The organism is Enterobacteriaceae endosymbiont of Donacia cincticornis, from assembly GCF_012568845.1.
Classification (GTDB): domain Bacteria; phylum Pseudomonadota; class Gammaproteobacteria; order Enterobacterales; family Enterobacteriaceae.
In genome coordinates this window covers 70,873-125,952 of sequence record NZ_CP046194.1, presented here as the reverse complement: position 1 = coordinate 125,952, position 55,080 = coordinate 70,873, and the positions used below count along the sequence as shown (strand labels likewise).

Below are 55,080 nucleotides of genomic sequence, written 5' to 3'. Positions count from 1 at the left end.
GTTAAAATTATCAACAATTATAGATACTTAATGAAAGTAATATATAATGAGCTAATGATCATCAAAAAAGAATTTGGAGATAATAGAAAAACTGAAATTATTTTAGAAAATAAAACACCTATTATAAATACAAAAGATTTAATTAAACATGAAAAAGTTATTATTACTTTATCTTATCAGGGATATATAAAATATCAAAAAATTGATGAATATCATTTACAACATAGAGGAGGTAAAGGAAAATTAACAACAAAATTAAAAGAAAATGATTTTATTTATAAAATTTTAATAGCTTATACTCATGATAATATTTTATTATTTTCTAATATAGGTAAATTATATTGGTTAAAGGTATATAATATACCTAAATTTAGTAGATTTTCTCAAGGGAAACCTATTATTAATTTACTTCCTTTAAAAAAAAATGAAAAAATTACTAGTTTACTTATTAGGAATAAATATAAAGATAATTCTAATTTAATTATGGTAACTAAAAAAGGAATAATAAAAAAAACTAATTTAAAAAAATTTAATCGTTCAAGACGTAAAGGTATTATTGCAATTAAATTAAAAAAAAATGATATTTTAATTGGAGTATCTATTATAGATATAAAAGATAAAATCATGTTATTTACTTCACAAGGGAAAGTTGTAAAATTTTGTGAAACAGAAGTCAGATCTATGGGAAGAAATACAATGGGAGTAAAAGGAATTAATATTTTAAAACAAAAAAATGATTTTGTTGTTTCATTAACTATTATTAAACCTTATTTTAAAGGTAATATTTTTACTATAACAGAAAATGGATACGGAAAATGTACAAATAACAAATTATTTCCTACAAGATCTAGATATACTAAAGGAATTTTGTCTATGATAATTAATAAAAGAAATGGATTATTAGTAGGATCTTTAAAAGTAAAACAAAATAATCAAGTTGTTATAATAACTAATATGGGAACATTAATACGTATTAATATATCTGAAATTTGTGTTATTGGACGTAATACCAAAGGTGTTATTATAATTAAAACTAAATTTAATGAAAAAGTGATAGGATTACAAAAAATTTAAATTATAAAATATCATATTAATGAGTATTAAATAAAATTTAATTTATTTAATATTAAAAAAATTTTTAAATTCATCTATTTTATTTGTTTTTTCCCATGTAAAAATATTTCTTCCAAAATGTCCATATGATGCAGTTTTTTTATATATAGGTTGTAAAAGATTTAGCATTTTAATTAAGTTAAAAGGTCGTAAATCAAAATTATTTTTTATAAATAACATAATATTTTTATCAGAAATTTTACTAGTTCCAAAAGTATTTACCATAATTGAAATGGGTTTAGCAATACCAATAATATATGCAATTTGTATTTCACAACGTGTGGCTAAATTTGAAGCAACCACGTTTTTTGCTATATAACGTGCAGCATATGCAGCAGATCTGTCTACTTTTGAGGGATCTTTACCTGAAAAAGCACCTCCTCCATGTCTAGCCATACCACCATAAGTATCTACAATAATTTTTCTTCCAGTTAATCCACAATCTCCAAAAGGACCTCCTATAATAAAACGGCCAGAAGGATTAATAAAAAATTTAGTTTGTTTATTAATCCATTTTTTTGGTAATACTGGTTTAATAATTTCTTCCATAACAGCTTCTGTTAATTCTTTAGAAGATATTTCTTTAGAAATCTGTGTAGATATAACAACAGAATCTATATTAATAATTTTATGATTTTTATACTTAAATGTAATTTGGCTTTTAGCATCTGGTTCTAACCATGATAAAATATTTTTTTTTCTAACTTGTGCTTGTTGATACATTAATTTATGTGCATAAATAATAGGTGCTGGCATAAATACATCAGTTTCATTAGTAGCATATCCAAATACAAATCCTTGATCACCTGCTCCTTGATTATATTTATCTAAATTAGATGTAATTCCTTGATTAATATCATCTGATTGTTTACTTATAATGTTTAATACTGTGCATGTATTAGCATTAAATCCTATTTCAGAACTATTATATCCAATTTCTTTTATGGTTTTTCTTGTTATTTTTTCTATGTTTATATTAGCTTTAGTAGTTATTTCTCCTCCGATTAATACCATATTATTTTTGATATAAGTTTCACATGCTACACGAGATTCAATATCTTGTTTTATTATATTATCTAATATTGCATCAGAAATTTGATCTGCAATTTTATCTGGATGACCTTCTGATACAGATTCTGAAGTAAATAAATATTCTGTCATTAATATTATTTCCTATAAATATACTTGATACTTTTAGTATATATTTTTTTTTAAAAAATGCATATAAAATTAAAATTTTTAATAAATTAATAATTTTAAAATTATAATAAATAGATTTTAAAACATTTTACGTATATATTTCTTTATATAAAGAATTTTTTATAAAATATTTTTAAATTTAGGAAAAAATATATTATGAATTCTAGAAAAGATATAGTTAATGCTATTAGATTTTTAAGTATAGATTCTATAGAAAATGCTAATTCAGGACATCCTGGTGCTTCAATGGGTATGGCTGATATAGCAGAAGTACTTTGGCGTAAATTTTTAAATCATAATCCTAATAATCCTATGTGGATAAATCGTGATAGATTTATATTATCTAATGGACATTGTGTAATGTTGTTATATAGTTTATTACATTTAACTGGATATAATTTATCTATTTCTGATCTAAAAAAATTTCGTACATTATATTCTAAAACACCAGGACATCCAGAATTTAAATGTACTCCAGGTGTTGAAACTAGTACAGGTCCTTTAGGACAAGGATTAGCTAATGCTGTAGGTATGGCTATAGCAGAAAAAACATTATCTGCACAATTTAATAAATTATATTTTAATATTATTAATCATTATACTTATGTTTTTGTAGGTGATGGATGTTTAATGGAAGGTATTTCACATGAAGTTTGTTCTTTAGCCGGAACATTAAAATTAAAAAAATTAATAGTATTTTATGATAATAATAAAATATCTATAGATGGAAATATTAAAGGATGGTTTAATGATGATACTCAAAAAAGATTTGAATCCTATGGCTGGAATGTTATATCTAATATAGATGGTCATAATTCAGAACAGATAGAAATAGCTATTAAAAAAGCTAAATCACATATAAACAATAAACCATCATTATTAATCTGTAATACAATTATAGCTTTTGGTTCCCCTAATAAAGCAAATAAAAATATTTCACATGGCTCACCTCTAGGTGAGAAAGAAGTTTTATTAACAAAGAAAAAATTAAAATGGTACTTTGAACCTTTTAAAATTCCTTCACATATATATAAAGCATGGGATGCTAAAAAAATAGGTTATATAAAAGAACAAAAATGGATAAATATGTTCAAAAATTATTGTTATAAATTTCCAATTTTAGCAAAAGAATTTAAAAGAAGAATCAATAATATTCTTCCTTATAACTGGAATAGTGAAACAAATAAATTTATTTTAGAATTAAATAATAGCAATTTAAATATTTCTACAAGACAAGCATCACAATCTATTTTACAAAAATATTCAACATTATTACCTGAATTATTAGGTGGTTCTGCAGATTTATCTCATAGTAATTTAACTATTGTAAATAATTATAAACCAATTAATAAATTTAAAAATGGTAATTATATTCATTACGGAGTAAGAGAATTTGGTATGACTGCCATTTCTAATGGTATTTCTATATATAATGGATTTATCACTTATACAGCTACTTTTTTAGTTTTTTCAGATTATTGTCGTAATGCTATAAGAATGGCTGCGTTGATGAAAATTAAAAATATAATGATTTATACTCATGATTCTATAGGTTTAGGAGAAGATGGACCAACACATCAACCAGTAGAACAATTATCTAGTTTAAGATTAATACCAAATATAAATATTTGGCGTCCATGTGATAAAATTGAAACAGCTATAGCTTGGAAAATAGGTATTGAAAATAGAGAAAAACCAACTATTTTGATTTTATCAAGACAAATATTACCTACACAGCAAAGAAATAAAAAAATTATATCATATATTTCATATGGAGGATATATTTTGAAAGATTGTATAGATGAAAATCCCCAAATTATATTAATAGCTACTGGTTCAGAAATATTATTAGCTATTGAAATATATAAAAAATTATCTCTTTTAAAGTATAAAGTTAGAGTTGTATCTATGCCTTCTACTGATATATTTGATAAACAAAGTAAAGAATATAAAAATTATATATTACCTAGCCATGTAAAATATAAAGTAGCTATTGAAGCAGGATCTAAAGATTTTTGGTATAAATATGTTGGTTTAACTGGTATTGTTATTGGTATGAATAGTTTTGGATATTCTGCTTCTGGAGAAAAATTATTTGAAAAATTTGGTTTTACTGTTGAAAATATTTTGTTAAAAATAAAAAAAAAATTTAAATTATATAATTAATTATTTTTTAACCAAAAATAGGATAAAATTACTTTATGTTAAGTATTTTAAATTTAAATATTAAAAATAAAATAATCTTTATTAGATCTGATTTAAATGTACCAATTGATTTAAATGGAAATATAATATCAGATATAAGAATAAAATTATCATTACCTACTATTAAATATGCTTTAAATAAAGGTTGTAAAATTATTATAGCATCTCATCTAGGTAACCCTATTGAAGGAAAATTTAATAAACTTTTATCTCTTAAAAAAATAAGTATATATTTAGCAAAAGTTTTAAATCATAAAGTTATTTTAAAAAAAAATTACTTAAATGGTTTAAAATTTAAAAATAATGAAATTTTTCTTTTAGAAAATATTCGTTTTAACATTGGTGAAAAAGATAATAATGCAATATTAGCAGAAAAATATGCATCTTTATGTGATATATTTGTGATGGATGCATTTGCAACTTCTCATCGTATTCATGCTTCTACTTATGGTATTATTAAATTTGCTAAACAATCTTGTGCTGGTATTTTATTAATAAATGAAATAAAAAATTTAACGAGATTTTTAAAAAATCCTTTAAAACCAATAATTTCTATTATTGGTGGTTCCAAAATATCTACTAAATTTAATATTTTAAAAAAATTATCTGAATTATCAGATAAAGTTATTGTAGGTGGAGGTATAGCTAATACATTAATTGCATTAAATAATAATATTGGTAATTCATTATATGAACCTAATGCAATTTTATTAGCTCAAGAAATTATACAAAAATATAAAAATATTATTATTCCGATTGATTGTATTGTTAGTACAACTATTTCAAATGATTCTTTAATAAAAGAAAAAAAAATTAATAATATTTTAAAAAATGAAAAGATTCTTGATATAGGTCATAAAACTATAAATATAATTCAAAATGAAATTAAAAAAGCTAAAACCATTTTATGGAATGGACCAGTTGGAGTATTTGAATTTAAAAATTTTAGAAAAGGTACTGAAAGTATTATTAATGCTATTGTTAATAATAATATTTTTTCTATTGTGGGAGGAGGAGATACATTAGCTGCATTAGAATTATTTAATGTATGTAATAAAATCTCTTATATTTCCACAGGAGGAGGTGCTTTTTTAAAATATATAGAAAAAAATAAATTACCTGTTATATCTCTATTAAAAAATATTTCACAAAATTAAATTTTTATAATTAAAATTATAAAATATCTAATAAAAAATTATTAAATATAAAGTGTATATTATGTCTAAAATTTTAAATTATGTAAAACCTGGTATAGTAGTTGGTCATGATGTACAAACTATCTTTAAAATAGCTAAAGAAAATAATTTTGCTATACCAGCTATTAATTGTATAGGTACTGATTCTATCAATATAGTATTAGAAACTGCAGTAAAAATGAAATCTCCAGTAATTATTCAATTTTCAAATGAAGGAGCTGCTTTTATTGCAGGTAAGGGATTACAAATTATTAATCCTAGATTAGCTTCTATAGTAGGTGCTATATCTGGTGCAAAACATGTTCATAATATTGCACAATATTATGGAATACCAGTTATTTTACATACTGATCATTGTCCAAAAAATAAATTGTTTTGGATTAATGATTTATTATATGAAAATGAAAAATATTATCTAAAACATAAAAAATCTTTATTTTCATCACATATGATAGATTTATCAAAAGAATCTATTAAAGATAATATTAAAATATGTAGTTCTTATCTAAAAAGAATGTCAAAAATGAAAATGACATTAGAAATAGAATTAGGATGTACAGGTGGAGAAGAAGATGGTATTGATAATAGTAATTTAAATAAAAAATTATTATATACTGATCCTAATGATGTAAATTATGCATATGAAAAATTAAAATTAATTAGTTCACAATTTATTATTGCTGCCTCTTTTGGTAATGTACATGGAGTATATCAAACAGGAAATGTACAATTATTACCTAAAATTTTAAAAAATTCACAAAAATTTATTAGTAAAAAGCATCATCTTCATAAAAATCCTATAAATTTTGTATTTCATGGAGGTTCTGGATCTTCAATAACTGAAATTCAAAAAGCAATAAAGTATGGTGTTGTTAAAATGAATATTGATACAGATACCCAATGGGCTACATGGAAAGGTATATTAAATTTTTATAAAAAATATAGGTTTTATTTACAAAAACAGTTAGGTAATCCTGAAGGTTTAAACAAACCAAATAAAAAATATTATGATCCTAGATCATGGATTAGAGCATCACAAATTTCTATGAAAAAACGATTAGAAAGAACATTTAAAGAATTAAATGCAATTAATATATTATAAAAAATAAATTATTTAAATTATAAAAAACAATACAAATTATTTTATACAATGGATTATTAAAATATGAATAATTTTATCAGTGTATTAGATTTTATAAAAATGTGGATATTTAGAAATAGAATTTTTATTTTATATCAATGCGAACATTTTGTTTTAGCAGGTATGATTTTATTTTTTGGGTTATGGAGTGTGAAATTTAGTACTCAAACTATAAGAAATGTTTTTAAAAAAAGGAATATAGATCCAATTACCATTGGATTTTTTACAAATGTTTTTAAATATAGTTTTATTGTTTTTGTTATAGTTAGTGCTCTAAGTAGTATTGGATTACAAACATCATCAATTTTTGCTGCATTTGGAACTATAGGATTAGTAATAGGTTTAGCATGGCAAAGTGCGTTAGCAAATTTAGCTTCAGGATTATTAATTATTACTTTTCGTATTTTTAAAGTAGGAGATTATATTAATTTAGGTAATGTTACTGGTAAAATAACTAATGTTGAAATTTTTTGTACTCTTTTAAAAACATTTGATGGTAGTATTATTTCTGTACCTAATGGTAAAATTTTAACAGAAAATATAGTAAATTTTTCTAAATCAAGTGAATATCGTAATAAAATTACTTTAAGTCTTTCAAGAGAATTAATACAACATGACATTAATATAATTAAAAAAATTTTATTAGATACTGTATCATTAAATGATCAAATAATAAAAAATTCTATTGTTAATGTTGTTCTCGATGGAATTACTAATAATTCTATTAATTTCAGTGTTTTTTTTTGGATTAATGATTTTATAAATAAAAAAGAAATTTGTTCAGATTTAATAAATATTATTAAAAATAATTTAGAATCATATAACAAATCTTGTGTTTTATGGATTAATAATGATTAATATAACACTAATACATACCATACCACCTATCATATTTTTATTCTAATTTTTTAAAAACACGGTGCGAACGGGAGTTGAACCCGCGACCCCCGGCGTGACAAGCCGGTATTCTAACCAACTGAACTATCGCACCATATATTTTATTATAATAAAATATATTATTATTATCAACAATTTTTTTTATTTCCATAAAACAAAACCACATTTTTTTTTAATTAAATTTAATTTTAAATTATGTAATTTTAACTCTTTATTGGAAGCCTTTATAATAATTAAAGGATTTTTTTTTTTTTTTAAAATATTTTTTAAATTATTAATATTAATAATATTATTTTTTTTTTTAAATAATTTTAATTTAAATTTATTTTGCTTAGTAGTCATAGATAAAAAAACATATGCTAAAAGTTTTGCATCTAATAAAGCACCATGTAAATTACGTTTACTTTTATCTATATTAAATCTTGAACATAAAGAATTTAGTGAATTTCTTTTTCCAGGAAATATATTTCTAGCTATTTTTAATGTATCTGTAATTGTACAAATATTTTCAATTTTAGGTAAATTATTTTTTAATAATGAAAGTTCATAATTTAAAAAATTAATATCAAATTGAGCATTATGAATAATAAGTTCTGATCCTTTAATATAATTTAAAAAATTATATACAATTTTAGCAAAAATTGGTTTTTTAGATAAAAATTTATTAGAAATTCCATGAATATTAAATGCTTCTTTACTTATTATTTGTTGAGGATTTATATATTCATGAAAATAATTTTTAGTAATATTACGATTAATTATTTCTATCATTCCTATTTCTATAATACGATGTCCTATATAGTAGGGAGGTGATAAATTCATCCCAGTTGTTTCTGTATCTAAAACTACTTGACGTATATTTGTTTTTTTCATATTTGTTATATAAATAATATTAATTTCAATAAAAAAAAATGTATAAAAATATAAAAATTTTTACAGATGGTTCTTGTATATATAATCCAGGTCCAGGAGGATGCGCTGCTATTTTACAATATCACAAACATGAAAAAATTTTAACTAAAAGTTTTTTTTTAACTACTAATAATAGAATGGAATTAATGGCTTCTATTATTGCATTAGAATCTTTAAAAAAAAAATGTAGTATTTTACTTATCACTGATAGTAAATATTTAAAAAAAGGAATTACAAAATGGATATATAATTGGAAAAAATCTAATTGGAAACGTAATAACAAACAAAAAGTAAAAAATATTGATTTATGGCGAAGATTAGAATTATCTTTAATCAATCATAAAATTTTATGGAAATGGATTAAAAGTCATTCATCTAATATTATGAATAATAAATGTGATAAATTAGCTCGTATTTCAGCTAAAAATCCCATAGAAGAAGATTTAGGATATATAAAAAATAAAAAATAGTTGTTATTTTTATACAACTTCTTTAAGTTTAAAGAAACTAATTCATTTATGAAATTACATTTATGTTTTACATTTAAATATTATAATAAAGGTATATAGTATGTTAGATAACAATCGTTTACGCATAGCTATGCAAAAATCTGGTCGTTTAAGTGATGAAACTAATAAACTTTTTAAAAGTTGTGGTCTTAAAATTAATCTACAAGAACAACGGTTAATAGCTTTTGCAAAAAATATGCCGATTGATATCTTAAAAGTACGTGATGATGATATTCCTGGTTTAATAATGGAAGGTGTTGTTGATTTAGGTATTATAGGTCAAAATGTCTTAGAAGAAGAAGTATTAAATAGATTATCTAAAGGTTATAATGCTAAATATATCATATTACGTAAATTAAATTTTGGTATATGTAGATTATCAATAGCAATACCTGTAAATAGAAAGTATTTAGGATTAAAATCTTTACAAAATAATTGTATTGCTACATCTTATCCTAATTTGTTAAAAAAATATCTTGATCAGCATCATATTAAATTTAAATCTTGTATGTTAAATGGTTCAGTAGAATTAGCACCTAGAGTAGGTTTATCTGATGCTATTTGTGATTTAGTTTCTACAGGAGTTACATTAGAAGCTAATGGAGTTAAAGAAGTAGAGGTGATATATAATTCTCAAGCATGTTTAGTACAACGTTATGATAAAATATCATATTTTAAACAACAATTAATAAATAAATTATTGACTAGAATTAAAGGAATAATACAAGCAAAAGAATCAAAATATATTACCTTTCATATTGCAAGTAAAAAATTAAAAAAAGTATTTTTATTATTACCATATATACAAAATCCAACTATTTCACCATTAATTGGTGAAACAAAAAAAATTTCATTACATATGGTATGTAATGAAGTATTATTTTGGGAAAGAATAGAAAAATTAAAGTTATTAGGAGCTAGTTCTATTTTAGTTCTGCCTATCGAAAAAATTATGGAGTAATAAAAATGAATATTATTAATGATATTATTTATTGGAATAAATGTAATAAAGATCGCAAAAAGAAAATATTATCTCGACCAATATTTTTTATAGATCAAAAAATTAAAAATGATGTAAAAAATATTTTAGAACAAGTTATTGAAAATGGTGATAATGCCTTAAAAAAATATAGTTTATTATTTGATAAAACTAAAATTAATAATTTACAAATTAATAAAGAAAAAATATTTAACTCAAAATTTTATATAAATAAAAATATAAAAGATGCAATTAAAAATGCATATAATAATATTTATAAATTTCATAAATATCAAATTATAAAAAAAAAAATAATTGAAATTATACCTGGAGTATTTTGTAGCCAAATTTTTCGTCCTATATCTAAAATAGGATTTTATATTCCGGGAGGAACATCTTCACTATTTTCTACAGTATTAATGTTAGGAATCCCAGCACAGATAGCATTATGTCCTAATATTATTTTATGTTCTCCTGCACCAATTTCTAATGAAATTTTATTTGCTGCTAACTTATGTAATATACAAAATATATTCCAAATAGGAGGTGCACATGCTATAGCAGCTATGGCTTATGGGACAAAATCTATTAATAAAGTAGATAAAATTTTTGGTCCTGGAAATATTTATGTCACGGAAGCTAAAACACAAGTTAGTAATAACACTACTCTTTTAAATAATCTATCTATAGATATGCCTGCTGGTCCATCAGAATTAATGATTATTGCAGATGAAACAGCAAATTATAATTTTATTATAGCAGATTTATTATCACAAGCAGAACATGGTATTAATTCACAAGTATTGTTAATAACTTTTCAAGAAAAAATTGGAAAATTAGTAAAACAAAATCTTTTTAAACAATTAGAAAAATTACCTAGAAAAGATATCATATTAAAATCTCTTAATAAGAGTTATATTATAATAGTTAATAATCTTAATGAATGTATTGATATAATAAATACATATGCACCTGAACATCTTATTATTCAATGTAAAAATTATAAAAATATTTTATCTAAGATTATTAATGCAGGTGCTATTTTTTTAGGTAATTGGACTCCTGAATCAGTAGGAGATTATGCTTCTGGAACTAATCATGTTTTACCTACTTATGGTTATGCTTCAACTTATTCTTGTTTAAGTATTTCTGATTTTCAAAAAAGAATATCTGTACAAAAATTAACTAAAAATGGTTTATTAAACATTTCTTCTACAGTAGAAATTATGGCAAAAACAGAAAGTTTATTAGGTCATAAGAATTCTATTACAATAAGAAAAAATTTTATAAATCAACAAAAGAGAAAAATTAAAAATATTAATCAAATAGTTAGAAAAAATATTTTAAATTTAACTCCATATCAATCAGCAAGGTTATTATATAAAAATAATATTAATAATAAAATATTATTAAATGCAAATGAATCTCCTATTATTTCATTATTTTCTACTAATAATAAAATATTAAATAGGTATCCTGAACAACAACCTAAGAAATTACTTAATGTTTATAGTAAATATATTAATTTAAATAATGAAAATATTTTAATTACTAGAGGAGCAGATGAAGGTATAGATATAATTATGAGAACATTTTGTGATCCAGAATATGATAAAATTTTATTTTGTCCTCCAACATATGATATGTATCGTGTTACTGCTAATATATTAAATATTAAATATTTAATAATTTTTAGTATAAAAGATACTTGGGAAATAAATTTTAAAAAAATTAAAAGAAATCTTAAAAATATTAAAATTATTTATTTTTGTAATCCTAATAATCCTACAGGAAATATTTTAAATAAAAATAATATAATAGAATTATTAAAATTAACAAAAAATAAAATAATGATTGTTATCGATGAAGCATATATTGAATTCTGTATAGATCAGACTATGATTAGTTTAATTAATAAATATGAAAATTTAATTATATTAAGAACTCTATCTAAAGCGTTTGGATTAGCAGGTTTACGTTGTGGTTTTATATTAGCAAATCAATACATTATAAATATATTACTTAAAGTAATAGCACCATATCCAATATCTATTCCAGTTTTAGATATTGCCATTCAAGCTTTAAATATAAAAAATTTAATTATTATGAATAATAATGTTAAAACAATAATAAATAATAAAAAATGGCTAATAGATAAATTAAGTAATTGTAATTGTATAAAAAAAATATTTACTAGTACCACAAACTTTGTTTTAATAAAATTTCATAATTCAGATATTGTTTTAGATATTTTAAATAAAAATAATATAATTGTACGAAATCAAAATCATGAAAAAACATTAAATAATTGTTTAAGAATTACAATAGGAACCTTTGATGAATGTAAAAAATTATTTTTTACATTACAAAAAATATCTTGATTAATTATATAAGAAATAATTTATGCTTAAAAAAATACTTTTTATAGATAGAGATGGTACTTTAATATCTGAACCTAAAAATAATTTTCAAATTGATCATATTAATAAATTATTTTTTGAAAAAAATGTTATTCTTGTATTATCAGAATTAAAAAAATTTTCTTATTCATTTGTAATGATCACAAACCAAGATGGATTAGGTACTAATTTTTTTCCATATGAATCTTTTAATATCCCTCATAATTTTATGATTAATATATTTAAATCACAAAACATAAAATTTGAAAATATTTTTATTTGTCCTCATTTTTCCTATGAAAAATGTATATGTAGAAAACCAAACATAACAATGTTAAAACAATATTTAAATCATTATTTAGATAAAAAAAATAGTTATGTAATAGGAGATCGTTTAACTGATATACAATTAGCAAATAATATTGGTATTAAAGGTATTTTATATAATAAAAAAAAATGTAATTGGCTAAATATTTTAGCTCAATTAACACCAATAAAAAGATATGCTATAATAAAAAAAATAACAAAAGAAACTACAATATGTGTAGAGTTATTTTTAGATATAATTGGGAAAAGTAATATTGATACTGGAATCAATTTTTTAAATCATATGTTAGAACAAATACCAATACATGGTGGTTTTATTTTAAACATTTATAGTAATGGAGATTTATATATTGATGATCATCATACAATAGAAGATATTGCGATAACTCTAGGAAAGGCTTTTTCTAAAGCTCTTGGTAATAAAAAAGGTATTCATAGATTTGGTTTTTTATTACCTATGGATGATGCATTAGCACAATGTTCATTAGATTTGTCTGGAAGACCATATTTAAAATATGATGTACAATTTAAATATCAAAAAATTGGAGATTTAAGTACTGAAATGATTAAACATTTTTTTTATTCATTATCATATTCTATGTTGTGTAATATACATTTAAAAGTAACAGGAGAAAATGATCATCATAAAATAGAAAGTTTATTTAAAGCGTTTGCTTGTTGTTTAAAACAAGCAATAAAAATTGAACATAATATTATTCCTAGTTCAAAAGGAGTTTTAAATTGAAAATTATTATTATAGACACATCTTGTGGTAATTTTTATTCTTTAAAATCTACTATAAAAAAATTAGGATTTAATGCTCAAATTTCGAATAATAAAAATTTAATTTTAAATGCTGATAAAATTTTTTTACCAGGAGTAGGTTCTGCTAGATCAATAATAAAAAAATTAAAAAAAGATAATTTAATTAAATTCATCCAAAATTGTAAAATAGATATTTTAGGAATATGTTTAGGAATGCAAATATTAGGTAAATATAGTGAAGAAAATGAGGGTATTTCAACATTAGGAATTATGGATTATTCTGTTAATTTAATGCACAATACATATATGCCTATCCCTCATATGGGATGGAATAAAGTAAATAATATTATTAAATCACCATTATTTAATAATATTAACAATAACTCCTATTTTTATTTTTCACATAGTTATAATATATGTATGAATAATTATACAATAGCTACAACTACTTATGAAAAAATTTTTAGTTCTGTTATTCAAAAAAAAAATTTTTTTGGAGTACAATTTCATCCAGAAAGATCAGGAATTAATGGTATACAATTAATTAAAAACTTTTTAAAAATGTGAAATTATAAATATGATTATCCCAGCAATTGATTTAATTCAAGGAAAAGTAGTTAGATTACATCAAGGTAAATTTAATTTAAAACGTGAATATTTATATTCACCTATATTTTATATAAAAAAATATATTAAAGAAAATGCTCGTAAAATTCATCTCATAGATTTAGATGGTGCAAAAAATCCTAATATTAAACAATTAATTTTATTAAAAAAAATTTTTAAATATAAATTACCTCCAATCCAAATTGGAGGAGGTATAAGATCTCAAAAAGATATAGATTTTATTTTTAATTTAATACCTAATTCTCAAATTATATTAGGATCTATTATACAAAATTTTGAAAACGTAAAAAAAATATTTAAGTTATATAATCCAAATTCTATTATTTTAGCTTTAGATATAAAATATGATCAAAATAATAAAAAAGTAATTTTTATTAATGGATGGCAGAATAAAAGTAATATAATTTTTGAAGATATTATAGAAAAATTTTTACATTTAGGTTTAAAATATATTTTATGTACAGATATCTCACGAGATGGAACTTTATTAGGACCAAATATAAATTTATATACTGAAATAGTAAAAAAATATCCTGAAATATCTTTTCAAGCCTCAGGAGGTATATCTTCTTTACAAGATATTATTAATTTAAAAAATATTGGAGTAAAAGATGTAATTATAGGAAGAGCATTTTTAGAAAAAAAATTTACTCTTAAAGAGGCTAATATATGTTGGCAAAAAGAATAATTCCTTGTTTAGATGTAAAAGAAGATTTAGTAGTTAAAGGAAAACAATTTAAAAATCATCAGATTATAGGAGATATTTTATCTTTAGCTAAAAAATATGATAAAGATGGTGCTGATGAATTGGTTTTTTATGATATTACAGCTTCAACTAATAATCAATTAGTTAATAAAAAATGGATATCAAAAATTTCTAAAATTATTAGTATTCCATTTTGTGTTGCAGGAGGAATTTCATCTATAGATGATGCTGCTAAAATATTACATTTAGGAGCAGAAAAAATATCGATTAATACTCCTGCATTAAATAATCCTAATTTAATAAATGAGTTATCTAAATATTTTGGTAAACAATGTATTGTTGTAGGAATAGATTCTTGGTATGACAAAAAAACTCAAAAATATTATGTTTATAAATATACTGGTAATCAAAAAAAAATAAAATTAACAAAATGGGAAACTATTGATTGGGTAAAATATGTACAAAAATTGGGAGCAGGAGAAATAGTATTAAATACGATGAATCAGGATGGATTATGTGGTGGTTATGACATAGAACAATTAAAAAAAATTAGAAAAATTTGTAAAATACCTTTGATTGCATCTGGAGGAGCAGGTTCTATAAATGATTTTTATAATGTTTTTCATAAAGAAATAAATGTTGATGGTGCTTTAGCTGCATCAGTATTTCATAAAAATATAATTAATATTAAAACATTAAAAAAATTTCTATATAAAAAAAATATTGAGGTAAGAATATGTTAAATTTTATAAAAAATTTAGATTGGTTTAAAACTAATGGATTAATTCCGACTATTATACAACATAAAATTTCTGGACAAATACTTATGCATGCATATATGAATAAAGAATCTCTTCTTATTACTTTAAAAACTAAAAAAGTTACATTTTTTTCTAGAACAAAAAATAAAATATGGACGAAAGGTGAAACAACAGGTAATTTTTTATATGTAAAAAAAATTACAACTGATTGTGATAAAGATACGCTTCTTATATTAGTTATTTCTATAAACAATACATGCCATTTAAATGAATATAGTTGTTTTAAAAAAACAATATCTGATTTTACTTTTTTATATTTATTAGAAAAAATTTTAGATAAAAAAAAAAAATCTTCTATAGAATCTTCATATACTTATAAATTATATCAAAGTGGTATAAAAAGAATTACACAAAAAGTAGGAGAAGAAGCTATAGAAACCATTATAGCTGCAAATGATAACAATAAAAAAGAAACTATGCAAGAAACAGCAGATTTAATTTATCATTTAATAGTTTTATTAAAAGTAAAAAACATTAATTTGAAAGATGTTATTAAAATTTTAAAAATTAGAAATTCTGAATTAAAATAGTTTATTAATCAAGTTTTATTTTAAATTTATAAAATTTAGAAATTAATATTTATTATTTTTAAATAAAATTTCAAATATTAACATATTATAAAATATATCTACTAATATCTTCATTAATAATAAGTGTGTCAAGATGTTGACTTACATAATTTTCATTAATAATAATAGATTTATTATTATATTCACTAGCATTATAAGAAATATCTGACATTAAATATTCTAATACAGTATGTAATCTTCTAGCTCCTATATTTTCTGTTGTTTCATTAACTTTCCAAGCAGATTCTGCTATTTTTTTTATACCATCTTTAGTAAAGATAATATTTACTTTTTCTGTAGCTAATAAAGCCTTATACTGAACAGTTATAGATGCATTAGGTTCTATAAGAATTCTTTCAAAATCATTACTAGTTAATGCTTTTAATTCTACTCTAATAGGTAATCTACCTTGTAATTCAGGTATTAAATCAGAAGGTTTCGAAATTTGAAATGATCCTGAAGCAATAAATAAAATATAATCTGTTTTAACCATACCATGTTTTGTTGATACTGTACATCCTTCGACTAAAGGTAATAAATCTCTTTGTACACCTTCTCTTGAAATATCAGATGATACATTATTACTTCTTCTACAAATTTTGTCTATTTCATCTAAAAAAACTATACCATTTTGTTCTACTGCTTCTATAGCTTTTTGTTTAATATCTTCGTTATTAACTAATTTATTAGCTTCTTCTTCTATTAATAATTTTAATGCATCTTTAATTTTTAATTTACGTTTTTTTTGTTTATTTCCTCCTAAATTCTGGAATAAAGATTGTAATTGACTGGTCATTTCTTCCATTCCTGGAGGTGCCATAATTTCAATACCCATAGGAACACTAGATAAATTAATTTCAATTTCTTGATTATCTAATAATCCATTTTTTAATTTATTTTTTAATTTTTTACGAATAGAATCAATATTATCATCTTTATTCCAATTATTTTTATTAGGTATTAATACATTCAGAATTCTTTCTTCTGCCATTTCTTTTGCTCTATAACAATTTTTATTAAATGCTTGTATTCGTATCATTTTAATTGCAGCATCAGTTAAATCACGAATAATAGAATCTACTTCTTTCCCAACATAACCAATTTCAGTAAATTTGGTTGCTTCTACCTTTATAAAGGGTGCATTAGCTAATTTTGCTAATCTACGTGCAATTTCTGTTTTTCCTACACCTGTAGGACCTATCATTAATATATTTTTAGGTGTTACTTCTGATCTTAAATTTTCATCTAATTTCATACGACGCCAACGATTTCTTAAAGCTATTGCAACTGCTTTTTTTGCACTTTCTTGCCCAATAATAAATTTATCTAATTCATTTACAATTTCTTTTGGGGTCATTTCAGACATAATGAAAATTTTCCTCATACTTATTTATTTAGATGGTAATTCTTCAATAGTAAAATTATGGTTAGTATATATACAAATATCTCCAGCAATTTTTAAAGATTTTTTTACTATTTCATATGCATTTAAATTAGTATTTTCAAATAAAGCACGAGCCGATGCTTGTGCATATGGGCCACCAGAACCAATAGTTACTATATTATTTTCAGGTTGTATAACATCTCCGCTACCTGTAATAATTAAAGAAGTAATTTTATCCGCTATTACTAATAATGCTTCTAATTTACGTAAAATACGATCTGTTCTCCAATCTTTTGCTAATTCAACTGCAGATTTAATTAAATTTCCTTGATGTATTTCTAATTTTTGTTCAAATAACTCAAAAAGAGTAAAAGCATCTGCAGTACCACCAGCAAAACCAGCAATTACTGTATCATTATATAACTTACGAATTTTTTTTACATTTCCTTTCATTATAATATGACCAAGAGTTGCTTGTCCATCTCCACCAATAACTACATTACCATTTCTCCTTACACTAACTATTGTTGTCATGAGTTTATTCCTAATTAAAATCATTATTTATTTTAAAATTCTATAGAAAATAAATAATAATTATATTTTTATAAAATTTTATTAAAATAGTAATTAATAAATTAATATTTTATATTTCATTTTATAAAAAATTATATTATAATTAGCAGTATAATAATTTTAAATTATATTAAAACATTAAAATTATAACATAATTTTTATTTTAAACAATAAATTTATATTTAATTAATATTTATATGCAAAATAATATTTTAGCAATTGATACATCTACTGAATATTGTTTACTTTCGTTAAAAATAGATAATATTATTTATAATAAAATACATTATTCTCCTTATTCTCATATAAAATGTATATTACAATTACTCAATAATCTTTTAAAAGAAAAGAAAATTACTTTATCAACAATATGTTTATTAGGATATAATTTAGGACCAGGAAATTTTACAAGTTTAAGAATAGGTATAGCAATAATAGAAAGTCTTTCTTATGTATTAAATATTCCTAAAATAGGGATATCTCATTTAATGATTTTAGCTGAACAATCTTGGAAAATAACAGGGATTAAAAATGTTATATCTGTTATAAAATGTAATCAAAATTTGTTATATTTTGCTATATATAAAAGAACTTTTAAAGGTTTATGGATAGGGAAAAAAAGTGAATGTTTATTAAATTATAATGATTTTTTTCAAAAAATAATTTTATTAAAAGGAATATTTGTATTAATTTCTAATATAGATCAATATTTTCAAAAAAATATAAAAAAAAAAATAGGTACAAATTTAAAAATAACATTTGTTTATAATAAATTTCTTTCTTCAGAAAATATTATTAGTATTATTAATACTATATTTTTAAACAAAAAAAAGGTAAAAAAAAATTATCAAATAAATTACATTAAAAATATATTTTAATATATATATATTTTATTTGTTATTTTTTTTTTTAAATGTTTTTTTTGTTTTAGGTAAAATAATATTCAATTCTAGTGTTGATATATTATTTTTTTTATCATCCATTTCTATATTGATCATTTTTGAATTTATTTTAGTATACTTCGAAATTACTTTTAATATTTCCTTTTTCAATTGTGTTATATAACAAGGATATATATAACCTTTTTTAGATTCTTCAGATATAATAATCTGTAATCTTTTTTTAGCAATATTAGCAGTTTTTTTCTTTTTAAATAAAAAAAAATTAATAATATTCATATTATCTCCCAAACCAACGTTGTAAAAAATTTTTTTGTTTTTCTTTTATAAAACGTAGAGGAATTTTTTCTCCTAATAAACGTTTAACAGTGTCATTATATGCTAATGAAGCATTAGATTTTTCATGTAAAATGATACTTTTACCTTGATTTGATGCTCTTAATACTAAAGGATCTTCTGGAATTACACCTATTATTTTGATACCTAAAATTTCAACAATATCATCGATACTTAACATATCACCACAATCCACCCTAATAGGGTTATATCGTGTAAGTAATAAATATTCTTTAATAGATCCCCCATCTTTAGCTCTTTTAGATTGTGATGAAATTATGCCTAAAATTCTATCAGAATCTCTAATAGAAGAAATTTCAGGATTAGTAGTAACAATAGCTTCATCAGCAAAATATAATGCAGTTAATGCACCTTTTTCAATTCCCGCTGGTGAATCACATATGATAAAATCAAAATTCATTGTATTTAAATTTTTTAAAATAGTTTCAACTCCATTATAAGTTAATACATCTTTATTTTTTGTTTGAGAAGCAGGTAATATATATAAATTTTTATATTTTTTATCTCTTATTAAAGCTTGATTTAATGTAGCTTCTCCTTGTAAAACATTGATAAAATCATAAACAACTCTTCTTTCACAACCCATGATTAAATCTAAATTACGTAATCCTATATCAAAATCAATAACAGCAGTTTTTTTCCCATTTTTAGCTAATCCAGTAGCTATAGCTGCACTAGAGGTAGTTTTACCTACACCACCTTTACCAGAAGTTATAACAATTATACGCATGAAAAATTTCCTTAATAGTAAATTTAATTATATGATTTTATTGTTAAAATCTTATTTTTTAAATATATTCTTGATGATTTTCCTAAAAATTTTTTAGGAATTTGGTCTTGAAGTAAATATTCACCAGCAATAGATAATAATTCAGCAAATAATTGATTACAAAAAATTTGACAACTTTTATCTCCATTAGCACCAGATAAAGCTTTACCCCTCATAAAACCATAAATATGAATATTACCATCTGCTATTAATTCTGCTCCTGTGCTAACATTATTTATAATAACTAAATCACTATTATAGGCATAAATTTGTTGTCCTGATCTAATTGGATTATAAATAATTTTACTTTTTTTATAATAAATATCTTTGTTAAATGATAAAGTTTTTTTTTCTTTAATTATTTTAATGATAGATTTCGGTATTACATTATCTTTATTATTATTTTTTTTTTTTTCGTTAATATCAATATTTGAAATTTTTTTATTATCTTTATTATTAGCAAATAAAACAGGTATACCAGTATTATTTATAATTTTAATAATATTTTTATTATTACATCCGCTAACTCCTATAATATTAATTCCTGTTGAAATAATAGCATTATAAACTTTTTCCCAATTTATTTCATTTTTTATATAAAAAATATTAACAATAACTGACATTTTTTTAAAAAATATAGGAGAATATTGTATTTTTTTTTTTATTGCATTATATATAAGTTCAGGTTGAGTATTATATAAATAAATTACATAAAATGAAAAATTATTTTGTTTAAATTTAATTATTTTTGTAAACATTTTATTTCCTTTAATAAATTAAAATTATTTTTAATTAAAATAATTTAATTAATTATATAAATATTTTTTAAATATATAAAATATTTTATACTTGTAATTTTTGACATAAAAGTATAATTTAATAATGTATATAATATTACCATTAAATATATTTAATAATTTTAAAAATTCAAATGAATAATTTATCAAAATTAGATTTATTATCTTCTAGATTTAGAGGATTTTATCCTGTTGTAATAGATATTGAAACTTCAGGATTTAATTTTAAATACAATGCTATACTAGAAATAAGTTTAATTACATTAAAAATGAATAATGGTTGGTTGCAAAAAAACAAAACATTACATTTTCATGTTTTACCTTTTAAAGGTTCAAGAATTTCTCCAGATGCATTAGCTTTTAATGGTATTAATATTCACACTTCTTTAAGAGGTGCTATTACTGAAATAGAAGTTTTAAAAATAATTTTTAAAAAAATTACTAAAGATTTAAAAAAAAATAAATGTAAAAAAGCAGTTGTAGTAGCTCATAATGCTAGTTTCGATCATAGTTTTCTCATGGAATCTATAAAAAGAAACAAAATGGAAATAAATAATCCATTTCATTCTTTTGTAATATTTGATACAACATCAATGTGTAGTTTAATTTTAGGACAAACTGTATTAGCAAAATCATGTCACAAAATTGGTATATCATTCGATAGTAATCGAGCACATTCTGCATTATATGATGCTAATCGTACTGCTGAATTATTTTGTAAATTAGTTAATAATTGGAAAATTAAAGGAGGATGGCCACCGTAATTAAATATTAATTTAACTTAATAATTTATTTTTTAAAATTTAGAATTTTTTTTAATTTATTATTAATATGTAATGTATATAATATATCAGAACCTCCTATTAATTTATTATTTACCCATAATTGGGGAAATGTTGGCCAATTAGCATATTTAGGTAAATATTTTCTAATATCAGAATCTTTCAAAATATCAATATAAGTAAATTTTATTTTATAAAATAAAATTATTTTTACTGCTTTATTAGAAAAACCACATTGAGGATTTTTTGGAGTGCCTTTCATATATAAAATAATAGGATTATCATTAATTTGTTTTTTTATTTTATTAAAAATATTCATAAAATACCTTTTTTTTTGTTAAAAAAAATTTAAAATTAGAATAATTATATATATAATAATTTTCTATTTTAGAAAAGTAAAATTATTTTAATAATATTAAAAGAAAGGGTTTATGTGTATAAATATTTAATCGAAATAAAAAAACTATTTAGTATTACTATACCAATAATTTTAACACAAATAGCCTATCTTTTAATTAGTATCATAAATATGATTATATCAAATTCTTTTGATAAAATTGATATGGCTGCAATATCAATAGGTACATCAATATGGTTACCTTTATTATTATTTTGTCATGGGATATTTTTATCTTTAATACCTATTATTACAAAATTACATGGATCTAATAAACAACGAAAAATTATAGAATATGTACAACAATCATATCTATTATCAATTATTTTGTCATGTATAATGATATTTATTTTATATAAAGCTAATTTTTTTATATATTTATTATTAACCAATAAAATTTTAATTTTAAAAGTAATAATTTTTTTAAAAATAATTATGTGGAGTATACCTGGTTATTTATTATTACAAATATTACGTTGTGTTTGTATTTCATTTTCATTAACCATGCCTGATATGATAATTAGTTGGATTGGAGTTATAATATATATACCAATGAATTATATTTTTATTTATGGTTATAGTTATATACCATCTTTTGGAAATTTAGGATGTGGTTTATCTATAGTATTGATATATTTGATATTAACTATCATTACCATGATATGGATGTATAATTCAACATATTTTAATATAAAATATTTTAGTTTATTTAATAAACCTAATATAAAAATTTTAAAAAAATTATTAAAATTAGGAATTCCTATTGGATTATCTATTTTTATTGAAATTACATTATTTACAGTTGTTTCTTTATTTATTTCTTCTATGGGTATAGATAATTTTGTTAGTCATCAAATAGCTCAGAATTTTAATTCTTTAATTTTTGTAATTCCATTATCTTTAAGTATATCTACTACTATATTAGTAGGGTTTTATTTAGGTTCAGGTTATAAAAATAAAGCTAAAATAATTAGTTGGATTTCACAAATTATAGGTATTATTTTATCTGTTTTTATTATATTAATTAGTTTTTTTTTAAAGAAAAAAATTGCTTCTTTATATAATTCTAATATAAATATTATAAATTTATCATCTAAATTAATATTTTTAGTATCTATTTATCAATTTTTATATGCTATTCAAATAATAGGATGTGGTACTTTAAAAGCTTATAAAGATACTAAATTTATTTTTTTTATTACTTTTATTTCTTGTTGGGTAATAGGATTACCTATTGGTTATATTTTATCTATGACAAACTTAATTATAAATGCTATAGGTCCTATAGGTTTTTGGATAGGATTTATTATGGGATTAATTATTGCAGTATTATTAATTATATTACGTATTATTAAAATACAAAAAGATTGATTAAACATCATTAATATGATTTAATTATAATTAGTGTTTTTTATGCGTTCTTAACTCAGTTGGTAGAGTGTCACTATGACATAGTGAAAGTCAGAGGTTCAAATCCTCTAGAACGCATAAAATTTTATTATTTATTTTTATATTTATTTCCAATAAATTAAACAAAAGTTTTTTTTACCTTTACGTAATAAAGTAAAATGTTTAAATTTTTTATGATATTTAGTAAATATAAATGATGTTTTTGATATTTGTTCATTATTTATATATATAGAATTAGATTTAATTAATTTAGATGCTTGGGTATGAGAAGATGCAAATTTACTTAAAATTAATATTTTTTGCAAAGAAAATTCTTTGTTATTTATAACAATATTATTAATACTATTCAATAGTATTGAAAAGTCGTTTTGTGATAAATTTTTTATATTTTTATAAAAAAGTATGTTTGTTATTTTTTTAGATAAAACTAAATTATGTTCTCCATGTACTATTTTTGTCATATATTCTGCAAGTAGATATTGAGGACTATTTTTTTTAATATCGTTTTTTTTTTTTTTAAAATCGTTAATAATTTCTAATTCTAAATTAGTAAACATATATAAAAACTTAAATATAAGTGAATCTGGAATATTTAACCAAAATTGAAAAAATTCATATGGACTAGTTTTATTTTTATCTAACCATATTGTTTTTTTTTCTGTTTTACCAAATTTTGTTCCATCATTTTTAACAATTAAATTAGTTGTTATTCCAAAAACTTTTTTTTTATACATTTTTTTTATTAAATCAATTCCTGATGTAATATTTCCCCATTGATCAGATCCCCCTAATTGGAGAATAACATCAAAATTTTTATTTAAGTAAGCAAAATCATAAGATTGTAATAAAGTATAAGAAAATTCAGCAAAAGAAATACCATTAATTTCATTATTTATCATTCTATTTTTAATAGAATCTTTATTCATCATATGATTAATATAAAAATATTTGCCTATTTTTTCTAAGAAAAATAAAATATTAGTTTTATAAAACCAGTTGTAATTATTAACAATAATTGCACTATTTTTACCACAATTAAAATCTAAAATTTTTTTTATCTGTATACTAATTTTATGAAACCAGATATTAATAATATCTATTGAGTTCATTTTTCTTTCTTTTAATTTAAAACTAGGATCTCCAATTAAACTCGTAGCTCCACCTAATAAAATAATTGGTTTATGTCCTAATTCTTGAAAATATTTTAATGTAAATAATTGTATTAAATGTCCTATATGTAAACTATCTGCTGTTAAATCAAAACCACAATAAAGATTAATATTTTGTTGACTTAAAATTGTAAATAATTTATTTTGATTAGTAATTTGATATAGAATATTACGATCTTTTAATTTTTTTAAAATATTTGTTTTATTTTTTTTTATCATTTATATTCCTTATGTATTATTAATATATTAAAAATTTTTATTATATAATCTTTCAACAGTTTGTATTATATTTCTAGTATATATATCTGTTTCAATGTTGACATAATTGTAAATTTTTTTTTTAGATAATGTTGTTTTTGATAATGTTTCTGGTATTAAATTTACACTAAATCTATCTTGAAATTTTTTATCTATTGTTAAACTAACACCATCTACACATATAGATCCTTTTATTGGAATATAATTCATTTGTAAAATATTTTTAGGTTTAATCCATAGAATTTTATAAAAATCATAATTTTCTATATTGGTTATAATGGCAATATCAGTAATATGTCCTAATACTATATGTCCTCCTAAAAAATCATTAATTTTTATTGGTTTTTCAAGATTAATATAATCATTAACTTTTAAATTTTTAAAAGTTGTATTATTTATAGTATGACATGTTATATTAAACAAGATTATATTTTTATATAGGTTTACAATAGTTAAACAACATCCATTATTTGAAATAGATTCTCCTATTTTTAAATCTTTAATAAAATTTTTATTTGTTTTTATATATATACAATATTTTTTTTTTTTAAAAAAAAATTTTTTAATTTTACCTATTGATTGAATAATACCTGTAAACATTTTTTTCTTTTTACAAAAATTATATATATTTATTATATCTAATAAAAAAGATTAAATAATTAAATTATTTTTAAATATAAAAATTAAAAATTTATTTATTATAATAAACATTATCTCTTAATATAATTTGAAATTTATTTTTTAATTCTAAAATACATTTATTTATAATGTTATTAATTTCTATATCATTTAATGTATGATTTTTATCTTGTAAAAATAAACTTAAGGTTATATTTTTATATTTTTTAGGAATATTATTTCCTTGAAATATATCTATAAGTTTTATTTTTATTAGATTTTTTAATTTTAATTTTTGAAGTTGTAACAAAATACAATTAAAATTAATGTTTTTTTTTACAAAAAAAGAAATATCTCTTTTATTTATCGGATAATTAATTATTTTTTCAAAATTAAAAATATTATTAATAATAATATTATCATAAAATAATTCAAAGAAAAAAGTATTAGAATCTATATTAAAATAATTAATTAATCTAGGATGTAACATACCAATATATCCAACATATATACTATTAATATAAATTGATGAATTTATATACGGATGTAGTATTGTATTTTTATTTTGTTGATAAAATTCTATTTTATTATTTTTAGAAAAAACATTTAAAATATATTCTAAATTACCTTTTATATCATAAAAATTAACACATTTATTTTTTTTATTCCAATAATTATCTAATGAGTTTACATTAACTATTCCTGCTAACATAAATTTTTGTGATATACCTATTTTTTTTGTAAAATCTTTAAAAAAACATAAACCATATTCGAAAAAACGTAAATTTTTTTGTTGTCTATTTTTATTATAAATAATATTATTAATTAATCCATATGATAAGGAATTTCTCATCACAGATGTTTCTATTGTTAGAGGATTTTTAATTTTTATACATTTTATTTTTGGATATAATATTAATTGTATTTTAGGATTAATAAAACTATAATTAATAACTTCATGATATCCTTGATAGATTAAAATATCTTTTATTTTTTTAATATTAATTTTTTGACATTCTAATATAGAATAATTTTTTTTTATAATATTATCTTTAATCAAAGAAATATTAATTTTTTGAGGAATATGATTATATCCATATACTCTTATAATTTCTTCTATAACATCTTCTACTATATTTACATCATATCTCCAACTAGGTATTTTAATAATACAATTATTCATTGTTTTTTTTATAAAAATAAAACCTAGTTTATTTAAAATATTAAATATAATTTTTTTTTTGATATTAAAACCTAAAATTTTATATATATGTTTAAATGATAAATTTATTATTTTTTGATGATTATTTATATTATTAATATTAATTGTATAAATTTTACTTCTTTTCCCCTTAAAGATTTGTAATAATAAATTGATAGTTCTTATAAGAACTATTTTTTGGATTAATGGATCTAAAGTATTTTTATGAAAATTATAAGTATTATTAATGTTACAACCATTATTTAATAATAAATTTATATATTTTGGACTTAAAAATAAACATTCTACTAAAATGTTTTTAGTTGTTAATCTTACAGAATAATTTTTATTTTGTATTATTCCAGGTATAGACATAATTTGATCATTATTTACTATTGTAAGTAACGAGTTTTTATCTAGTAAATTTGTTTTTTTATTTGTCAAATTATAAAAATAATATTTATTGTTTTGATATTTTTTTATATAAATTTTACCATTAATCTTGTTATAATTATAAAATTGGATAGGATATCCTAATTCTAAAATTATATAATTGCGAATATTTAATAATGGATTGTTAGGTATAAACTTTATTCCTGCATAATATAATCTTTCTTTAATAAAAAAAGGAATTTTTTTAGTTAAATTAATATTTTTAATTATACAATAATTATATTGATATAATATATTCTTTATTTTTTTATCGTAGTTAATATTAATTTGATATTTTTTTGAATTTTCTATTAAATAATTTTTATATGGTATACTAAATTTATTTTTTTTATTTAAAACAGATAAATCTCTTGTTAAGCCTAAAATATTTAAACAATCAAGCCTGTTTGTAGGAATATTTATATGTAAAATATTATCATATAAATATAAAGTATCATTTTTTTTTTTAAGACTATTATTTCTATTTAAAAAAGTTATATTATTATTAATAATATTATATTTTGTATATAAACTAATTATTTTAGGAGTACACAATAGTCCTTCTGATTCTTTTAAAAAAAAATATTTTGGTATTTTTATATATTTTTTATATAAAAAAGAGTTTTTAGTAGCTAAAATAATTTTCATTTTTTTATGAAAACAATTAATATTAGAAAATATTTTTAATAATTTACCATTATTAGTTAATATTTTAAATTCATAAATTTTAGGATTTTTTTTATATATATAATAGTTAAGAATTTTACCTTTAATTACTTGTTTTATATCACTACTATAAGTAATAGATTCTATTTTTTCTATTTCAAATCCTAACATTGTCATTTTTTTTGATAAAGAATAAATATCTTTATCATAATAAAACCATTCTCGTAGCCAAAATTCACTAAATTTTATCATATAAAGTTATTTGATCTAAATTGTTTAAGAAAACGTATATCATTTTCATAAAAAAAACGAATATCAGAAAGATTATAACGTAGCATAGTTAATCTTTCTATTCCTAATCCAAAAGCAAATCCACAATATTTATTAGTATTTATCCCAACATTTTTTAACACATAAGGATGTACCATCCCAGCACCTAAAATTTCAACCCATTGTTTATTATTATTTAATATATCTATTTCTAAAGAAGGTTCTGTAAAAGGAAAATAAGAAGGTCTAAAACGTATTTTATTTTTTTCACCAAAGAAAAAATTTAAAAATGAAATTAATATTCCTTTTAAATCAACAAATGTTACTTTTTTATCAATAAATAATCCTTCAATTTGATGAAACATAGGTGTATGGTTACTATCATAATCATTACGATATACTTTTCCAGAAGTTAAAATTTTTATAGGTAGTTTATTTTTTTTCATAACTCTAATTTGTACATTAGAAGTTTGAGTACGTAATAAAAGATTTTTATCTAACCAAAATGTATCTTGTTCTGTTCTTGTTGGATGATATTTTGAGATATTTAATGCATCAAAATTATGATAAATATCCTCGATTTCAGGTCCTGTAATTATTTTAAATCCGATATTAGTAAAAAAATCTTCTATTTCATTAATTATATTTGTAATAGGGTGTTTAGATCCTGGTGGAATATATTTTCCTGGTAATGATACATCAATATTTTGATCTAGAAATTTATTATTATATTGTTCTATTTCTATTTCTTTTTTACGTTTTATTATTATTTTTTTTATTTGTTTTTTTTGTTTATTATAAATAATACATCTATGAATTCTCTCATTTTTATTTAAATTTTTTATTAACATGAATTGTTTATTAATATAACTTTTTTTACCTAAATATTTAATTTTTAATATATTCAGATCTTTAAGATTTTTTACTATAGAAACTTCTTTCTTTACTATTATAATTATATCATTAATTATCATGATATTCTCATATATTATATATATAAAAGATTGTTATTTAATAAAAATTAATTTTATGAATGAGAAGAATAAGTTAATAATTTATTAAAAGTTAAATTATCAGATAATGCTATATTAGCTAACATTTTTCTATTTATATTTATATTATTTTTTTTTAATTTATATATTAAAGAACTATAAGAAATATTTTTTTTACGTGCTGCTGCGTTAATTTTTATAATCCATAATTGACGAAATTTTCTTTTTTTTTGTTTTCTATCTCTATAAGCATATTGTCCTGATTTAATTATTGCTTGAAAAGCAGATCTATAAGATCTTGATCTAGCACCATAATATCCTTTTGCTTGTTTTAAAATTTTTTTATGTCTTGTTTTAGAAGTAACTCCACGTTTAATTCTAACCATATGATATAGATTCCTACAATAATTATTTATTATATTTTTATTTTATAAATAAGGTAAACAGATTTTTAACGAATGTAAATTTCCTTTTGAAACTATTTTTTTTTTTTTTAAAAATCTTTTATGTTTTTTATTTTTTTTAGTTAATAAATGTCTTAAATTTGCTTTTTTGTGTTTAAAAAAACCATTACTCGTTTTTTTAAAACGTTTTGCAACACTACGTACTGTTTTAAGTTTATTCATATATAAACCATTATCTTATTTATTATTTTTTTGGTATTAAAATCATTATGATTTGTCTGCCTTCAATTTTTGTAGGAAATGATTCTATTATTGCTAAATTTTGTATGTCATTTTTTATACGATTAAGCATAGAAAAACCTAGTTTTGTATGCATCATTTCTCTACCTCTAAATCTTAGAGTAATTTTTACTTTATCTCCATTTTTTATAAAACGAATCACATTACGTAATTTAATACGATAATCTTCCGTATCTGTACTAGGACGAAATTTAATTTCTTTTAAATGTATTATTTTTTGTTTTTTTTTTTGTTCTTTAGAAGCCTTATTTTTTATATACAAAAATTTACCATAATCCATTATACGACATACTGGCGGTGTAGAATTAGGACTAATTTCTACTAAATCAAATCCAGTATTTTCTGCTTTTTTTAAAGCTTCTTTAAGATTAATTATTCCTATTTGTTCTCCATTTAATCCTATTAATCTTACAATTTTACTCCTAATATTTTTATTAATTTTATTAGGTCGTGAGAATTGTATTATTTTTTTTCCAACTTTAATATTTTACCTCCTTTATTTATTTTAAATAATAGTTATTAATTTTTTTGTTTATTTCATTGATAATATCATGAATTTTCATAAATCCCAAATCTTTACCAAAACAATCTCTTACTGAAATAAAATTATTTTTTATTTCTTGATCTCCACATATTAAAATATATGGAATATGTTGCATTGTATATTTTCTAATTTTAAAAGAAATATGTTTATTTTGAATATCGTATTTAATACGGATATTATTTTTTTTGATTATTTTAAATATTTTTAAAACATATTGTATATGTTTTTCACTAATATTAAGTATTATTATTTGTATAGGAGCAAGCCAAATAGGTAAATATCCAGAAAATTCTTCAAGAAGAATACCTATAAATCTTTCTAGAGAACCTAAAATAGCTCTATGTATTATAATAGGGGTACTGTGTTTGTTTTTTTTATTAATATAAAATAATTTTAAACATTTAGGTAATGTAAAATCTAATTGTATAGTTCCACATTGCCATTCTCTATCTAAACAATCAAAAAAAGAAAATTCAATTTTAGGACCATAAAAAGCTCCTTCTTTTTTTTGGATTTTAAAATTGATATTCATTTCTTTTAAAATAAGTAATAAATCATTTTCTGTTTTATCCCAAAGTTTATCATCTCCAATTTTATATAATGGTCTTGTAGATAATTTTACAAAAAATTTTTTAAAACCAAAAATATGATAAATATCATATATCATATAAATACAATTTTTTATTTCTTCTCTTACTTGATTTTTTGTACAAAAAATATGTGCATCATCTTGAGTAAAATTTCTTAATCTCATTAAACCATGTAATGAACCTGAAGGTTCATTCCTATGACAAATACCAAATTCAGCAATTTTTAATGGTAAATCTTTATATGATTTTAATTTTTGTTTGAAAATTTGGATATGAGCAGGACAGTTCATAGGTTTTATACAATAATTTCTATTTTCTGAATAAGTTGTAAAAATTGCTTTTTTATAAATTTTCCAATGTCCTGTTTTTTCCCAAATAGAAATATCAGTTATTAAAGGAGTTTTTACTTCTAAATAATTATATTGATTTAGTTTTAATCGTAAAAAATTTTCTAATTCTTTAAAAATAATATAACCATTATTATGCCAAAAAACCATTCCTGGGGCTTCATCTTGGAAATGATATAGATCTAATTTTTTCCCTATAGATCTATGATCTATTTTTAATAATTTTATTTTATGAGACAAAAATTCTTTTTTTTCTTTTTTTTTAAAATTACCATTCTGTTCCATTTTACTTTTATAAGTAAGAATATCATTATTAAATAATATCAAAAATTTTTTGTTAAATATATTAAAAATATTATAAGAATATTTAATTTATAAAATTTTTTTAAAGTAATTTTTGTCCACAAATAATTCTTTGATATCCTTGTATATCATAATATTGCTGAATATTTTTAAATTTTTGAATTTTTAATTTATTTTTTATAATAAATCCTTGTTTATAACCATGTTCTAAGATCAACCAACCATAATTATTTAAATATTTTAAAGCATTTGAAATAATATGGTCTAAATCATTTAATCCATTTTTATTGGAAACTAAAGATTGAATAGGTTCAAATTTTAATTGTTTTTTTAAAAAAAAATATTCTTTATAACTTATATAAGGGGGATTACTTATAATTATATCAAATGTATTATTTTTTAAATGACTAAACCAATTACTTTTTAAAAAAGTAATATTTTTAATATTTAAATTTTTAGCATTATTTTTAGCTATATTAATAATTTTATTAGAAAAATCTATAGCAGTAATATCAAGAATATTATATTCATAAGCTAGTGCTAATGAAATTGCACCACTTCCAGTACCTAAATCTAATATTTTTTTTATTCTTTTATTTATTTTTTGTAAAACAACATCTACTAAAATTTCTGTATCTTTACGAGGTATTAATACATAAGGTGATACATTAATTTTTAATGACCAAAATTCACAAAAACCTAATATATAGGCAATAGGTGTACCTTTAATTCTTTTTTTTAATAAATTCTTTAATGTTTTATATTGTTTGTAATTAATTTTTGTTTCATTAAAACCATAAATCCATGATTTAGGTTTATTTAAAATAAATGATATTAATAAATTAGCTTCTAATTGATAATTTGATATTTTATTTTTTTTTAAAATATTAAAAGCATATTGTAAAAGTTGATCAATAATCATAAATAATTTTTCTAAATTATAGTCTATTATTTTTTTGATAAATCATTGGATTTATTAAAAGATCTAAGTTTCCATTCATAATTTCATTTAATTTATAAATAGTTAAATTAATACGATGATCAGTAACTCTTTTTTGAATAAAATTATAAGTTCTATTTCTATCTGAACGATCACCAGTACCTAATAATTTTTTTTTTTTTAAAGCATTGTCTTTATTTTTTTTTTCAATTTTTATTGCATTTATTCTAGCTGCTAACACAGCTAATGCTTTTGATTTATTTTTATGTTGTGATCTTTCATCTTGACATTCAACAACTATTTTTGTTGGGATATGAGTAATACGTATAGCAGAATCTGTTGTATTAACATGCTGTCCACCAGCTCCTGAAGATCTAAATGTATCAATTTTTAAATCTTGAATATTTATTTCTGGCATCTCGGTTTTTGATAATTCAGGCATAACAGCTACAATACAAGTTGAAGTATGTACTCTTCCTTGTGATTCTGTTTCTGGAACTCTTTGAACTCTATGTCCTCCAGATTCAAATTTTAATTTTCCATATACGCCTATACCGATAATTTTTAAAATAATTTCTTTAAAACCATTACCATGTTCATTATAATGAATATGCATTATCTCTACTTTCCATTTTTTTGATTCAGCATATCTAATATACATTCTAGAAATATTTTTTACAAAAATCGCTGCCTCATTACCTCCAGAGCCAGCTTTTATTTCTATAAAACAATTACGATTATCTTTTTTATTTTTAGGTAATAATAATTTATATAATATTTTTTCTAATTTTTTTTGTTTAAAATTAATATTTTTAATATCTTCTAAAACCATTAGATATATATCTTTATCTTTTTCTTTTAATAAAGATTTTGTATTTATTAAATTTGATTGTAATTTATTCCATTTTATAAATGGTTTAATAATATTAGATAATCTTGAATATTCAGTAGATAAATTACGTAAAACATTGTGATTATTATATATTTTATAATCACTTAATTTTTTTATTAAATAATTATATCTCTTATATAAAAGATTAAGTTTTTTAATCATATAAGAATTCATAAATTATATTTTAATATTTAAAAAATTATTAAATAAATAATATTTTATAAAAATATTATTATATTATATTCAAATATACATAATATATATTTTATAATAATTTAATAAAACTACAAAATATAATTTTTATTTTGTTTATAATTTTTTTTGTTATATATAATAAAATATTTCATTTAAATAAAAGGTTTTATGTGACTAAAATAAAATTATTTACTGGAAATGCTATTCCAGATTTAGCAAAAAAAATTGCTCATCATTTATATATCGATTTAGGTAAAATATTTGTAGGAAGATTTAGTGATGGAGAAATATCTGTTAAAATAAATGAAAATGTTAGAGGACATGATATTTTTATTATACAATCGACATGTAATCCTACTAATGATAATCTTATAGAATTAATTATTATGATAGATGCTTTTAAACGAGCTTCTGCAGGAAGAATAACTGCTGTTATTCCTTATTTTGGATATGCAAGACAAGATAGAAGAATTCGTTCTGCTAGAGTTCCTATTACTGCAAAAGTTATAGCTGATTTTTTATCCAGAGTAGGAGTTAATAGAATTTTAACTGTAGATTTACATGCTGAACAAATTCAAGGTTTTTTTAATATACCCGTAGATAATGTATTTGCTAGTTCTATATTTTTAATGGATATTTTAAAAAAAACATATAATAATCCAATAATAATTTCTCCTGATATTGGAGGAGTAATACGTGCTAGATCTATTGCAAAACAATTATTTAATGGTACAGATATGGCTATAATAGATAAAAGAAGATCTAATACTAATACAACAGAAGTAATGAATATTATTGGAGATGTAAATAAAAGAGATTGTATTTTAATAGATGATATTGTTGATACAGCAGGAACATTATGTCAAGCTGCAAAAGCATTAAAAAATAATGGAGCTACAAAAGTTTTTGCTTATGTCACTCATCCTATTTTTTCTGGAAATGCTATTAAAAATATTTATAATTCAGTCATAGATGAAATTATAGTATGCGATAGTATACCATTAACTAATAAAATAAAAAAAATAAATAAAATTAGAGTATTAACACTATCATTTATGTTATCTGAAGCAATAAGAAGAATTAGTAATGAAGAATCTATTTCTATAATGTTTAAATAAAATTAATAGGATAAAATTATTTGAGTAATATAAAAATCATTGTGGGTTTAGGAAATAACATAGATAATCAATTTATTGGTACTCGTCATAATATAGGTGCAGATTATGTTATTAATTTAGCTAAAAAATTTAATTTAAAATTTAAAAAAAATAAAAAATTTGGTGGATATATTAGTAATTTGATTTTGAAAAATAAAAATATCATATTATTTATACCAAATTCTTTTATAAATTATTCGGGAAAATCAATATTTATTGTTTCTAATTTTTATAAAATTGCTTTACAAAATATTTTAATAGTTCATGATGATTTAGATTTTTTACCAGGAATTATAAGATTTAAATATAATGGTAGTAGTGGTGGACATAATGGTATCAAAAATATTATTAAAGTATTTAATGGTACATCATTTTATAGATTACGTATAGGTATAGGTCATCCCAAAAATAAAATAGAAGTAAATAATTTTGTATTAAGTAAACCTACAAAAATTGAACAAAAAACTATTAATTTTGCTATTGAATATAGTATAAATGCTTTATTAATTTTTATTCAAAAAAATTATAATCAAGCTGTAAAATTCTTACATACTAAAACATAATAGGATTAATAATGGGATTAAAATGTGGTATAATAGGTCTACCTAATGTTGGTAAATCTACTTTATTTAATGTATTGACTAATTCTAATGTAGATGCGTTAAATTATCCTTTTTGTACAATAAAACCAAATATAAGTATAGTAACTGTTCCTGATGATAGATTGTTTTATTTAGCTCAATTAATACAATCTAAAAAAGTTATACAATCTACAATAAGTTTTGTTGACATTGCTGGTTTAATTAAAGGAGCTTATAAAGGTGAAGGATTAGGTAATCAATTTTTACATAATATATCAGAAGTTGATGCTATTATTCATGTAATACGTTGTTTTAATGATAAAAAAATATTAAGTTTATCATTTAATCCAATTAAAGATGTTAAAATTATAAATAATGAGCTTATTCAATTTGATATAAATTTAATTTGTAAATTACAAAATAATATTTATAAAAAAAAACAAAAAAAAAATAATAAACTAGAATCTTTATTTAAAATTTGTTTGGATCATTTAAAAAATGGAAAATTATTAAATTTATTAAAATTAAATATAGAAGAAATAAATTTTTTAAAAAAAATTAAATTACTAACAATTAAGCCAATACTTATTATTGCTAATACAGATAAAAATGATATTAAAAATAAATCATTTTCAAGAGAAATTTTATTTCTTAGTAAAAATTTTTTAATATTAAAAATATGTATTAAAAATCTTAATAAAGAATTAAAATTATCTTTAGATAAAAATTTAAAAAAAATAATTACTTTAAGTTTTAAATTATTAAATTTACATACTTTTTATACTGTAGGTATAAAAGAAACAAAATCTTGGAGTATATTAAAAGGAACAACAGCATTAGAAGCTGCAAAAAAAATTCATAGTGATATCCAAAAAGGTTTTATTAGAGCACAAGTAATTCATTATAATGATTTTGTATTTTATAAAAATGCAATAAAAGCAAAATTATCTGGTAAAATGAATATAGAAGGCAAAAAATATATTATTAATGATGGGGATATAATTAATTTTCTTTTTAAAATTTAAAATTTATTTTTCATATAAAATAAATTTATTATGTAATAAATTTTATTTTTTTAACAAAAATTTATAAAAATTAAATTTATATAAAATATATTATTATTAATTAAATTTAAAATAATATATATTATAATTTTTTTAAATATTTTAATTTTAAAAATTTTTTATAGAAAAATAATTATATATAAAAATATATAGAAAATTATTTTTATTTAAAAAGATTTTAAAAAGTTTTTAAAAAACAATATATTAATTAAAGTTTTTATGAAAATTTTCTCATTTAATATAAATGGTATAAGGGCACATTTTCATCAATTAACATTACTGATAAAAATATATAATCCTGATATAATTGGATTACAAGAAATAAAAGTAAATAATAAAAATTTTCCTAAAGAAAAAATATGTAAATTAGGATATAATTCTTATATATGTGGACAACCACAATATTCTGGAGTAGCAATATTAAGTAAAAAAAAAATTTTTAATATAAAAAAAGAATTTTTAGAAAATTATAATAATCAAAAAAGATTAATAATGGTTGATTTAGATAGTTCTATTGGTAATATAAAAATTATAAATTGTTATTTTCCTCAAGGAGGTAATAAACATAATTATATAAAATTTAAATACAAAATAAATTTTTTAAAAAATTTATATTATTTTATAAAAAAAAAATTAAATCCTAATAATCATATTATAATTATGGGAGATACTAATATTAGTATAACTGATTTAGATATTGGGATAGGAAATAAGAATCGTCTAAAATGGTTAGAACAAGGAATATGTTCTTTTTTACCAGAGGAAAGGTTTTATATTAATAAATTACTTAACTGGGGTCTATTTGATATTTGGAGATTAATGAATCCTTTTACAAGTAATAAATTTTCTTGGTTTGATTATAGATCGAATAAATTTTTTTTAAATAAAGGATTAAGAATTGATAATATTTTAATTACTAATTCATTAAGAAAATATTATATAAATTCAAATATAGAATATAATATTCGTAACTTAATAAAACCTTCAGATCATGCTCCTATTTGGGTAAATTTAAAAATTATTTAATAAATTTTATTTAGAAGAATTAGGTGACAAATGATTAAATTATTTAATTTAGTAAAATCTTTTTTTTATTACCTATGGTCATTAATTAATTTTACTAGAATATTAATAATAAATATAATTTTTATATTATTAATATCTTTATTTTGTTATTACATATATAACATTCATCATCAAAAAAATATTAATGACAAAATGTTAAAAAAAAAGAATCAAGTTTTAGAAATCAATTTTAATGAAAATTTAACTGATGATTCTTTTTATCAAAAAAATAAAAAAATAGAATTATTTAATAAATTAATAAAAAAAGATAATAATTCTATACTAAATATAGTTCAAGCAATAAAATATGCAAAACAGGATAAGAATGTAAGTGGAATTATATTAAAATTACATAATTTAAATATTCATGATTTACCAACATTACGTTATATAGGTAAATATTTAAATGATTTTAAATCAACAGGAAAAAAAATATATGCAATTTCAGATTCATATGATCAAAATCAATATTATTTAGCTAGTTTTGCTAATAAAATTTTTTTATCACCATATGGTTATGTAAAATTACATGGTTTTAGTTTTAAAAAATTTTTTATTAAAGATTTATTACAAAAATTAAAAATAAATACTTATATATTTAGAATAGGAGAATATAAATCTGCAGTTGAGCCTATACTCAGAAATAATATGTCTAATAATAATAAAATTATTTTAAGTAAATTAATTAATAATATTTGGTGTGATTATTTGACAACTATAACTACAAATAGAAAATTAACTTTTAAAAAAATTTTTCCTACAAATAAAGATTTTTTAATTTCTCTTGAGAAATCTCATGGAGATTTAGCATTATTTGCTTTACAAAATAAATTAATAGATAAAATCTCTAATAATGATGAATTTGAAGAAGAAATGATAAAAACTTTTGGTGTTGGTAAAGAAAAAACATATAATAAAATTGATATTAATAATTATATTAAAGTTAATATAGAAAAAAGTAGTATAATAAAAGATAATCAGAGTAATATTTCTGTTATAACAATAAACGGAATAATGATATACGGTAAAAATAATAGTAATATTATTACAAAAGCAATACATAAAGTTTATAAAAATCCTCATATTAAAGGTTTAATATTAAGAATAAATAGTCCAGGTGGTGATATAAAAGCAGCACAAGCTATTTATGATGAATTAATTTTATTAAAAAAAGTTCATAAACCTATAGTTGTTTTAATGGGTAAAGTAGCAGCATCAGGAGCATATTGGATTTCTACAGCGGCAGATTTTATAATTGCTGATCCTTCTAGTTTAACTGGTTCAATTGGAATATTTAGTATCATATATAATTTTAGTGATTTATTAAACAGATTCGGTATTCAGCAAGATGGTGTAAATATATCAGATAGATTTAATTTTTCTATAAGTGAAAAAATATCTACGATAGAAAAAAAAATAATAGAATTAACTATCCAAAATGGTTATGATAAATTTATTAGTGTAGTTTCAAAAGAAAGAAATCTTCCTATTGAAAATGTAAAAAAAATAGCTAATGGAATGATCTTTTTAGGGAAAGATGCTATAAAATATGGGTTAATTGATGATCTAGGTGATTTTGATTATGCAAAATTAAAAATTTCTGAATTAACAAAAATTAAAAAAATTGAATTACAATGGGAAAATACAGATGTTTTAGATATATCAGATTTTTTTTTAAAAATAAATAGTTATATTACATCTAATATTATTAATAATATATTTTTCATAAATAATATAGATTTTTTTAATTTTCAAAAAACATATGCTTTACTTTTTCAATAAAATATAAATAATTTTATATATAATTATTCTATTTTAATAAAATAGATTTAGGAGATTTTAATGTCTATTAGAGTTGCTATTAATGGATTTGGTAGAATAGGACGTATTTTTTTTCGAGCTGCTCAAAAAAATACTAAAATTAAAATTATAGCTATTAATGATTTGTTAGAAATAAATTATATTGCATATATGATAAAATATGATTCTACTCATGGTATGTTTAATGATAAAATTAAAATTAATAATAATAATTTAATTATTAATAATAATATTATACATATTTTTTCTGAATCAGATCCTATTAAATTAAAATGGGATGATTTAAAAATTGATGTTGTAGTTGAATCTACTGGTATTTTTTTAACAAAAAAATTAGCAGAAAAACATATTTTTGCTGGAGCTAAAAAAGTTATTATTACTGCTCCTCCTAAAGATAATACTATACCTATGTATGTGAAAGGAGTTAATTTTCAAAATTATAATGGTGAAAATATTATTTCTAATGCTTCATGTACAACTAATTGTTTAGCTCCATTAGCAAAAATCATTAATGATAATTATATCATTGAAAATGGACTTATGACTACCATACATGCAGTAACTTCAACTCAAAAAACTGTAGATAGTGCTTCTACTAGAGATTGGAGAGGGGGTAGAGGTGCATATCAAAATATTATTCCTTCAAGTACAGGTGCTGCAAAAGCAGTAGGAATAGTTTTACCAGAATTATATAATAAATTAACTGGTATATCACTAAGAGTTCCTATTCCAAATGTTTCTGTAGTTGATTTTACTGTTAAAACAATTAAAAATACTACATTATCAGATATTTGTAAAGTAATTAAATTTGCATCCAATAATTATATGAAAAATGTTGTTGGTTATACAGAAGATCATGTTGTATCAAGTGATTTTAATGGATCAATTTTAACATCTATTTTTGATAAAAATGCAAGTATTTCTATTAGTAATAATTTTTTTAAATTAATTGCTTGGTATGATAATGAAACAGGATATTCTTATAAAATATTAGATTTAATATCACATATTTTTAATTAAAATTAAAAATTTTGCTATGTTATTTAATTTTTTTAAATACATAGCAAATTTATTAAAAAATAAATTTAAAAAAAAATTTTTGTGCCTTGTCTTCCTCCTAATAAATGCATATGTAAATAAAATATTGTTTGACATCCATGATTATTACAATTAATTACAATTCTATAACCACTATTATTAATACATTTTTTTTTAGCTAGTTTAGAAGCTACCAATAACATTCTACCTAAAAGTAATTCATGATGTTTGTTAATATTATTAAGTGTATTTATAAAAATATTAGGTATGATTAAAATATGTATTGGACTTAAAGGTTTTATATCATTAAAAGCTGTAACTAATTTATCTTGATAAATAATATTAGTATTTATTTTTTTAGATAAAATTTTTTGAAATATATTATTTTTATTATTCATAATTATATAAAAATTAATTTTTAATTTATTTATCATAAGTATTTTGTATAAAATTATCCATTTCTGTTTTTAAATTATCAGATTTAGTTCCAAAAACAGCTTGCACCCCATTACCTGAAATAATGACAGCTGAAGCTCCTAATAATTTTAACTCTTTTTTATTAACTTTGTTAATGTCTAAAACACTTATACGTAATCTAGTGATACATGCATCTAAATTAGTAATATTTTTTTTTCCTCCAAAAGCTATTACTAATTTTTCCCCATAATTTGAAGATATATTATGATCATAATATATATCATTTTCTATTTTTTCACGTCCTGGTGTTTGTAAATTTAATTTAGTAATTATTATCCTAAATATAATATAATAAATAATAGCATATATAACTCCTATTATAGGAAATAACCATATTTTTGAACCATTACCACTTAAAATAATAAAATCAATTAATCCATGAGAAAAACTAGTTCCATTTCTCATTCCTAATAGAATACAAATAGGGAAAGATAATCCAGATAAAATAATATGAATTACATATAATAATGGAGCTACATACATAAAAGAAAATTCTATAGGTTCAGTAATTCCTGTAAGAAAGGATGTTAATGCAGCTGATAACATTAAACTACCAATTTTACTTCTATTTTGTTTTTTTGATGTATGCCATATAGCAATAGCTGCTCCTGGTAATCCATACATTTTAAATAAAAATCCGCCTGCTAATTTACCTGCAGATGGATCTCCAGCTATATATCTAGCAATATCACCATGATATATTTGTTTTGTAACATTACTAAAAAATGAACCTATTTCCATTTGAAATGGAACATTCCAAATATGGTGTAATCCAAAAGGTAATAATGTTCTTTCTATAATTCCGTATATACCAAATGCAAATATTGGATTTTGATAAACTGCCCAGTATGAAAACAATTGTATTATTTTTTGGATAGGAATCCATACTAAAGATAACAATATACCTATAAAAATAGATATTAATCCTGAAACAATAGGTACAAAACGTTTTCCAGAAAAAAAACCCAAGTATTCTACTAATTGAATATTATTAAAACGATTAAACATATAAGCTGCAATAGAACCTGAAATAATACCTCCTATAATACCAGTATCTGTAAGATGTTTTTGTATTATTATTTGTTGTGTAACATGATTATGTAATAATATTGGAATTATTACTTCAACAGTTTTTGTTAAAATACTATAAGAAACAACAGAAGCTAGAGCAGATATACCATTATTTTGAGTAAATCCTAATGCTACACCAATAGAAAATATTAGTGGAATATTAGCAAATACAGAACTACCAGTTTTTTCCATAATAGTAGAAATAATATTAGGTAACCAATGAAAATTGGCTGACCCAATACCTAATAATATACCGGCTATAGGTAAAATTGATACTGGTAACATTAAAGATTTACCTATTTTTTGCATATTAGCAAATGTATTATTAAACATATAATTCCTATATTCATATTTTAAAATTTTATTAATAAAAATAATTAAGATTTATAAATCTTATCTAAAGATAATAATAAATTAATTATTATTAATTTATGATTTATTGTATCAATTTTTATCAATATTTTTTTACAAAATAATATTTTTTTAATCATTAATATAATTTTATCTATAAAAATTATATTAGATATTTTATAGATAACAGAAATCTGATCTAAATTATAAAAAAATTTTAAATCTATTTTTAGATGTAATTTAATTACATCTAACAAAATTAAATAAATCCAATCTAAATAAAATAAAATATTATTATTATCTAATATAGATAATAAATTCATAATATCTTTCTTAAATGAAGATACTAAAATATTATAAAAAATATTTCTATTTTCCCATATATTATTATTTAATAAATATAATGCATTAATTGGTGTATAATTACATATACGTAATGCACTTTTTATAGATTGTTTTTTTAAAACCTGATTATTCTGTAAATTTTTTATTAGCCATGAGATACTTATTTTTTCACTTGGTGGATGAATATCCCAAATTTGACACCTACTATATATAGTAGGTAATAATTCATTTTTATTATTACACTGTAAAAAAAAATAAGTATTTTTAGGAGGTTCTTCTAAAATTTTTAAAAGAGCATTACTAGAAAAATCATTTAATTTTTTAGAGTTTGGAAACCATATAATTTTACTAGTTCCTTTATGAGGTGTTTGAGAAATTTTATCAATTAAACTTCTAATACAATCTATCCCAATATAAATTTGTTTCATTTTATTTTGTAAAATATACAAATCAGGATGTATATTTTTTTTTACTAAAATACAATTATTACATATAGAACAACTATATATTTGTTGCTTATTAATACAAAAAATCCATTTAATTAATTCTAAAATTAAAGAAGTTATACCTAATCCATTCAAAGAACAAAAAATATAAGCTGTATAATTTTTTTTTTTTTGAAATTGATAAATAATTTCACTATAATAATCCCTTAACCAAGGATACAATAAATTTTTTTTCATATTATATATTAATTAATTTATTAATAATATTTTTAACTGAAAATTTTACATCTTTTAAATTTTTATTAGCATTAACCATTTTAATGGTTTTATCTTTTTTTGCCATTTTTATATAAAAACATCTTACTTTAGAAAAAAAATTTATAGATTCTTTCTCAATTCTATCTTCTAGATTAGAATCTATTCTTTGTAAAGCAATAACTGGATTTACATCTAAATAAATAGTTATATTTGGTCTTATATTATTATTAATAAATTTTTGTAAAAATATTACATGATTTTTATTTAATCCTCTTCCTCCTATTTGATAGGCATATGTAGATAAATCATATCTATCTGATAATATCCAATTTTTATTTATATTAGGTCTAATAATATTATCTAATAATTGTAATCTTGCAGCATATATTAATAATAATTCTGTTTTATAAGAAAAAATTTCTCCTGTAGAAAATTTAATAATATTTCTTAATTTTTCAGCAACAGGTGTACTACCTGGTTCATGTATTTTAATTACATTATAAATATGTAACTTATTAAGTAATTTCAATATATAATTACATATTGTAGATTTTCCTGATCCATTTATTCCTTCTACTACAATAAATTTTGTATATTTCATTTTTTATATTTTAGTACTTATTTTAAAAATTAATAAATATAATATATTATCATACATATTTATTACTTCTTAAAAAGAAGTATATTTTTGTAAAAAATTTCTGTTATTAATTTCTTTAAATTTATTGATAATAAACTATATTTTTTTAAATACTAATGACCCATTAGTTCCTCCAAAACCAAAAGAATTACATAATACATATTTCATGTTATATACATCACGAGATATATTTGGAATAAAATCTAAATCTAGATTTTTATCAGGATTATCTAAATTAATAGTTCCTGGAACAATTTGGTTTTTTAAAGATAAAATAGAATAAATAGATGCTATAGCACCTGCAGCACCCAATAAATGTCCAGTAATTGATTTTGTGGAACTTACAAATAATTTATTATGATTATTTTTAAATATTTTTTTAATAGCGTTAACTTCAGAAATATCGCCTAATATAGTTGATGCACTATGTGCATTTATATATTTTATATTTTCTGGATTAAGACGTGCATCTTTTAATGCATTTATCATCGCTAATTGTGCTCCTTCACCATTTATTGGTGGAGAAGTTATATGATATGCATCATTACTCATTCCAAAACCAACTAATTCAGCAATAATATTTGCATTTCTTTTTTTTGCATGATTATATTCTTCTAAAATTAGAATACCAGCTCCATCTCCAATAACAAATCCATCTCTATCTTTATCCCAAGGTCTACTTGCTTTTTTAGGTTCATTATTTCTTTTAGATAATACTTTCATTGCACTAAAACCAGCTAGACTTAAAGGAGTTACAGCTTTTTCTGTAGCTCCTGTTATCATTATATCAGCATCATTATAAGCAATAATTTTAAAAGCAATCCCAATATTATGAATACCAGAACTACAAGCCGTATTAATAGATAAACTAGGTCCAGTTAATTTATAATCTATGGCAATATTACCTGTAATCATACTCATAATGGTAGATGTTAAAAAAAATGGATTAATTTTATTAGGACCTTTTTTATGTAGAATATAATTATTTTTTTCTATTAAATTAATACCTCCTAAACCAGAACCTATTAATACTCCAAATCTAGGATTATTATATTTATTAAATATTAAACCAGAATTTTTAATAGCTTCTTTACAAGCTATTAAGCCATATTGAATAAATAAATCAATATTTTTTTTTTTATTTGAAAAAATACTATTTTGATATTTAAAATTTTTTATTAATCCAGCAATTTTAGTTTTATATTTACTGGTATTAAAAGTATTAATTAAACTAATTCCACTATTACCATTAATAAGATTAAACCAATTAGATTCTACTTTAGAACCTATTGGAGTAATCATTCCAATACCAGTAATAACTACTCTTCTACGTTTTAACATTATATTTTTTAATATATTATATTGATAATATAATCATCTATCTATTAGATATAGTAATATATATTTTTACTATATTCCTATAATTTTTTTTTAAAATTTTGAATATAATTTACAGCTTCTTTAAGATTAGTAATTTTTTCTGCATCTTCATCCAATATTTCAATATTAAATTCTTCTTCTAAAGCCATAATAATTTCAATAGTATCAAGTGAATCAGCACCTAAATCTTTCTTAAAAGAAGAAGACATAGTAATATTTTTTTTTGTTATTCCTAATTTATTAATAATAATTTTTTTAACACGTTTAGTAATAGAATTACTCATACTCTTTATATTTTCCTATAAAAAATTTTAAAATAATTTTTTAAAAATAAATTATCCCATATATAAACCACCATTAATATTAAGTACTTCTCCTGTTATATAAGATGATTTTTCAGAAACTAAAAAAATTACAGCATCAGCTATTTCTTGAGGATCGCCAAAACGTTTGGATGGAATTTTTTCTATAATATTAGCATAATCCTTTTTTGTAAGATTTAATGTCATATCTGTTTTAATATAACCAGGAGATATTACATTAACAGTAATATTTTTAAAAGCTACTTCCTTTGCTAAAGATCTACTAAAACCTATAATACCTGATTTAGATGCTGCGTAATTAGCTTGGCCTATATTACCTATTGTTCCTATAATAGAACCAATTGTAATTATTCTTCCAAATGATTTTTTAATCATATAATAAATAACTTCTTTAGAAATTCTAAAAACAGAAGTCAAATTAATTTGTAAAACATCATCCCATTGATAATCTTTCATTTTTATAACTAACGTATCAGATAAAATTCCAGCATTATTAATAAGTATATCTATACTTTTAAATTTTTTAATAATGTATCTAATTAAATTACTTATAATATAAGGTGATTTATTTTTTAAATCAAGAACTAAACCTGTACCATTTTTTCCTAAATAATTATTAATTTTTTTAACTCCTGTAGTAGTTGTAGATGTTCCTATTACATAGGCTCCATACATTGCTAATGTATTAGCAATACTATGTCCTATTCCTTTATTAGCTCCTGTTATTAAAGCTATTTTATTTTTTAATGTAAAATTTTTAAATAACATATTTTTTATTTTAAATCTTATATTTTTTAAATGTTAAAAGAAATGTTTCTACATTATAGATGGAATCTATATTTAAATTATTTGTAATTTTTTGTGATATTTTTTTAAGTAAATTTTTAGGAGTAAATTCTATTACATTTAATATATTTTGTTTTTCTATAAATTTAATACATTTAATCCAATTAATAGGTGAATATAATTGTTTAATTAAAGAATTTTTAATATTTTTAGATGATATTTCATAATTACAACTTATATTATTAATAAATTTAATTTTTGGTTTATTAATTTTAATTGTTTCTAAAAATGTTTTAAATTTTAAAGTTATAGGTCTCATTAATAAACAATGAGAAGGTACATTAATATTTATTGGTATTATATGTGCTCCTAAAGATTTAAATATTTTCGTAGCTTTAATTATAGCTAATTTATTTCCACTAACAGTAATATTTTTATATGAATTATAATTAGATATTGAAATAATGTGATTATATTTATTAATTCTTTTACAAATTTTTTTAATTATTTTTTTTTTAATCCAATAATTGTTTTCATATAATATCCGGTTGTATAAAAATCATTTAAATTACATGATATTTTATACATTAATTTACCTCTAAATTCTACTATTTTAATAGCATCAGAAAAACTAATAATACCACTACATACCATAGCAGTATATTCTCCTAAACTATATCCTGTAACTATATCAGGTCTTATGTTATTTTTATATAACCATAAATTATATATTGCTATAGATGATGCTAAAATAGCAGGTTGAGTATAATATGTTTTATTTAATTTTTTTAATGGACCTTTTTGTGTAAGATACCATAAATCATATCCTAATATTTCTGAAGCTAAATAAAAGGTTTCTTTTATAATTTTATATTTTTTATATAAATCAGACAACATACCAATAAATTGGGTTCCTTGACCGGGAAATATAGCAACAAATTTTTTCATTTTATTTTAATATATTTAATATATATATTATTTTAAATTTAGATTAATTTTTATTTATAATTTTTTTATTTTTATAAAAACCATCATCAGATATATGATGGTATAAATATTTTTTCCCCGTTTTTTTATTAATTAATAAAAATTTATTTTTTGATAATTTATCATGAGAACGTCTCATACCTCTTTTAGATCTTGATTTTTTATGTTTTTGAACTGCCATAATATTTACCTTTTATAAAAAATACTATTTTTATATTTAAAATTATAAATTAGTATATATTACATTTTATTTATATAAAATATTTTTTATTATTATTTTAATTTTAATAAACAGTTATATAATTCCTTACTTAAGGGAGCATTAATTACAATTTTTTTGTTATTTATAGGATGTATAAATATAATTTTTTTAGCGTGTAAAAATAATCTGTTTAAATTAAAATTTTTTTTAAATTCTAAATTTAGATTATAATCACCATATCGTTGGTCATTAATTATAGGATAATTTAAACAAGACATATGTACTCTAATTTGATGTGTTCTACCAGTAATGGGTTTAATTTTTGTCAACATAAAATTTGTATAATTTTTAATAATTTTAAACTTAGTTTCCGAAAATTTACCTTTTTTATCTATTTTAACTTTAACTTTTTTATTTAAAAAATTTTTTACTAAAAAATTTTTAATATAAATATATTTTTTTGAAATACAATTCCCTTTTACTAAAGCAATATATTCTTTTTTTATTTTTTTTTCTCTTAATTGTTGTTGTAATATCTTTAATATTGATCTTTTTTTTGCCATTAATAAAACACCAGATGTTTCTTTATCAATCCTATGTACAAGTTCTAAAAAAAAATTTTTTTTAAATAAAAATCTATAACTTTCTATGATACCATAATTAATACCACTTCCTCCATGAACTGCAATACCAGAAGGTTTATTGATAGCTAAAATATATCTATCTTCAAAAATAATTATTTTTTTTAAGAATGTTATTTTATTTAAACTCAATTTTTTTTTATTTTTTTTTGTATGATTTATATATATATAAGGAAGTTCAATTTTATCTTGATATTTTATTTTAAAATATGGAGATACTTTTTTTTTATTAACTTTTATTTTACCTTTTCTTAGTATTTTATATATTAAACTTTTAGGAACTGTTTTAAATTTTTTAATTAAAAAATTATCTATTCTTTGTCTATCAATAAAAGAAGATACAATAATATTTTTATTTTTCATTTTTTTTTATAAAAAGTTATATTTATTATTATTAATAATAATTTAAAATTTAATATACATAATATATTTTTATATAAAATGATTTTTTGAAAATTAAAATTTATGTTATTATTGATAAATAATTTTTATAAATTTTCCATAAATGTAAATATTTTTTTATTACATAAAAATTTTTATAAATTTTTTTTAAAATTATAAATAATCATAAAATATATTTTATTATTTTCAAATAATTAAAAATTATTAATTTAAATCTATTCATAAAAGATTAAATAAAATTTTCTTATTATATCACTTTTATATTTTTTATAAAATATTAATTAGTTTAAAATACATGAGTAAGTTATTATGAAAAGAATGTTAATAAATGCTACTCAACATGAAGAATTGCGTGTTGCTCTAGTAGATGGACAAAGATTATATGATTTAGATATAGAAAATTCTAATCATAAGCAAAAAAAATCTAATATATATAAAGGAAAAATTACACGTGTTGAACCAAGTTTAGAAGCTGTTTTTGTAGATTATGGAGTAGATAAACATGGTTTTTTACCTATTAAAGAAATTACAAAAGAATATTTACCTTACAATAATTATGAAAATTTTTCTAATAAAATAAATTTTAAAGATTCTTTATTAATTGGTAAAGAAATTATTGTACAAATAGATAAAGAAGAAAGAGGAAGAAAAGGTGCATTATTAACAACATTTATTAGCTTAGCAGGTAGTTATTTAGTTTTAATGCCTAATAGTTCTAATTTTAGTGGAATATCTAGAAAAATAAAAGGAAAAGATAGAAAAATTTTAAAAAAATTTTTATCATTATTATATTTACCAAATAATATGAGTTTAATTATTCGTACAGCTAGTTTAGGGAAAAATATAGAAACACTTAAATTAGATTTAAAATTTAGATTAAAACATTGGGAAATAATAAAAAAAATAGCAAAAAAAAAACCAGCTCCTTTTTTAATACATCAAGAAAGTAATATTATTATAAGAATATTACGTGATTATTTATATCATGATATAAATGAAATTTTAATAGATAATTTAAAAATTTTAAAATTAGCAAAAAAACATGTTAATATTTTAGGTAAATCAGATTTAAATAGTAAAATTAAATTATATAAAGGTAATATTCCTTTGTTTAGTCATTATCAAATAGAGTCTCAAATCGAAACTGCTTTCCAAAAAGAAGTACGTTTACCTTCTGGTGGTTCAATTGTTATTGATACAACAGAAGCATTAACATCAATTGATGTTAATTCATCAAAAGCTACAAAAGGCATTGATATAGAAGAAACAGCATTAAATATTAATTTAGAAGCTGCAGATGAAATTATTAGACAATTAAGATTACGTGATGTGGGTGGATTAATTGTAATAGATTTTATTGATATGTCTATTTTAGAAAATAAAAAAACCATAGAAAAAAGATTACTTTATAATATACGTTATGATAGAGCTAAAATTCAAATAAATCATATTTCAAAATTTGGATTATTAGAAATGTCACGTCAAAGATTAAAATCTTCTTTAAACGAATCTAATTATTATTTATGTCCTAGATGTTTAGGACATGGTACATTAAGAGATAATAAATCTTTATCATTATCTATATTAAGATTAATAGAAGAAGAATCTTTTAAAGATAATACAAAAGAAGTATATGCTATAGTTCCAGTAAAAATAGCTTCTTATTTATTAAATGAAAAAAGAGATTCAGTAAATGCTATTGAAAATAGAAAAATCAGAACCTTTATTATACCTAATTCTAAATTAGATACACCTAATTATTCTATTTTACGGATTAAACATGGGGAAGATAAAAAAAATCTTTATTATATTATAAATACATTACAAAAATTAAATTCAAATAATTTTGATTTTAATTATTTAAAAAATAAATTTTTACAAAATATTATAAGTGAAAATAAAAAAAATCAAAAATTAAGTACATATAATAAATTCTTTTTAAAAAAAGAATATTATTCTATTTCTTATGTATATAAATTAATATATTTTTGTTTAAAACAAAAATATATAGTATTTAATATTTTAAATTTTCTTAAAAAAAAATTTTTTTATATAAAAAAAATTATAAAAAATGTTAAACAAAATATTTTTATTGTAAATCAATTTATTTTAAATAATTATAAAAAATTTTTTATCTTTAACAAAAAGAAAAATTTAAGAAAAAATATAGGTTGTTCTTTTGAACATATTTTTTTAAATTCAAAAAAAAAAATTTCAAATTTATATAAAAAAAAAAAATTTTTAATTTCTAGTGTAGAATTTAAAGATAAAACACTAAAATTATTTAATTTAAATAATAATCTAATAATTAAAAATAATAATAAAAATTTATTTAATTGTATAAAATTAGACAAATTTTTAAAAATAAAAACAAATAATAATTATTTATTATATGATAAAAAATATATAAAAAATAATTTTAATAAAATTACTAATATTTTTAATAAAACACAAAATAATATATCTAATTTTTCTATAGAAAATAGAATGGGATTAAATAAATTTAAAAATCCAGTTAAAATTAATAGATTTATATTAAATAAAATTAAATTACAAACAAAAAAAAAAATAATATCTAAAACTCGTGTAATTGTTTCTGATATTATTAATATCCATAATCAAAATATAAAAAATAACAATTTTATAACTAAAAAAAAAATATATAAAAATTATATATCAACAAATAATAAAAAAATACATAATAATTTTACAAATTGTTTTAATAATAAATTAATTAATTCATCATTTAATTTAAATAATAAAAAAGGTGCTGGAGCTCATGCTGCTAAAAAATATGCTACATCTCCGGTAAAAAGATTATAGTTTTTTTTTACATAAAAATACATAAAATACTTAACCTTAAATATAAAATTATAGAATATAATCGATATATATATTGATTATATTCTAATAAAAAATATTTTTTATTTTTTTAATTTCAGAGAGTAAAAAATGATTCTGAAACAAAAATATAATGTAAAAAATATAAATTATTATAATGATATTAATTGTAAAAATTGTTTAACATATAAATTATGTATATTTTTTAAATATAAAAAATTTATTACAATCTTTAAACAAAAAAAGATAATTCATAAAGGAGAAGTATTATTTAAAAAAAAAGAAAGAATGTATTTTTTATATACTATACAATCAGGAACTATTAAAACTTATAATTTTTCAAAGCAGGGAAATGAACAAATAACTAGATTTTATTTTAAAAGTGATTTAATAGGTTTAGATAGTATTTATAATAGTGTTTATAGTAATTTTAGTAAAGCATTAGAAACGTCTACTTTATGTAAAGTATCTATATCTAAATTAAATAATCTTTTTATAAAAATTCCATCTTTAGGACAAAAGATTATTAATCTGATGAGTAAAGAAATTAAAATAAATTCTTATTTTATATCACTTTTATCTAGAAAAAAAGCAGAAATAAAATTAGCCACATTTATATATGATTTATCTAAAAAATTTAAAATAATAGGATATTCACACGAAAATTTTTTTTTATCTATGACTAGAAGTGATATTGGTAATTATTTAGGTATTACAGTGGAAACTGTAAGTCGTATTTTAAGTAAATTTAAAAAAAGTAATATACTAATGATTAATGGTAAAAATATTATAATTAATAATTATTTAAAATTAATTAATTTTATTAATTAATAAACTTATATATATAAAAATATAAAGTTTACTCTAGTATTTTATATACAATGAGTAAACTTTTTTATTAAAATTTTTGTAAAATTTTACTTATAGAATTTTTTGCATCTCCAAATAACATATAGCTATTATCTTGATAAAATAAAGGATTATTAATTCCAGCATATCCCTGATTCATACTTCTTTTAAAAATAATAATATTATTAGCTTTCCAGACTTCTAAAATAGGCATACCTGATATTGGACTTTCAATATCTTCTTGAGCTGAGGGATTAACTGTATCATTAGCCCCTATTACTAATACTGTGTCTGTATTAGTAAAATCCTTATTAATATCATCCATTTCATATACTATATTATATGGTATATTAGCTTCTGCTAATAAAACATTCATATGTCCAGGTAAACGTCCTGCTACAGGATGAATCGCAAATCTAACTTTAATATTTAATTGAATTAATTTCTTTACTATTTCAGAAAGTGGATATTGTGCTTGTGAAACAGCTAATCCATATCCAGGAACAATAATAATATTATTTGAATTTTTTAATATATCTATTGTATTATCAATAGATATTTCTTTATAATTTTGTATATTTTTTTTTGTTAAAGTAGAACTATTTTTTTGATTATTAATTTTATTATTACTTCCAAGAAGTACATTAAAAAATGATCTATTCATACCTTTACACATTAAATAAGAAAGAATAGCTCCAGATGATCCAACTAAAGCACCTGTTATGATTAGTAAATCATTATTTAACATAAATCCTGAAGATGCGGCTGCCCATCCAGAATAAGAATTCAACATTGATATTACGACAGGCATATCTGCTCCACCAATACTCATTATTAAATGGAAACCAAATACTAATGAAATTAAAAATATTAATCCTAAAACGATAATTTGTAATTTTATATTATGTGTATTTAAAAAATAAATCATTAAAATAAATGATATTAATATCATTAATAAATTAATTTGATTTTTAAATTTTAAATTTAAGGTTTTTGATTTAATAAAACCAGATAATTTGTTAAAAGCAAGTATAGAACCAATTAAAGTAATAGAACCAATAAAAATACTAAAGAATATTTCTATTAATTGCATACTTATATTTTCATTAAAAATAATTTTATCATATATTAATAATAAATAATTATTAAATCCTACAAGAACTGCAGTTAATCCTACAAAACTATGTAATATTGCAATTAATTGAGGCATTTTAGTCATATCAATTTTTTTTGAAATACTTATTCCTATAAATGCGCCTAAAAAAATTGCTCCTAAAATATAACCAACATTATTAATTTTTGCTTTTAATATAGTTATTATAATCGCTATAAGCATACCATTAATAGCAAATATATTACCTTTTTGAGAAGTTTCTTTTTTTGAAAGACTTGCAATACTTAATATAAATAAAACTGCAGATATAGTATATGTAAATATTAGTGACCTATCAAACATTTATAAATTCTCCTTAATTTTTACGAAACATTTTAAGCATACGTTGAGTAATAGTTAATCCTCCAAAAATATTAATACTTGATAATAATGTTCCTAAAAATGCTAACATAATTGTAGTATAATAATTATTATTAAGTTGTAAAATAGAACCAATAATAATAATCCCAGAAATTGCATTTGTAACAGACATTAAAGGTGTATGTAATGTATGACTAACATTCCATACTATATAATAACCTATTATACAAGATAATAAAAAAATTATAAAATGAGGTATAACGTCATAAGGAAGAGATTGTGTTATATAATATGTAGTAAATAATCCTAAAATATATAAAAAGTATTTATTTGTTAAAAAACATTTGTTATTTTTTTTGATAGACCTGTTTATATTTTTAAAATTATTTAATTTTTTTGTTTTATCTTTTATTTTTGATGTTTTAATTTTTGGAGCTGGCCATATAATTGTATGATTATAAATTACAGTCATGTTTCTAATAATTTCGTCTTTTAAATTAATATTAATTCTACCTAAATGATTTTTAGATAATAAATTTATTAAATTTACGATATTCGTACTATATAATTGAGAAGCTTGAGGCGCTACTTTACTAGGTAAATTTGTAAAACCTATAATGTTAATATTATTATTTGTAGTAATTATTTTATTTTTTTCTGTTAATTCACAATTACCTCCATTTTCAATAGCAAGATCAAAAATTACACTTCCAGGTTTCATTAATTTAATCATTTTTTTAGTAATTAAAATAGGTGCTTTTTTATTTGGAACCATAGCTGTTGTGATAACAATATCCGTTTTTTTTAATACTTTATTAAAAGATTCTTGTATTAATTGTGATTTTTTTTTTGATGAATGAGTCTCATATTCATGAATACTATTTTTTTCTTGATCTTTTAATTTTAAAAATTCAGCTCCCATACTTTGAATTTGTTCTTCTACTTCTTTTCTTGTATCAAAAGCAATTACAATTGCTCCTAAACTTTTTGCTGTTCCAATAGCTGATAAACCTGCAACTCCTGCTC

General features: G+C 20.0%; 55 protein-coding genes, 2 tRNA genes and 1 pseudogene (1 of these 58 only partly in view). 26 read left to right on the top strand and 32 right to left on the bottom strand.

Annotated elements, in window-relative coordinates:
• Positions 1 to 1,074, top strand: a 1,074-nt coding sequence (locus GJT99_RS00660; RefSeq protein ID WP_281352069.1) for a DNA gyrase C-terminal beta-propeller domain-containing protein, incomplete at its 5' end; no start/stop codon positions are given.
• Between the two features lie 42 nt (positions 1,075 to 1,116).
• On the opposite strand, the gene metK is transcribed toward GJT99_RS00660, so the two are convergent.
• A complete protein-coding gene (gene metK / locus GJT99_RS00655) occupies positions 1,117 to 2,274 on the bottom strand; it encodes a methionine adenosyltransferase (protein ID WP_168893805.1) in 1,158 nt (385 codons plus the stop codon).
• Between the two features lie 195 nt (positions 2,275 to 2,469).
• On the opposite strand from metK, the gene tkt reads away from it, so the two are divergent.
• The 4 genes from tkt (at position 2,470) to GJT99_RS00635 (ending at position 7,713) form a co-directional block, all read left to right on the top strand.
• Complete coding sequence (gene tkt / locus GJT99_RS00650; protein ID WP_168893804.1) at positions 2,470 to 4,479, top strand: transketolase; 2,010 nt, start codon at positions 2,470 to 2,472, stop codon at positions 4,477 to 4,479.
• A gap of 35 nt (positions 4,480 to 4,514) precedes the next feature.
• A complete protein-coding gene (locus GJT99_RS00645) occupies positions 4,515 to 5,675 on the top strand; it encodes a phosphoglycerate kinase (RefSeq protein ID WP_168893803.1) in 1,161 nt (386 codons plus the stop codon).
• 61 nt (positions 5,676 to 5,736) lie between these two features.
• Positions 5,737 to 6,816 (top strand): class II fructose-bisphosphate aldolase, encoded by a 1,080-nt coding sequence (gene fbaA, locus GJT99_RS00640; RefSeq protein ID WP_168893802.1) that lies wholly within the window; start codon positions 5,737 to 5,739, stop codon positions 6,814 to 6,816.
• Between the two features lie 63 nt (positions 6,817 to 6,879).
• Positions 6,880 to 7,713 (top strand): mechanosensitive ion channel domain-containing protein, encoded by an 834-nt coding sequence (locus GJT99_RS00635; protein ID WP_168893801.1) that lies wholly within the window; start codon positions 6,880 to 6,882, stop codon positions 7,711 to 7,713.
• A 59-nt stretch (positions 7,714 to 7,772) separates the two neighbouring features.
• Here the strand turns inward: GJT99_RS00635 and GJT99_RS00630 are convergent.
• Together GJT99_RS00630 and dnaQ are read right to left on the bottom strand one after the other, a co-directional pair.
• Positions 7,773 to 7,846 (bottom strand) — tRNA-Asp (locus tag GJT99_RS00630).
• A 47-nt stretch (positions 7,847 to 7,893) separates the two neighbouring features.
• Entirely contained in the window at positions 7,894 to 8,625 is a 732-nt protein-coding gene (dnaQ, locus tag GJT99_RS00625; RefSeq protein ID WP_168893800.1) for a DNA polymerase III subunit epsilon, read from the bottom strand.
• A 38-nt stretch (positions 8,626 to 8,663) separates the two neighbouring features.
• Here dnaQ and rnhA point away from each other — a divergent pair, with 38 nt between their 5' ends.
• From rnhA to hisIE, 9 genes and pseudogenes are all read left to right on the top strand, one after another.
• Positions 8,664 to 9,134, top strand: coding sequence for a ribonuclease HI (gene rnhA / locus GJT99_RS00620; protein WP_168893799.1), 471 nt, complete (start codon positions 8,664 to 8,666; stop codon positions 9,132 to 9,134).
• 100 nt (positions 9,135 to 9,234) lie between these two features.
• Entirely contained in the window at positions 9,235 to 10,134 is a 900-nt protein-coding gene (hisG, locus tag GJT99_RS00615) for an ATP phosphoribosyltransferase (protein ID WP_168893798.1), read from the top strand.
• Positions 10,135 to 10,139: 5 nt separating this feature from the next.
• Positions 10,140 to 11,450: pseudogene (hisD, locus tag GJT99_RS02255) on the top strand (histidinol dehydrogenase); the annotation flags it as partial.
• On the top strand, positions 11,424 to 12,533 hold the full coding sequence (gene hisC / locus GJT99_RS02250; protein WP_246208913.1) for a histidinol-phosphate transaminase: 1,110 nt from the start codon (positions 11,424 to 11,426) through the stop codon (positions 12,531 to 12,533). The pseudogene hisD and the gene hisC, both read left to right, overlap by 27 nt.
• A 22-nt stretch (positions 12,534 to 12,555) precedes the next feature.
• Positions 12,556 to 13,623: a bifunctional histidinol-phosphatase/imidazoleglycerol-phosphate dehydratase HisB gene (gene hisB / locus GJT99_RS00600; protein ID WP_168893797.1), complete on the top strand. Its 1,068-nt coding sequence runs from the start codon at positions 12,556 to 12,558 to the stop codon at positions 13,621 to 13,623.
• Positions 13,620 to 14,210: an imidazole glycerol phosphate synthase subunit HisH gene (gene hisH, locus GJT99_RS00595; RefSeq protein ID WP_168893796.1), complete on the top strand. Its 591-nt coding sequence runs from the start codon at positions 13,620 to 13,622 to the stop codon at positions 14,208 to 14,210. Before hisB ends, hisH begins: the two co-directional genes overlap by 4 nt.
• Positions 14,211 to 14,220: 10 nt before the next feature.
• Positions 14,221 to 14,958, top strand: a complete 738-nt coding sequence (locus GJT99_RS00590) for a 1-(5-phosphoribosyl)-5-[(5-phosphoribosylamino)methylideneamino]imidazole-4-carboxamide isomerase (RefSeq protein WP_168893795.1) — start codon at positions 14,221 to 14,223, stop codon at positions 14,956 to 14,958.
• Positions 14,940 to 15,719 carry an imidazole glycerol phosphate synthase subunit HisF gene (gene hisF / locus GJT99_RS00585; protein WP_168893794.1) on the top strand — a complete coding sequence of 260 codons (780 nt, stop codon included), beginning with the start codon at positions 14,940 to 14,942 and terminating at the stop codon, positions 15,717 to 15,719. The genes GJT99_RS00590 and hisF overlap by 19 nt, the downstream gene beginning before the upstream one ends.
• Entirely contained in the window at positions 15,713 to 16,327 is a 615-nt protein-coding gene (gene hisIE / locus GJT99_RS00580) for a bifunctional phosphoribosyl-AMP cyclohydrolase/phosphoribosyl-ATP diphosphatase HisIE (protein WP_168893793.1), read from the top strand. The genes hisF and hisIE overlap by 7 nt, the downstream gene beginning before the upstream one ends.
• A gap of 85 nt (positions 16,328 to 16,412) precedes the next feature.
• On the opposite strand, the gene hslU is transcribed toward hisIE, so the two are convergent.
• The gene (hslU, locus tag GJT99_RS00575) at positions 16,413 to 17,732 is read right to left on the bottom strand and encodes an ATP-dependent protease ATPase subunit HslU (RefSeq protein ID WP_168893792.1); all 1,320 of its coding nucleotides are present in this window, start codon (positions 17,730 to 17,732) and stop codon (positions 16,413 to 16,415) included.
• A 24-nt stretch (positions 17,733 to 17,756) separates the two neighbouring features.
• On the bottom strand, positions 17,757 to 18,284 hold the full coding sequence (gene hslV, locus GJT99_RS00570) for an ATP-dependent protease subunit HslV (RefSeq protein ID WP_168893791.1): 528 nt from the start codon (positions 18,282 to 18,284) through the stop codon (positions 17,757 to 17,759).
• A 236-nt stretch (positions 18,285 to 18,520) separates the two neighbouring features.
• On the opposite strand from hslV, the gene tsaB reads away from it, so the two are divergent.
• Positions 18,521 to 19,201 (top strand): tRNA (adenosine(37)-N6)-threonylcarbamoyltransferase complex dimerization subunit type 1 TsaB, encoded by a 681-nt coding sequence (gene tsaB, locus GJT99_RS00565; RefSeq protein WP_168893790.1) that lies wholly within the window; start codon positions 18,521 to 18,523, stop codon positions 19,199 to 19,201.
• Positions 19,202 to 19,213: 12 nt separating this feature from the next.
• On the opposite strand, the gene minE is transcribed toward tsaB, so the two are convergent.
• Genes minE through minC form a run of 3 tightly spaced genes read right to left on the bottom strand, consistent with a single transcriptional unit; the run spans position 19,214 to position 21,106 of the window.
• The gene (gene minE / locus GJT99_RS00560; RefSeq protein ID WP_168893789.1) at positions 19,214 to 19,501 is read right to left on the bottom strand and encodes a cell division topological specificity factor MinE; all 288 of its coding nucleotides are present in this window, start codon (positions 19,499 to 19,501) and stop codon (positions 19,214 to 19,216) included.
• 1 nt (position 19,502) lies between these two features.
• The gene (gene minD / locus GJT99_RS00555) at positions 19,503 to 20,309 is read right to left on the bottom strand and encodes a septum site-determining protein MinD (protein WP_168893788.1); all 807 of its coding nucleotides are present in this window, start codon (positions 20,307 to 20,309) and stop codon (positions 19,503 to 19,505) included.
• A gap of 23 nt (positions 20,310 to 20,332) precedes the next feature.
• Positions 20,333 to 21,106: a septum site-determining protein MinC gene (gene minC, locus GJT99_RS00550; protein WP_168893787.1), complete on the bottom strand. Its 774-nt coding sequence runs from the start codon at positions 21,104 to 21,106 to the stop codon at positions 20,333 to 20,335.
• A gap of 173 nt (positions 21,107 to 21,279) precedes the next feature.
• Here minC and rnt point away from each other — a divergent pair, with 173 nt between their 5' ends.
• Entirely contained in the window at positions 21,280 to 21,909 is a 630-nt protein-coding gene (rnt, locus tag GJT99_RS00545) for a ribonuclease T (protein ID WP_168893786.1), read from the top strand.
• 25 nt (positions 21,910 to 21,934) lie between these two features.
• On the opposite strand, the gene grxD is transcribed toward rnt, so the two are convergent.
• On the bottom strand, positions 21,935 to 22,246 hold the full coding sequence (gene grxD / locus GJT99_RS00540; RefSeq protein ID WP_168893785.1) for a Grx4 family monothiol glutaredoxin: 312 nt from the start codon (positions 22,244 to 22,246) through the stop codon (positions 21,935 to 21,937).
• A 114-nt stretch (positions 22,247 to 22,360) separates the two neighbouring features.
• On the opposite strand from grxD, the gene GJT99_RS00535 reads away from it, so the two are divergent.
• Positions 22,361 to 23,695 carry an MATE family efflux transporter gene (locus tag GJT99_RS00535; RefSeq protein WP_168893784.1) on the top strand — a complete coding sequence of 445 codons (1,335 nt, stop codon included), beginning with the start codon at positions 22,361 to 22,363 and terminating at the stop codon, positions 23,693 to 23,695.
• Between the two features lie 44 nt (positions 23,696 to 23,739).
• Positions 23,740 to 23,812: transfer RNA gene (locus GJT99_RS00530), tRNA-Val, on the top strand.
• 26 nt (positions 23,813 to 23,838) lie between these two features.
• Here GJT99_RS00530 and tyrS read toward each other — a convergent pair.
• The 10 genes from tyrS to prfA form a co-directional block, all read right to left on the bottom strand.
• Complete coding sequence (gene tyrS, locus GJT99_RS00525) at positions 23,839 to 25,122, bottom strand: tyrosine--tRNA ligase (RefSeq protein ID WP_168893783.1); 1,284 nt, start codon at positions 25,120 to 25,122, stop codon at positions 23,839 to 23,841.
• 27 nt (positions 25,123 to 25,149) lie between these two features.
• Positions 25,150 to 25,761 (bottom strand): riboflavin synthase, encoded by a 612-nt coding sequence (locus GJT99_RS00520; RefSeq protein WP_168893782.1) that lies wholly within the window; start codon positions 25,759 to 25,761, stop codon positions 25,150 to 25,152.
• A 91-nt stretch (positions 25,762 to 25,852) separates the two neighbouring features.
• Positions 25,853 to 28,330 (bottom strand): phenylalanine--tRNA ligase subunit beta, encoded by a 2,478-nt coding sequence (gene pheT / locus GJT99_RS00515; protein WP_168893781.1) that lies wholly within the window; start codon positions 28,328 to 28,330, stop codon positions 25,853 to 25,855.
• On the bottom strand, positions 28,327 to 29,325 hold the full coding sequence (gene pheS / locus GJT99_RS00510; RefSeq protein WP_425482532.1) for a phenylalanine--tRNA ligase subunit alpha: 999 nt from the start codon (positions 29,323 to 29,325) through the stop codon (positions 28,327 to 28,329). Before pheS ends, pheT begins: the two co-directional genes overlap by 4 nt.
• 50 nt (positions 29,326 to 29,375) lie before the next feature.
• On the bottom strand, positions 29,376 to 29,726 hold the full coding sequence (gene rplT, locus GJT99_RS00505; RefSeq protein WP_168893779.1) for a 50S ribosomal protein L20: 351 nt from the start codon (positions 29,724 to 29,726) through the stop codon (positions 29,376 to 29,378).
• Between the two features lie 42 nt (positions 29,727 to 29,768).
• Positions 29,769 to 29,966, bottom strand: coding sequence for a 50S ribosomal protein L35 (rpmI, locus tag GJT99_RS00500; RefSeq protein WP_168893778.1), 198 nt, complete (start codon positions 29,964 to 29,966; stop codon positions 29,769 to 29,771).
• 22 nt (positions 29,967 to 29,988) lie between these two features.
• On the bottom strand, positions 29,989 to 30,528 hold the full coding sequence (gene infC, locus GJT99_RS00495; protein WP_168894084.1) for a translation initiation factor IF-3: 540 nt from the start codon (positions 30,526 to 30,528) through the stop codon (positions 29,989 to 29,991).
• A gap of 16 nt (positions 30,529 to 30,544) precedes the next feature.
• The gene (gene thrS / locus GJT99_RS00490; RefSeq protein WP_246208908.1) at positions 30,545 to 31,852 is read right to left on the bottom strand and encodes a threonine--tRNA ligase; all 1,308 of its coding nucleotides are present in this window, start codon (positions 31,850 to 31,852) and stop codon (positions 30,545 to 30,547) included.
• A gap of 58 nt (positions 31,853 to 31,910) precedes the next feature.
• On the bottom strand, positions 31,911 to 32,750 hold the full coding sequence (gene prmC, locus GJT99_RS00485) for a peptide chain release factor N(5)-glutamine methyltransferase (protein ID WP_168893777.1): 840 nt from the start codon (positions 32,748 to 32,750) through the stop codon (positions 31,911 to 31,913).
• 16 nt (positions 32,751 to 32,766) lie between these two features.
• A complete protein-coding gene (gene prfA / locus GJT99_RS00480; RefSeq protein WP_168893776.1) occupies positions 32,767 to 33,834 on the bottom strand; it encodes a peptide chain release factor 1 in 1,068 nt (355 codons plus the stop codon).
• Positions 33,835 to 34,025: 191 nt separating this feature from the next.
• Between prfA and GJT99_RS00475 the strand changes: the two genes are divergently transcribed.
• From GJT99_RS00475 to gap, 6 genes are all read left to right on the top strand, one after another.
• Entirely contained in the window at positions 34,026 to 34,973 is a 948-nt protein-coding gene (locus tag GJT99_RS00475; protein WP_168893775.1) for a ribose-phosphate pyrophosphokinase, read from the top strand.
• 20 nt (positions 34,974 to 34,993) lie between these two features.
• Positions 34,994 to 35,575: an aminoacyl-tRNA hydrolase gene (gene pth, locus GJT99_RS00470; RefSeq protein WP_168893774.1), complete on the top strand. Its 582-nt coding sequence runs from the start codon at positions 34,994 to 34,996 to the stop codon at positions 35,573 to 35,575.
• Between the two features lie 11 nt (positions 35,576 to 35,586).
• A complete protein-coding gene (ychF, locus tag GJT99_RS00465) occupies positions 35,587 to 36,618 on the top strand; it encodes a redox-regulated ATPase YchF (protein WP_168893773.1) in 1,032 nt (343 codons plus the stop codon).
• 258 nt (positions 36,619 to 36,876) lie between these two features.
• A complete protein-coding gene (xthA, locus tag GJT99_RS00460) occupies positions 36,877 to 37,683 on the top strand; it encodes an exodeoxyribonuclease III (RefSeq protein WP_168893772.1) in 807 nt (268 codons plus the stop codon).
• 30 nt (positions 37,684 to 37,713) lie between these two features.
• Entirely contained in the window at positions 37,714 to 39,504 is a 1,791-nt protein-coding gene (sppA, locus tag GJT99_RS00455; protein WP_168893771.1) for a signal peptide peptidase SppA, read from the top strand.
• Between the two features lie 60 nt (positions 39,505 to 39,564).
• On the top strand, positions 39,565 to 40,563 hold the full coding sequence (gene gap, locus GJT99_RS00450; protein ID WP_168893770.1) for a type I glyceraldehyde-3-phosphate dehydrogenase: 999 nt from the start codon (positions 39,565 to 39,567) through the stop codon (positions 40,561 to 40,563).
• A gap of 65 nt (positions 40,564 to 40,628) precedes the next feature.
• Here gap and GJT99_RS00445 read toward each other — a convergent pair whose 3' ends face one another.
• From GJT99_RS00445 to GJT99_RS00395, 11 genes are all read right to left on the bottom strand, one after another.
• Positions 40,629 to 40,979 carry an HIT domain-containing protein gene (locus GJT99_RS00445; RefSeq protein WP_168894082.1) on the bottom strand — a complete coding sequence of 117 codons (351 nt, stop codon included), beginning with the start codon at positions 40,977 to 40,979 and terminating at the stop codon, positions 40,629 to 40,631.
• A 25-nt stretch (positions 40,980 to 41,004) separates the two neighbouring features.
• Positions 41,005 to 42,462 carry a PTS glucose transporter subunit IIBC gene (ptsG, locus tag GJT99_RS00440; protein ID WP_168893769.1) on the bottom strand — a complete coding sequence of 486 codons (1,458 nt, stop codon included), beginning with the start codon at positions 42,460 to 42,462 and terminating at the stop codon, positions 41,005 to 41,007.
• Positions 42,463 to 42,506: 44 nt separating this feature from the next.
• Complete coding sequence (locus GJT99_RS00435; protein WP_168893768.1) at positions 42,507 to 43,508, bottom strand: DNA polymerase III subunit delta' C-terminal domain-containing protein; 1,002 nt, start codon at positions 43,506 to 43,508, stop codon at positions 42,507 to 42,509.
• Position 43,509: 1 nt separating this feature from the next.
• The gene (tmk, locus tag GJT99_RS00430; RefSeq protein ID WP_168893767.1) at positions 43,510 to 44,130 is read right to left on the bottom strand and encodes a dTMP kinase; all 621 of its coding nucleotides are present in this window, start codon (positions 44,128 to 44,130) and stop codon (positions 43,510 to 43,512) included.
• Positions 44,131 to 44,265: 135 nt separating this feature from the next.
• Positions 44,266 to 45,510 carry a beta-ketoacyl-ACP synthase II gene (gene fabF / locus GJT99_RS00425; protein ID WP_168893766.1) on the bottom strand — a complete coding sequence of 415 codons (1,245 nt, stop codon included), beginning with the start codon at positions 45,508 to 45,510 and terminating at the stop codon, positions 44,266 to 44,268.
• A 77-nt stretch (positions 45,511 to 45,587) separates the two neighbouring features.
• Complete coding sequence (gene acpP / locus GJT99_RS00420; protein WP_168893765.1) at positions 45,588 to 45,833, bottom strand: acyl carrier protein; 246 nt, start codon at positions 45,831 to 45,833, stop codon at positions 45,588 to 45,590.
• 51 nt (positions 45,834 to 45,884) lie between these two features.
• Complete coding sequence (gene fabG, locus GJT99_RS00415) at positions 45,885 to 46,640, bottom strand: 3-oxoacyl-ACP reductase FabG (protein WP_168893764.1); 756 nt, start codon at positions 46,638 to 46,640, stop codon at positions 45,885 to 45,887.
• A gap of 10 nt (positions 46,641 to 46,650) precedes the next feature.
• Positions 46,651 to 46,977 (bottom strand): ACP S-malonyltransferase, encoded by a 327-nt coding sequence (locus tag GJT99_RS00410; RefSeq protein WP_168893763.1) that lies wholly within the window; start codon positions 46,975 to 46,977, stop codon positions 46,651 to 46,653.
• A gap of 185 nt (positions 46,978 to 47,162) precedes the next feature.
• Positions 47,163 to 47,606: an ACP S-malonyltransferase gene (locus GJT99_RS00405; protein WP_168893762.1), complete on the bottom strand. Its 444-nt coding sequence runs from the start codon at positions 47,604 to 47,606 to the stop codon at positions 47,163 to 47,165.
• 43 nt (positions 47,607 to 47,649) lie between these two features.
• Positions 47,650 to 47,826, bottom strand: coding sequence for a 50S ribosomal protein L32 (rpmF, locus tag GJT99_RS00400; RefSeq protein ID WP_168893761.1), 177 nt, complete (start codon positions 47,824 to 47,826; stop codon positions 47,650 to 47,652).
• A 92-nt stretch (positions 47,827 to 47,918) separates the two neighbouring features.
• Complete coding sequence (locus tag GJT99_RS00395) at positions 47,919 to 48,851, bottom strand: RluA family pseudouridine synthase (RefSeq protein ID WP_168893760.1); 933 nt, start codon at positions 48,849 to 48,851, stop codon at positions 47,919 to 47,921.
• 348 nt (positions 48,852 to 49,199) lie between these two features.
• On the opposite strand from GJT99_RS00395, the gene rne reads away from it, so the two are divergent.
• Together rne and fnr are read left to right on the top strand one after the other, a co-directional pair.
• Positions 49,200 to 51,713 carry a ribonuclease E gene (gene rne / locus GJT99_RS00390; RefSeq protein WP_168893759.1) on the top strand — a complete coding sequence of 838 codons (2,514 nt, stop codon included), beginning with the start codon at positions 49,200 to 49,202 and terminating at the stop codon, positions 51,711 to 51,713.
• A gap of 129 nt (positions 51,714 to 51,842) precedes the next feature.
• A complete protein-coding gene (gene fnr, locus GJT99_RS00385; protein WP_168893758.1) occupies positions 51,843 to 52,562 on the top strand; it encodes a fumarate/nitrate reduction transcriptional regulator Fnr in 720 nt (239 codons plus the stop codon).
• Between the two features lie 67 nt (positions 52,563 to 52,629).
• Here fnr and GJT99_RS00380 read toward each other — a convergent pair whose 3' ends face one another.
• Positions 52,630 to 54,036: an NAD(P)(+) transhydrogenase (Re/Si-specific) subunit beta gene (locus tag GJT99_RS00380; protein ID WP_168893757.1), complete on the bottom strand. Its 1,407-nt coding sequence runs from the start codon at positions 54,034 to 54,036 to the stop codon at positions 52,630 to 52,632.
• A gap of 13 nt (positions 54,037 to 54,049) precedes the next feature.
• Positions 54,050 to 55,080 carry the 3' portion of a Re/Si-specific NAD(P)(+) transhydrogenase subunit alpha gene (locus GJT99_RS00375; protein WP_168893756.1) on the bottom strand. It continues 514 nt past the right edge of the window, so only the last 1,031 of its 1,545 coding nucleotides appear in the window; its start codon lies off the right edge, out of view — the gene reads right to left on this strand; its stop codon occupies positions 54,050 to 54,052.

Coding starts and splice junctions, on each gene's coding strand:
- metK (WP_168893805.1), bottom strand. CDS start 2,274: ATGACAGAATATTTATTTACTTCAGAATCTGTATCAGAAGGTCATCCA.
- tkt (WP_168893804.1), top strand. CDS start 2,470: ATGAATTCTAGAAAAGATATAGTTAATGCTATTAGATTTTTAAGTATA.
- GJT99_RS00645 (WP_168893803.1), top strand. CDS start 4,515: ATGTTAAGTATTTTAAATTTAAATATTAAAAATAAAATAATCTTTATT.
- fbaA (WP_168893802.1), top strand. CDS start 5,737: ATGTCTAAAATTTTAAATTATGTAAAACCTGGTATAGTAGTTGGTCAT.
- GJT99_RS00635 (WP_168893801.1), top strand. CDS start 6,880: ATGAATAATTTTATCAGTGTATTAGATTTTATAAAAATGTGGATATTT.
- dnaQ (WP_168893800.1), bottom strand. CDS start 8,625: ATGAAAAAAACAAATATACGTCAAGTAGTTTTAGATACAGAAACAACT.
- rnhA (WP_168893799.1), top strand. CDS start 8,664: ATGTATAAAAATATAAAAATTTTTACAGATGGTTCTTGTATATATAAT.
- hisG (WP_168893798.1), top strand. CDS start 9,235: ATGTTAGATAACAATCGTTTACGCATAGCTATGCAAAAATCTGGTCGT.
- hisB (WP_168893797.1), top strand. CDS start 12,556: ATGCTTAAAAAAATACTTTTTATAGATAGAGATGGTACTTTAATATCT.
- GJT99_RS00590 (WP_168893795.1), top strand. CDS start 14,221: ATGATTATCCCAGCAATTGATTTAATTCAAGGAAAAGTAGTTAGATTA.
- hisF (WP_168893794.1), top strand. CDS start 14,940: ATGTTGGCAAAAAGAATAATTCCTTGTTTAGATGTAAAAGAAGATTTA.
- hisIE (WP_168893793.1), top strand. CDS start 15,713: ATGTTAAATTTTATAAAAAATTTAGATTGGTTTAAAACTAATGGATTA.
- hslU (WP_168893792.1), bottom strand. CDS start 17,732: ATGTCTGAAATGACCCCAAAAGAAATTGTAAATGAATTAGATAAATTT.
- hslV (WP_168893791.1), bottom strand. CDS start 18,284: ATGACAACAATAGTTAGTGTAAGGAGAAATGGTAATGTAGTTATTGGT.
- tsaB (WP_168893790.1), top strand. CDS start 18,521: ATGCAAAATAATATTTTAGCAATTGATACATCTACTGAATATTGTTTA.
- minE (WP_168893789.1), bottom strand. CDS start 19,501: ATGAATATTATTAATTTTTTTTTATTTAAAAAGAAAAAAACTGCTAAT.
- minD (WP_168893788.1), bottom strand. CDS start 20,309: ATGCGTATAATTGTTATAACTTCTGGTAAAGGTGGTGTAGGTAAAACT.
- minC (WP_168893787.1), bottom strand. CDS start 21,106: ATGTTTACAAAAATAATTAAATTTAAACAAAATAATTTTTCATTTTAT.
- rnt (WP_168893786.1), top strand. CDS start 21,280: ATGAATAATTTATCAAAATTAGATTTATTATCTTCTAGATTTAGAGGA.
- grxD (WP_168893785.1), bottom strand. CDS start 22,246: ATGAATATTTTTAATAAAATAAAAAAACAAATTAATGATAATCCTATT.
- tyrS (WP_168893783.1), bottom strand. CDS start 25,122: ATGATAAAAAAAAATAAAACAAATATTTTAAAAAAATTAAAAGATCGT.
- GJT99_RS00520 (WP_168893782.1), bottom strand. CDS start 25,761: ATGTTTACAGGTATTATTCAATCAATAGGTAAAATTAAAAAATTTTTT.
- pheT (WP_168893781.1), bottom strand. CDS start 28,330: ATGATAAAATTTAGTGAATTTTGGCTACGAGAATGGTTTTATTATGAT.
- rplT (WP_168893779.1), bottom strand. CDS start 29,726: ATGGTTAGAATTAAACGTGGAGTTACTTCTAAAACAAGACATAAAAAA.
- rpmI (WP_168893778.1), bottom strand. CDS start 29,966: ATGAATAAACTTAAAACAGTACGTAGTGTTGCAAAACGTTTTAAAAAA.
- prmC (WP_168893777.1), bottom strand. CDS start 32,750: ATGATTATTGATCAACTTTTACAATATGCTTTTAATATTTTAAAAAAA.
- prfA (WP_168893776.1), bottom strand. CDS start 33,834: ATGAATTCTTATATGATTAAAAAACTTAATCTTTTATATAAGAGATAT.
- ychF (WP_168893773.1), top strand. CDS start 35,587: ATGGGATTAAAATGTGGTATAATAGGTCTACCTAATGTTGGTAAATCT.
- xthA (WP_168893772.1), top strand. CDS start 36,877: ATGAAAATTTTCTCATTTAATATAAATGGTATAAGGGCACATTTTCAT.
- sppA (WP_168893771.1), top strand. CDS start 37,714: ATGATTAAATTATTTAATTTAGTAAAATCTTTTTTTTATTACCTATGG.
- gap (WP_168893770.1), top strand. CDS start 39,565: ATGTCTATTAGAGTTGCTATTAATGGATTTGGTAGAATAGGACGTATT.
- GJT99_RS00445 (WP_168894082.1), bottom strand. CDS start 40,979: ATGAATAATAAAAATAATATATTTCAAAAAATTTTATCTAAAAAAATA.
- ptsG (WP_168893769.1), bottom strand. CDS start 42,462: ATGTTTAATAATACATTTGCTAATATGCAAAAAATAGGTAAATCTTTA.
- GJT99_RS00435 (WP_168893768.1), bottom strand. CDS start 43,508: ATGAAAAAAAATTTATTGTATCCTTGGTTAAGGGATTATTATAGTGAA.
- tmk (WP_168893767.1), bottom strand. CDS start 44,130: ATGAAATATACAAAATTTATTGTAGTAGAAGGAATAAATGGATCAGGA.
- fabF (WP_168893766.1), bottom strand. CDS start 45,510: ATGTTAAAACGTAGAAGAGTAGTTATTACTGGTATTGGAATGATTACT.
- acpP (WP_168893765.1), bottom strand. CDS start 45,833: ATGAGTAATTCTATTACTAAACGTGTTAAAAAAATTATTATTAATAAA.
- fabG (WP_168893764.1), bottom strand. CDS start 46,640: ATGTTATTTAAAAATTTTACATTAAAAAATAAAATAGCTTTAATAACA.
- GJT99_RS00410 (WP_168893763.1), bottom strand. CDS start 46,977: ATGAGACCTATAACTTTAAAATTTAAAACATTTTTAGAAACAATTAAA.
- GJT99_RS00405 (WP_168893762.1), bottom strand. CDS start 47,606: ATGAAAAAATTTGTTGCTATATTTCCCGGTCAAGGAACCCAATTTATT.
- rpmF (WP_168893761.1), bottom strand. CDS start 47,826: ATGGCAGTTCAAAAACATAAAAAATCAAGATCTAAAAGAGGTATGAGA.
- GJT99_RS00395 (WP_168893760.1), bottom strand. CDS start 48,851: ATGAAAAATAAAAATATTATTGTATCTTCTTTTATTGATAGACAAAGA.
- rne (WP_168893759.1), top strand. CDS start 49,200: ATGAAAAGAATGTTAATAAATGCTACTCAACATGAAGAATTGCGTGTT.
- fnr (WP_168893758.1), top strand. CDS start 51,843: ATGATTCTGAAACAAAAATATAATGTAAAAAATATAAATTATTATAAT.
- GJT99_RS00380 (WP_168893757.1), bottom strand. CDS start 54,036: ATGTTTGATAGGTCACTAATATTTACATATACTATATCTGCAGTTTTA.